The 56,322-nt window shown below is 66.7% G+C and carries 51 protein-coding genes (2 of these 51 running past the window's edge); 21 read left to right on the plus strand and 30 right to left on the minus strand.

Translation table 11 applies throughout. The features are described from left to right. A protein-coding gene (locus tag VLK31_RS03945) for a sulfite exporter TauE/SafE family protein (protein WP_409167054.1) crosses the window boundary here: on the minus strand, positions 1-342 show its beginning. It extends 438 nt beyond the left edge of the window; only the first 342 of its 780 coding nucleotides appear in the window; its start codon is at positions 340-342; the stop codon falls past the left edge of the window. Then, a complete protein-coding gene (pyrB, locus tag VLK31_RS03950) occupies positions 336-1,289 on the minus strand; it encodes an aspartate carbamoyltransferase (protein ID WP_409167055.1) in 954 nt (317 codons plus the stop codon). Before pyrB ends, VLK31_RS03945 begins: the two co-directional genes overlap by 7 nt. Positions 1,290-1,463: 174 nt before the next feature. Between pyrB and VLK31_RS03955 the strand changes: the two genes are divergently transcribed. Next, positions 1,464-2,411: a LysR family transcriptional regulator gene (locus VLK31_RS03955; RefSeq protein ID WP_409167056.1), complete on the plus strand. Its 948-nt coding sequence runs from the start codon at positions 1,464-1,466 to the stop codon at positions 2,409-2,411. Here VLK31_RS03955 and VLK31_RS03960 read toward each other — a convergent pair. Beyond that, complete coding sequence (locus VLK31_RS03960; RefSeq protein ID WP_409167057.1) at positions 2,389-3,639, minus strand: Zn-dependent hydrolase; 1,251 nt, start codon at positions 3,637-3,639, stop codon at positions 2,389-2,391. The two genes, VLK31_RS03955 and VLK31_RS03960, sit on opposite strands and share 23 nt — an antisense overlap. Positions 3,640-3,900: 261 nt before the next feature. Here VLK31_RS03960 and groES point away from each other — a divergent pair, with 261 nt between their 5' ends. Together groES and groL are read left to right on the plus strand one after the other, a co-directional pair. Continuing rightward, positions 3,901-4,191: a co-chaperone GroES gene (gene groES, locus VLK31_RS03965; protein ID WP_093125512.1), complete on the plus strand. Its 291-nt coding sequence runs from the start codon at positions 3,901-3,903 to the stop codon at positions 4,189-4,191. A gap of 29 nt (positions 4,192-4,220) precedes the next feature. After that, positions 4,221-5,873 carry a chaperonin GroEL gene (gene groL / locus VLK31_RS03970; RefSeq protein WP_409167058.1) on the plus strand — a complete coding sequence of 551 codons (1,653 nt, stop codon included), beginning with the start codon at positions 4,221-4,223 and terminating at the stop codon, positions 5,871-5,873. A 181-nt stretch (positions 5,874-6,054) separates the two neighbouring features. Here the strand turns inward: groL and xylB are convergent, their stop codons facing one another. From xylB to tal, 12 genes are all read right to left on the minus strand, one after another. Beyond that, positions 6,055-7,521 carry a xylulokinase gene (gene xylB, locus VLK31_RS03975; RefSeq protein WP_409167059.1) on the minus strand — a complete coding sequence of 489 codons (1,467 nt, stop codon included), beginning with the start codon at positions 7,519-7,521 and terminating at the stop codon, positions 6,055-6,057. An 18-nt stretch (positions 7,522-7,539) separates the two neighbouring features. Then, positions 7,540-8,496 (minus strand): AraC family transcriptional regulator, encoded by a 957-nt coding sequence (locus tag VLK31_RS03980; RefSeq protein ID WP_409167060.1) that lies wholly within the window; start codon positions 8,494-8,496, stop codon positions 7,540-7,542. Between the two features lie 39 nt (positions 8,497-8,535). Further along, a complete protein-coding gene (locus tag VLK31_RS03985) occupies positions 8,536-9,504 on the minus strand; it encodes a carbohydrate kinase family protein (protein ID WP_409167061.1) in 969 nt (322 codons plus the stop codon). A gap of 17 nt (positions 9,505-9,521) precedes the next feature. Then, positions 9,522-10,220: a transaldolase family protein gene (locus tag VLK31_RS03990; RefSeq protein WP_409167062.1), complete on the minus strand. Its 699-nt coding sequence runs from the start codon at positions 10,218-10,220 to the stop codon at positions 9,522-9,524. 315 nt (positions 10,221-10,535) lie between these two features. After that, entirely contained in the window at positions 10,536-11,324 is a 789-nt protein-coding gene (locus tag VLK31_RS03995) for an L-iditol 2-dehydrogenase (RefSeq protein ID WP_409167063.1), read from the minus strand. Then, positions 11,321-12,709, minus strand: coding sequence for a D-arabinitol 4-dehydrogenase (gene dalD / locus VLK31_RS04000; RefSeq protein ID WP_409167361.1), 1,389 nt, complete (start codon positions 12,707-12,709; stop codon positions 11,321-11,323). The genes VLK31_RS03995 and dalD overlap by 4 nt, the downstream gene beginning before the upstream one ends. Positions 12,710-12,782: 73 nt before the next feature. Continuing rightward, positions 12,783-13,829, minus strand: coding sequence for an ABC transporter ATP-binding protein (locus VLK31_RS04005; protein ID WP_409167064.1), 1,047 nt, complete (start codon positions 13,827-13,829; stop codon positions 12,783-12,785). Between the two features lie 17 nt (positions 13,830-13,846). Next, positions 13,847-14,683 (minus strand): carbohydrate ABC transporter permease, encoded by an 837-nt coding sequence (locus tag VLK31_RS04010; RefSeq protein ID WP_409167065.1) that lies wholly within the window; start codon positions 14,681-14,683, stop codon positions 13,847-13,849. A gap of 13 nt (positions 14,684-14,696) precedes the next feature. Beyond that, positions 14,697-15,554 (minus strand): carbohydrate ABC transporter permease, encoded by an 858-nt coding sequence (locus tag VLK31_RS04015; RefSeq protein ID WP_409167066.1) that lies wholly within the window; start codon positions 15,552-15,554, stop codon positions 14,697-14,699. Between the two features lie 138 nt (positions 15,555-15,692). Continuing rightward, positions 15,693-17,003 (minus strand): ABC transporter substrate-binding protein, encoded by a 1,311-nt coding sequence (locus tag VLK31_RS04020; protein ID WP_409167067.1) that lies wholly within the window; start codon positions 17,001-17,003, stop codon positions 15,693-15,695. Between the two features lie 544 nt (positions 17,004-17,547). Beyond that, on the minus strand, positions 17,548-19,101 hold the full coding sequence (gene pgi / locus VLK31_RS04025; RefSeq protein ID WP_409167068.1) for a glucose-6-phosphate isomerase: 1,554 nt from the start codon (positions 19,099-19,101) through the stop codon (positions 17,548-17,550). Positions 19,102-19,103: 2 nt separating this feature from the next. Then, positions 19,104-20,060 (minus strand): transaldolase, encoded by a 957-nt coding sequence (gene tal, locus VLK31_RS04030; protein ID WP_409167069.1) that lies wholly within the window; start codon positions 20,058-20,060, stop codon positions 19,104-19,106. 293 nt (positions 20,061-20,353) lie between these two features. On the opposite strand from tal, the gene VLK31_RS04035 reads away from it, so the two are divergent. Further along, positions 20,354-21,022, plus strand: a complete 669-nt coding sequence (locus VLK31_RS04035; RefSeq protein WP_409167070.1) for a lipocalin family protein — start codon at positions 20,354-20,356, stop codon at positions 21,020-21,022. Here VLK31_RS04035 and VLK31_RS04040 read toward each other — a convergent pair. From VLK31_RS04040 to VLK31_RS04055, 4 genes are read right to left on the minus strand one after another with little or no spacing between them, the layout of a single operon-like run. Beyond that, the gene (locus VLK31_RS04040) at positions 20,968-21,630 is read right to left on the minus strand and encodes an HAD family hydrolase (RefSeq protein ID WP_409167071.1); all 663 of its coding nucleotides are present in this window, start codon (positions 21,628-21,630) and stop codon (positions 20,968-20,970) included. The genes VLK31_RS04035 and VLK31_RS04040 overlap by 55 nt on opposite strands. 12 nt (positions 21,631-21,642) lie before the next feature. After that, entirely contained in the window at positions 21,643-22,701 is a 1,059-nt protein-coding gene (locus tag VLK31_RS04045) for an ABC transporter ATP-binding protein (protein WP_409167072.1), read from the minus strand. Next, positions 22,698-24,968, minus strand: a complete 2,271-nt coding sequence (locus VLK31_RS04050) for an ABC transporter permease (protein WP_409167073.1) — start codon at positions 24,966-24,968, stop codon at positions 22,698-22,700. Before VLK31_RS04050 ends, VLK31_RS04045 begins: the two co-directional genes overlap by 4 nt. Then, on the minus strand, positions 24,969-25,982 hold the full coding sequence (locus VLK31_RS04055; RefSeq protein ID WP_409167074.1) for an ABC transporter substrate-binding protein: 1,014 nt from the start codon (positions 25,980-25,982) through the stop codon (positions 24,969-24,971). It abuts the gene before it with no gap. 148 nt (positions 25,983-26,130) lie between these two features. Here VLK31_RS04055 and zwf point away from each other — a divergent pair, with 148 nt between their 5' ends. Beyond that, positions 26,131-27,603 (plus strand): glucose-6-phosphate dehydrogenase, encoded by a 1,473-nt coding sequence (gene zwf, locus VLK31_RS04060; RefSeq protein ID WP_409167075.1) that lies wholly within the window; start codon positions 26,131-26,133, stop codon positions 27,601-27,603. A gap of 21 nt (positions 27,604-27,624) precedes the next feature. Here zwf and ygiD read toward each other — a convergent pair whose 3' ends face one another. The 8 genes from ygiD to VLK31_RS04100 all read right to left on the minus strand — a co-directional run bounded on the left by ygiD (position 27,625) and on the right by VLK31_RS04100 (position 37,128). Further along, entirely contained in the window at positions 27,625-28,545 is a 921-nt protein-coding gene (gene ygiD, locus VLK31_RS04065) for a 4,5-DOPA dioxygenase extradiol (protein ID WP_409167076.1), read from the minus strand. 105 nt (positions 28,546-28,650) lie between these two features. Beyond that, positions 28,651-29,697, minus strand: coding sequence for an ABC transporter ATP-binding protein (locus tag VLK31_RS04070; RefSeq protein ID WP_409167077.1), 1,047 nt, complete (start codon positions 29,695-29,697; stop codon positions 28,651-28,653). Further along, a complete protein-coding gene (locus tag VLK31_RS04075) occupies positions 29,694-30,764 on the minus strand; it encodes an ABC transporter ATP-binding protein (RefSeq protein WP_409167078.1) in 1,071 nt (356 codons plus the stop codon). The genes VLK31_RS04070 and VLK31_RS04075 overlap by 4 nt, the downstream gene beginning before the upstream one ends. Before the next feature lie 19 nt (positions 30,765-30,783). Beyond that, the gene (locus VLK31_RS04080; protein WP_409167079.1) at positions 30,784-31,695 is read right to left on the minus strand and encodes an ABC transporter permease; all 912 of its coding nucleotides are present in this window, start codon (positions 31,693-31,695) and stop codon (positions 30,784-30,786) included. Between the two features lie 73 nt (positions 31,696-31,768). Further along, positions 31,769-33,358, minus strand: coding sequence for an ABC transporter substrate-binding protein (locus VLK31_RS04085; protein ID WP_409167080.1), 1,590 nt, complete (start codon positions 33,356-33,358; stop codon positions 31,769-31,771). 31 nt (positions 33,359-33,389) lie between these two features. Continuing rightward, positions 33,390-34,667 carry a M20 aminoacylase family protein gene (locus VLK31_RS04090; RefSeq protein ID WP_409167081.1) on the minus strand — a complete coding sequence of 426 codons (1,278 nt, stop codon included), beginning with the start codon at positions 34,665-34,667 and terminating at the stop codon, positions 33,390-33,392. Between the two features lies 1 nt (position 34,668). Then, positions 34,669-35,649: an ABC transporter permease gene (locus VLK31_RS04095; RefSeq protein ID WP_409167082.1), complete on the minus strand. Its 981-nt coding sequence runs from the start codon at positions 35,647-35,649 to the stop codon at positions 34,669-34,671. A gap of 195 nt (positions 35,650-35,844) precedes the next feature. Beyond that, entirely contained in the window at positions 35,845-37,128 is a 1,284-nt protein-coding gene (locus VLK31_RS04100) for a porin (RefSeq protein ID WP_409167083.1), read from the minus strand. Between the two features lie 279 nt (positions 37,129-37,407). Here VLK31_RS04100 and coq7 point away from each other — a divergent pair, with 279 nt between their 5' ends. Next, positions 37,408-38,037, plus strand: a complete 630-nt coding sequence (gene coq7 / locus VLK31_RS04105) for a 2-polyprenyl-3-methyl-6-methoxy-1,4-benzoquinone monooxygenase (protein WP_409167362.1) — start codon at positions 37,408-37,410, stop codon at positions 38,035-38,037. 10 nt (positions 38,038-38,047) lie between these two features. Here the strand turns inward: coq7 and VLK31_RS04110 are convergent, their stop codons facing one another. Then, positions 38,048-38,497, minus strand: a complete 450-nt coding sequence (locus VLK31_RS04110; RefSeq protein ID WP_409167084.1) for an OsmC family protein — start codon at positions 38,495-38,497, stop codon at positions 38,048-38,050. A 272-nt stretch (positions 38,498-38,769) separates the two neighbouring features. On the opposite strand from VLK31_RS04110, the gene VLK31_RS04115 reads away from it, so the two are divergent. After that, positions 38,770-39,933: a porin gene (locus VLK31_RS04115; protein ID WP_409167363.1), complete on the plus strand. Its 1,164-nt coding sequence runs from the start codon at positions 38,770-38,772 to the stop codon at positions 39,931-39,933. Positions 39,934-40,024: 91 nt separating this feature from the next. Here the strand turns inward: VLK31_RS04115 and VLK31_RS04120 are convergent, their stop codons facing one another. Beyond that, positions 40,025-41,155, minus strand: a complete 1,131-nt coding sequence (locus VLK31_RS04120; protein WP_409167085.1) for a hypothetical protein — start codon at positions 41,153-41,155, stop codon at positions 40,025-40,027. A 49-nt stretch (positions 41,156-41,204) separates the two neighbouring features. Between VLK31_RS04120 and ilvA the strand changes: the two genes are divergently transcribed. Continuing rightward, positions 41,205-42,809 carry a threonine ammonia-lyase, biosynthetic gene (ilvA, locus tag VLK31_RS04125; protein WP_409167086.1) on the plus strand — a complete coding sequence of 535 codons (1,605 nt, stop codon included), beginning with the start codon at positions 41,205-41,207 and terminating at the stop codon, positions 42,807-42,809. A gap of 72 nt (positions 42,810-42,881) precedes the next feature. Here ilvA and VLK31_RS04130 read toward each other — a convergent pair whose 3' ends face one another. Continuing rightward, a complete protein-coding gene (locus VLK31_RS04130; RefSeq protein ID WP_409167087.1) occupies positions 42,882-43,472 on the minus strand; it encodes a hypothetical protein in 591 nt (196 codons plus the stop codon). A 50-nt stretch (positions 43,473-43,522) separates the two neighbouring features. Between VLK31_RS04130 and gspG the strand changes: the two genes are divergently transcribed. The 13 genes from gspG to VLK31_RS04195 all read left to right on the plus strand — a co-directional run. Continuing rightward, positions 43,523-43,963, plus strand: a complete 441-nt coding sequence (gene gspG, locus VLK31_RS04135) for a type II secretion system major pseudopilin GspG (RefSeq protein WP_409167088.1) — start codon at positions 43,523-43,525, stop codon at positions 43,961-43,963. Then, positions 43,938-44,465 carry a prepilin-type N-terminal cleavage/methylation domain-containing protein gene (locus tag VLK31_RS04140; RefSeq protein ID WP_409167089.1) on the plus strand — a complete coding sequence of 176 codons (528 nt, stop codon included), beginning with the start codon at positions 43,938-43,940 and terminating at the stop codon, positions 44,463-44,465. The genes gspG and VLK31_RS04140 overlap by 26 nt, the downstream gene beginning before the upstream one ends. Further along, positions 44,462-44,842 (plus strand): type II secretion system minor pseudopilin GspI, encoded by a 381-nt coding sequence (gene gspI / locus VLK31_RS04145; RefSeq protein WP_409167090.1) that lies wholly within the window; start codon positions 44,462-44,464, stop codon positions 44,840-44,842. The genes VLK31_RS04140 and gspI overlap by 4 nt, the downstream gene beginning before the upstream one ends. Beyond that, a complete protein-coding gene (locus VLK31_RS04150; RefSeq protein ID WP_409167091.1) occupies positions 44,842-45,555 on the plus strand; it encodes a type II secretion system protein J in 714 nt (237 codons plus the stop codon). Before gspI ends, VLK31_RS04150 begins: the two co-directional genes overlap by 1 nt. Beyond that, complete coding sequence (gene gspK / locus VLK31_RS04155) at positions 45,552-46,523, plus strand: type II secretion system minor pseudopilin GspK (protein ID WP_409167092.1); 972 nt, start codon at positions 45,552-45,554, stop codon at positions 46,521-46,523. The genes VLK31_RS04150 and gspK overlap by 4 nt, the downstream gene beginning before the upstream one ends. A gap of 126 nt (positions 46,524-46,649) precedes the next feature. Then, entirely contained in the window at positions 46,650-47,867 is a 1,218-nt protein-coding gene (gene gspL, locus VLK31_RS04160) for a type II secretion system protein GspL (RefSeq protein ID WP_409167093.1), read from the plus strand. Further along, positions 47,864-48,421, plus strand: coding sequence for a type II secretion system protein GspM (gene gspM / locus VLK31_RS04165; RefSeq protein WP_409167094.1), 558 nt, complete (start codon positions 47,864-47,866; stop codon positions 48,419-48,421). The genes gspL and gspM overlap by 4 nt, the downstream gene beginning before the upstream one ends. 10 nt (positions 48,422-48,431) lie before the next feature. Next, positions 48,432-49,232: a type II secretion system protein N gene (gspN, locus tag VLK31_RS04170; RefSeq protein WP_409167095.1), complete on the plus strand. Its 801-nt coding sequence runs from the start codon at positions 48,432-48,434 to the stop codon at positions 49,230-49,232. Positions 49,233-49,237: 5 nt separating this feature from the next. Beyond that, positions 49,238-51,538: a type II secretion system secretin GspD gene (gspD, locus tag VLK31_RS04175; RefSeq protein ID WP_409167096.1), complete on the plus strand. Its 2,301-nt coding sequence runs from the start codon at positions 49,238-49,240 to the stop codon at positions 51,536-51,538. Positions 51,539-51,548: 10 nt separating this feature from the next. Next, positions 51,549-52,946, plus strand: a complete 1,398-nt coding sequence (locus VLK31_RS04180; RefSeq protein ID WP_409167097.1) for a GspE/PulE family protein — start codon at positions 51,549-51,551, stop codon at positions 52,944-52,946. Positions 52,947-52,976: 30 nt separating this feature from the next. After that, positions 52,977-54,215, plus strand: a complete 1,239-nt coding sequence (gene gspF / locus VLK31_RS04185) for a type II secretion system inner membrane protein GspF (protein ID WP_409167098.1) — start codon at positions 52,977-52,979, stop codon at positions 54,213-54,215. 37 nt (positions 54,216-54,252) lie between these two features. Next, positions 54,253-55,152 (plus strand): 5'-nucleotidase, encoded by a 900-nt coding sequence (locus VLK31_RS04190; protein ID WP_409167099.1) that lies wholly within the window; start codon positions 54,253-54,255, stop codon positions 55,150-55,152. 70 nt (positions 55,153-55,222) lie between these two features. Then, positions 55,223-56,322: the 5' portion of an 8-oxoguanine deaminase gene (locus VLK31_RS04195; RefSeq protein WP_409167100.1), read on the plus strand. The gene runs 292 nt beyond the window's last position; only the first 1,100 of its 1,392 coding nucleotides appear in the window; the start codon lies at positions 55,223-55,225; the stop codon falls past the right edge of the window.

The following is a 56,322-nucleotide window of genomic DNA, read 5'->3' on the forward strand; positions in this document are numbered from 1 at the left end:
CATCAACAGCGCGACCGCCACCTTGAGCACCCGGTCGGCCACGCCGACCACCAGCAACGACCCCGACACCGAGCCCACCACCGCCAGCGGCCAGGTCACCCAGGGCAGCCTGACGGGCTCGGCCGCATCGGCGCCGGCTGCATCGGCCCCAGCTGCGCGGTGCGCCAGCGCCCCGGTCACGAAGGAGCCGAGCAGCGCGAACTTGATGGTGGCGATGCTCTGCGCGCCCGAATGCCCCATGAGCAGCAGCAGCGGAACGCCCGCCGTGGCACCGCCGCCGATGGTGACCGCCACCGCGCCGATGAACAGGCCCAGCCCGGGCAGCAGCAGCGTGCTCAGCATGGCCTGCCCACACCCGCCAGGCGGTTGGCCGCCGGGTGGCCCAGGGCGCGCAGCAGCGTGGCGCAGCGCACGGCCACGCCGTGGCGGGCCTGCTGAAAGTACTTGTTCTGGGGCGTCTCGTCGACGTCGGCATCGAGCTCGTCGGTACGCGGCAGGCAATGCATGACGATGAGGTTGGCCGAGCCGCGCGACAGAAGCCCGCGATGCAACCGGCATTTCTGCAATTGGCGCGCATACGCCGCCGGATCGGTGAAATTCTCCTGCTGCACGCGCACCACGTACACCATGTCGGCATGGCCGATCATTTGTTCCATCGACGGGTATTCGCGCGGCGCCACGCCGTTCAATTCGCCCAGCGCCGGCGGAAATGCGCTGCCTTCTTCGGCCTCGATCGGCGCGTCGACCACGTGAAGCCGCACATTGTCGAACTTGCGCAGACCCGCAATCAGCGATTTGGCGGCGCGCGAATACCGAATGCCGCCCGCAATGCCGATCTGCAGGCCGTCGATTGCGCCGAAATGCTCGCGCAGCGTGTACAGGTCGATCAAGGTCTGCGTGGGATGCTGCATGCGGCCCTCGCCGGCGTTGATCAGCGGCACGCGAATCGTGGGCTTGATCTGCTGCATGACGCGGTCGTGCGGATGGCGCGCCACCACGGCGTCGCAATAGAAGCCGGCCATGCGCGTGGTGTCCAGCAGGCTCTCGCCCGTGTCCAGCCGGGTGTTGCGCGCGTCGGGAACGCTCAGCACCTGCGCGCCCAGGCGATGCGCCGCCGCCTCGAAGCTCCAGCGGGTGCGCGTGCTGGGCTCGAAGAAAAGCATGCCCACCACCTTGCCGGCCAGCGCCCGGCGAAAGTCGTCGGGTGAGCGCCTTATGCGGTCGACGATCGAAAAAATATGTTCGATGTCGCCCCGGGAAAGATCCTCGATGGAAATAAGGTCAGGCATGCAATGCTCCCTGTTTTTTAATTGATTCGACCTGGAAAAAATCAGGGGGCTTCGCTGCTCAATTGACAAACTTAATTGACAATTGTTTTTCAATTCATTCAATTGCTTTTTCTATTTTCCCAGCCCCGCGCCATTCTCGTATTCTCAAATGCATAGAAATAGCCAAGCCTCGTTATGCAACCCATAAAAAACAATTTGGCTTCGCCGATCAATTTCGAGCAATTGCGCACTTTTTCACTGGTGCTCGAATTGGGTAGTTTTTCAGCCGCCGCGCAACGGCTGGGGCTGACGCAGCCGGCCGTCAGCGTGCAGGTGAAGCAACTCGAAAGACGCCTCGGTGTCCGGTTGATCGAACGGGTCGGCCGCCGCGTCGGCCCCACGCCGGCGGGCGCGGACCTGATGGCCGAGCTGCCGCACGTGACCGCGGCGCTGTCCAACGCCATCAATGCCGCCACCTTCCATTCGGCGGGCGTGGCCGGCCGGGTGCGGCTGGGCACCGGCGGCACCAGCTGCCTGTATCTGCTGCCGCCGGCGCTGCGCGACCTGCGCGCGCGCTATCCGCTGCTCAACATCATCGTGAGCACCGGCAACACAGAGGGCTACGTGCGGCGCGTGGAAGACAACACGGTCGACGCCGCGGTGGTCACGCTGCCAGTGAGTTCGCGCGCGCTGGCGGTCACGCCGATCCTGCGCGACGACTTCGTGGCCATCTGCCGGCGCGGCAGCACCGACTGGCCCGCCGAGGTTACGGCGCCCATGCTGGGCGCGCTGCCGCTGGTCAAGTTTGTGTCGGAAGCCAGCGCGCGCAGCCTGGTGGACGACTGGCTGCGGCGCGGCGGATGCACGTCGCCGCCGGTGATGGAGTTCGACAGCGTCGAGGCCATCAAGGCCATGGTGGCGGCCGGCCTGGGCGTGGCGGTGCTGCCCCGGATGGCGGTCACGGGCCAGGGGCACCACCCGGAGCTCGACCTGTGCGCGCTGCAGCCGCCGCTGCACCGCACGCTGGCGCTGGTCACCCGCAACGACAAGCCGGTGAGCAAGGGCCTGCGTCAGGTGATCGACGCCGTCGTCGCGGCGGGGCAGGCCTTCGAGGCGGCGGCTAGCGCGCGTCCAGCAGCCTGAGCGTGTGCGCCAGCACCTGGGTGCCGGCGGCCACCTGCGCCTTGCTGGCCCACTCTTCCTGGCAGTGGCTGCGCCCGTCCAGGCAGGGGATGAAGATCATGCCCATCGGTCCGGTGGACGCGACATGCATCGCGTCGTGGCCGGCGCCGCTGGGCAGTGCGCGGTGCGCCAGCGCCAGGCCGTCGGCAGCCCGGGCCACGGCCTGCATGACGACGTCGTCGCACCGCGTGGGCGGCGTGCGCGTCAGCGGCGCGGCGCTGCAGGTCACGCGCAGCCGCTGAAAGTCGTCATGGCAAAGGGCCATCACGCGCTCGGGAAACCCGTCGAGCACCGACTGCGCATTGCTGCGCACCTCCAGCACCATGTCGACCCGGCCGGGCACGGCGTTGGGCACATTGGGGCTCATCGAGAGGCGCCCGATGGTCGCCACCACGTAGTGCGGCTGGCCGTCCATGGCGCTGGCCTCGCGGTGCACCGTGTCGATGAGCCGGGCCGCGCCCACCAGGGCGTCGCGGCGGATGTCCATGGGGGTGGTGCCGGCGTGGTCGGGCTGGCCGGTCACCGTGAACGCGACGCGGCGGATGCCCACGATGTCGGTGACCACGCCGATCGGCAGGCCCTCGCGCTCCAGCACCGGCCCCTGCTCGATGTGCAGTTCCACGAAGGCGGCGATGCCGCCAGGGCCGCGGGCCGCGCTGCCCAGGTCGTCGGGCCGTGCGCCGATGCGCCGCATGGCTTGAGCAAGGCTTTCGCCGGCCTCGTTGCAGGAGGCCAGCATGGCCGCGTCCAGCGTGCCGGCGAAGGCCCGGCTGCCCACGCAGGAAATGCCGTAGTCGCTGGGCTCTTCCGACAGAAAGTCGATCACTTCCAGCGGATGCCGCAGCAAGACGCCGCCTTCGTGGAGCGACTGCGCCACCTCCAGCCCTGCCAGCACGCCCAGGATGCCGTCGAAACGGCCGCCGCCCACCACGGTGTCGCAATGCGAGCCGGTGACCAGCGGGGCCAGCCCGGGCTCGGTGCCCTGGCGGCGCCCGGTCAGGTTGCCGGCGGCGTCGGTGTGAACAGTGAGCCCGGCTTGCGCGAACTCGCCACGCAGCCAGTCGCGGGCGCGGTCGAATTCGGGGGAGAAGGCGCGGCGCGTCCAGGGAAGGTCGGGGCGGGTGAACGAGGCGAGGGTTTCGAGGCGCTGCCAGAGGCGGTCGGGCTGGATGGGGAGGGCTTGATGCATCCGCGGATGGTGACTTGCCTCGCGGCTTTCATGAAGAGGGTGCGGGTGATGCGAGCCATAAGGCCTTGTTTTGTTTGGCCCGCCGGCAGCTGTTTGCCGAATGGCGGCAAGCCCCTGCCCTTGAAACGTCATCGAATGCCCTTATCATTAGCACTCGCTGCCGACGAGTGCTAACAGCCACTTGCCGCCAGTCGAATGGGTGCCAGGCCCTGTCCGGCGCCCGACCACAAACCCGTTTCTTATCCATATTCAGGAGATGCAATGAAACTTCGTCCTTTGGCCGATCGCGTGATCGTCAAGCGTGTTGACAGCGAAACCAAGACCGCCTCCGGCATCGTCATCCCCGACGCAGCCGCTGAAAAGCCCGATCAAGGCGAAGTCCTGGCCGTCGGCCCGGGCAAGCGCACCGACAAGGGCGAACTGACCGCACTGACCGTCAAGGTCGGCGATCGCGTCCTGTTCGGCAAGTACAGCGGCCAGACCGTCAAGGTCGACGGTGACGAATTGCTCGTCATGAAGGAAGACGACCTGTTCGCAGTCGTCGAGAAGTAATTCATTCATCCCATTCGGAGTAAATACACATGGCAGCAAAAGACGTAGTCTTCGGCGGTGAAGCCCGCGCACGCATGGTCGAGGGTGTCAACATCCTGGCCAACGCAGTCAAGGTCACCCTGGGCCCCAAGGGTCGCAACGTGGTGCTCGAACGCTCGTTCGGCGCCCCCACCGTGACCAAGGACGGCGTGTCGGTCGCCAAGGAAATCGAACTCAAGGACAAGCTGCAGAACATGGGCGCCCAGCTCGTGAAGGAAGTGGCTTCCAAGACTTCGGACAACGCCGGTGACGGCACCACCACCGCGACCGTGCTGGCACAAGCCATCGTTCGCGAAGGTTTCAAGCTGGTGGCTGCCGGCATGAACCCGATGGACCTGAAGCGCGGCATCGACAAGGCTGTGACGGCCCTGGTCGCCGAGCTGAAGAAGGCTTCCAAGCCCACCACCACCTCCAAGGAAATCGCGCAAGTCGGCTCCATCTCGGCCAACAGCGACGAAACCATCGGCAAGCTCATCGCTGACGCGATGGACAAGGTCGGCAAGGAAGGCGTGATCACCGTGGAAGACGGCAAGTCGCTGGACAGCGAACTCGACGTCGTCGAAGGCATGCAGTTCGACCGCGGCTACCTGTCGCCCTACTTCATCAACAACCCCGAGAAGCAATCGGCGCTGTTGGACAACCCCTTCGTGCTGCTGTTCGACAAGAAGATCAGCAACATCCGTGACCTGCTGCCGGTGCTGGAGCAAGTTGCCAAGGCTGGCCGTCCGCTGCTGATCATTGCCGAAGAAGTCGAAGGCGAAGCCCTGGCTACCTTGGTCGTGAACACGATCCGCGGCATCCTGAAGGTTGTGGCTGTCAAGGCGCCTGGCTTCGGCGACCGCCGCAAGGCCATGCTGGAAGACATCGCCATCCTGACGGGCGGCAAGGTCATCGCTGAAGAAGTGGGCCTGACGCTCGAAAAGGTGACGCTGGCCGACCTGGGTCAAGCCAAGCGCATCGAAGTGGGCAAGGAAAACACGATCATCATCGACGGCGCCGGTGCCGCTGGCGACATCGAAGCCCGCGTGAAGCAAGTGCGCGTGCAGATCGAAGAAGCCACGAGCGACTACGACCGTGAAAAGCTGCAAGAGCGCGTGGCCAAGCTGGCCGGCGGTGTTGCAGTGATCAAGGTTGGCGCCGCCACCGAAGTCGAAATGAAGGAAAAGAAGGCCCGCGTCGAAGATGCACTGCACGCTACCCGCGCTGCCGTGGAAGAAGGCGTTGTGGCTGGCGGCGGCGTGGCTCTGCTGCGTGCCAAGCAAGCTGTGGGCAACTCGATCAAGGGCGACAACGCCGATCAAGAAGCCGGCATCAAGCTGGTGCTCAAGGCCATCGAAGCGCCCCTGCGCGAAATCGTGAACAACGCCGGCGGCGAAGCTTCGGTGGTGGTGAACGCTGTGTTGGCCGGTTCGGGCAACTACGGCTTCAACGCTGCGAACGACACGTACGGCGACATGCTCGAACTGGGCATTCTGGACCCGACGAAGGTCACCCGCACCGCACTGCAGAACGCCGCTTCGGTGTCCTCGCTGCTGCTGACGACCGAAGCCATGATTGCTGACGCACCCAAGGACGAGTCCGGCGCCGGCGGCGGCATGCCTGACATGGGTGGCATGGGCGGCATGGGCGGCATGGGCATGTAATTTCGCTCGCCCCCAGGGGGATTTGGCTCGCCCCCAGGCTGCGCGGCACTTCGTGTCCGCTACGCCAACCCCCTACCGGGGGCAACACCTGCGGCCCGGCAAAGCCGGTTCCGCGGTGTTTCGCGAAAGTAAAAAACCCGTCTTGCGACGGGTTTTTTTATGGGCGCTCGAAATGCGACGTCTATGGGAATTGATTGGCAAGCGCCGCATAGAGCGCTTGAAATCGCACATGGCGCGCCGCATGCACGCCAGCCCCATCGCCCGAAGGCAACAGTTGCTGCTTCACCGGTGGCAGCGTGCACACCTGCGCCACATCTCCCCCATCGGCCAGCCACGCCAGCCGCGCCGCGCCCAGCGCTCCGCCTGTCTCGCTGCCCGCATACAGCGTGAGCGTCACGCCGAAGATGTCGGCCAGCAGTTGCCCCCACCACACGCTGCGCGCACCGCCGCCCACCAGCGCCATTTCGCGCAGCGGCATGTCAGCGGGCAGGCGCAAGGTGTCGAAGCCGTCGCGCAAGCCGAAGCTCACGCCCTCGACCACCGCATAGGCGATCTCGGCCGGCCCGTGCGCGTGCGTCAACCCGAACAGCACGCCCTGCGCATTGGGGTTGTTGTGCGGTGAACGTTCGCCCGACAGGTACGGCAGAAACAGCGGGCAGCGCGCGCGATCCGCCGGCGACACCGAGGCCGCCGCTTCGAGCAAGGCTGCTTCATCGGCGAACCTGAAAGTCTTGGCCGCCCAGCTCACCGCGCTCGCGGCCGAGAGCATCACCGACATCTGGTGCCAGCGCTTCGGCAGCGCATGGCAGAAGGCATGCATCGCCTGCGCCGGGTTCGGCAGAAAGCGGTCGGTGGACACGAACACCACGCCCGACGTGCCCAGCGACACAAAGCCCTGCCCCGGCTCGACCAGCCCCATGCCGACCGCGCTGGCGGCGTTGTCGCCGGCACCGCCTGCAATCAGCACGTCGTTGCCCAAGCCCCAGCGCACGGCCAGTTCGGGCTTGAGCTGTGCGGAGACCTCGCTGCCTTCGACCAGGCGCGGCATGTGCGCGCGCGTGAGGCCGGTGGCCGCCAGCAGTTCGTCGGACCAGTCGCGTGCGCCCACGTCGAGCCACAGGGTGCCCGCCGCGTCGGACATCTCGCTGACCGCCTCGCCGCTGAGCATGAAGCGCAGCCAGTCCTTGGGCAGCAGCACGCGCGCCGTGCGCTTGAAGATGTCAGGCTCGTGCTCGCGCACCCACAGCAGCTTGGGCGCGGTGAACCCGGGCATCGCCAGGTTGCCCGAGATCTCGCCCAGGCGCGGCACGGCGCGCGCGAGCGCCTCGCACTGCGGGCCGCTGCGGCCGTCGTTCCAGAGGATGGCCGGGCGCAGCACCTCACCCTCTGCGTCGAGCAGCGTGGCGCCATGCATCTGGCCCGACAGGCCGATTGCGCGCACCGCGGCAAGCGCTTCAGGGTGCGACTGGCCGAGCGCTTGCATCACATGCTCGAGCGCCTGCCACCACTGCTGCGGCGCCTGCTCCGACCACAGCGGTTGCGGCCTTTCGACCGTGAGCGGCGCGCGGGCCACGGCCACGATGCGGTGGTCGTCGGCGAGCAACAGCGCCTTGAGCTCGGACGTGCCGAGGTCGAGTCCCAGGTACAAGATGAACTCCCTGCTTTTCTACGAAGGAATGCCCGAGCCGAAACGGGTGTCGGCCTGGCGTCGGAACTCGCTCGGCGTCATGCCCTTGATTTCAAGGAAGCGCCGGTTGAAATTGGCCACGTTGTTGAAGCCCACCTGGTAGCAGATGTCGGTCACGTAGTGGTCGGTCTGCATCAGCAGATGGCAGGCGCTGTTGATGCGCACACGGTTCACGAAGTCGGTGAAGCTGTTGCCCGTGGAGCGCCGAAAGAAGCGGCTGAAGCGGCTCTCGCTCATGCCCAGCTCGGCCGCCACGTCCGACATGGAGATCGACTCGGCCATGTTGTTGGTGATGCGGTTGACGATGCCGTTGATCTGGTCGACCTGCGCATCGCCGTCCGCGCCCTGGGCGCCCTGCATCTGCACGCTGGACAGCAACCGGTAGTCGGTGCATTCGGCCAGGTCGGCCAGGAACTCGCAGAACAGGCCCAGGCGCCGCACGCCGCGCGCGGCCTTGATGTGGTCCCAGTGCGCCTGCGCCTGCTGCGACATGCCGAAGAATTCGATGCCGTGGCGCGCGCGTTCGAGCAGCTGCATCACCTCGCGCAGCTCGGGAATTTCCGCGGCCGCGCGTTCGATGGGCTCGTGGCGAAACTGGATCACGCGGTCGCGCCCCGCCGCGCCGCCTTCGGGCACGTCGAGCGAGATCCAGTTGTGCGGCAGCCGCGGCCCGCACAGCACCAGGTGGCCGGGCTGGAACGGCCCGATCCAGTCGCCGATGAAGGCCTTGCCCGATGTCTCGGTGATCAGGTGCAGCTCGTAGTCTTCATGGAAGTGCCAGCGCACCAGCGGGCTGGGAAAGCCGTGCGCCAGGCAGCGCACCAGGCCGGTTTCTTCCGGCGCCTCGTAGCCCAGCGAGGGGGAGCGCGCAAAGTCGCGCTCCAGCTCGGGCTGGCGCTGGCGAGGGATCGAGCGCTTGCGGGTGGACGTCGTCATGGCAGCAAGTTCAGGCAGCAACAGTTCAGGCAGCACGCTTCAGGGCAGGGAAGCCCCAGCGCCATTTTGTTCCCCCGCCAGCGCGGCGTGCACCGCGGCCAGCGTCGGTGGGTCGGCGCCCTCGCGGGTGCAGTTCAGCGCGGCGGCGGTGGCGGCAAAGCCCATTACCTCGCGCCAGGCCTCGTCGGTGAGCGCGCCGAGCTGGGCCGGCTGCTCGATGCCGTGCGCGAGCAGCGACACCGACAGCCCGGCCGTGAAGGTGTCTCCGGCGCCGATGGTGTCGACCACCTGCACGCGCGGCGCGGCCACGCTCAGTGGCGCATGCCCGGTGCGCCACAGCGTGGCACCGTCGCCGCCGCGTGTGACGATCACCGCGCGCGCGCCGACGTTCAGGCATTCGGCGGCCAGCGCATCGATGGGTTGGCCGGGCGCGAGCAGTTCAGCGTCTTCGTCGCTGAGTTTCACCAGGTCGGCCAGCGCGAACCAGGCCGAAACACGCGCGCGGTAGGCCGCCATGTCGCTGATGAGGCTGGGCCGCACGTTGGGGTCGAACACGATCACGCGCTGGCCCTTGTTGGCGGCCACCAGGTCGGCGATGCGCGTGGCGGCCGGGTCTTGCAGCAGCGAGATCGAGCCGAAGTGCAGAAAGCGGCATTCCGCCGGCAGCTGCGGCAGCGGCTCGGGCGCCCAGGTGGCGTCGGCGCTGCCGCTTGTGTAGAAGGCGTAGCGGTTGGTCTGCGGCGTGCGTTCGACAAAGGCCAGCGTCGACGGTGCGCTGCTGCGCAGCACGAAGCTGGTGTCCACGCCGTTGCGTTGCAGAAAGCCCATGAGCCGTTCACCGAACAGGTCGGTCGACAGCTGCGTGAGAAAGCCGGTGGGTTGCCCCAGCCGCGCGCAGGCCACGGCGGTGTTGAGCGGCGAGCCGCCCTCATGGCCGAGGAACGCCAGGGTGCCCGCCTGGCTGGCGGTGAAATCGATGAGGGCTTCGCCCGTGAGTGCTATGCGCATGGTGTCTGGATTCTGAATCAGGGCAAGGCGCGTGCGTCGGCCAGAAAGCCGTTTTCGGCGGCGAGTGTGGCCGGATGGTCGAGCAGTTCGGCAAACAGCCGGGGCGGAATGGTGATGGCGCCCACGCCCAGCCCCAGCAGCGAAAGATACGCCTCGCGCGAACGGACGCTGGCCACGAGCAGCCGCGTGCTCGCCGTGCCGGATGCACCCGATGCACCGGGCACGGCCCGACGCGCCACCAGCGACTGCATCTGCGCAATCAGCGCCAGCCCGTTCACGCCGGAATCGTCGAGCCGCCCGAGGTACGGCGCTGCGTAGGCCGCGCCGAGCTGTGCGGCAAAGTGCGCCTGCTCGGGCGCGTACACGGCCGTCCACGTGACGGGCACGCCCTGCGCAATGAGCCGTGCGCCGGCATCGAGGCCTTGGCGCGTGGCCGGAATCTTGATGACGAGTTGGCCGCTGTCGAACTGCGGCAGCAGCGTGTGTGCGTCTTCGAGCATGCCGTCGACCTCGCTCGAATACACCTGGGCCTGCACTTGTCGCGCCCCCAGTTCGATGCAGCGCTTGAGCAGGTCCGGCAAAGCGGCGCGGCCCACGCCAGCGCGCAGCAGCAGCGTCGGGTTGGTGGTGACGCCGTGCACCACCGGGTGCGGGAGGCAGGCCTTCAGTTCGGTCAGGTCTGCACTGTCCAGGTAGAGGTGGAAATCTTCGTTCATGGTCTTTGGGCTTTGGGTGCGCTGCTGGTTCGGGGTAAGTGCACAGGCCATCGGGTACTCCCCTCCGCGAATGTCCCCCGCTTCGCTCCTCCTTTATTTCGCTGCGGGGAGCACCCGACGCCCTGTGCACCAGGGCACGCTGTGGGTGATCGCGCGATCAACGACCGCTCTGAATAGCGCTCACGCCGATGGGGTGCCTTGCGCAGCGAAATAAAGGAGGAGGCCGCAGGCCGGGGGACATTCGCGGAGCAAGGTACCCCGTCGGCGTGAGCGCCGCCCTGAATGACTCCCCGCACATCAAAAGAAACATCCATATCAGCTCATGACATTCCCGCCATCGACATTCAAAGTCTGCGCAGTGATGTAGCACGCCTCGTCACTGGCAAGAAACACCGCCGCACCTGCAATGTCGCCAGGCAACCCCATGCGCCCCAGTGGCACCGCCAGCCCGACCTGGCGCTTCTTCTCACCCAACGCCAGCCCCTCGGCCTTGGCGAACAGACTGTCGACGTGGTCCCACATCGGCGTGTCGACCACCCCCGGAGAAATGCCGTTCACGCGAATGCCGTGCGGCGCCATGGCCAGCGCGGCGCTCTGCGTGTAGCTGATGACCGCCGCCTTCGTCGCGCAATAGTGCGCCACCAACGCCTCCCCACGGCGCCCCGCCTGCGAGGCCATGTTGATGACCGACGCGCCCTGCGTGCCCGCCTCCACCATGTGCCGCAACACCGCCTGCATCACGAAGAACATGCCCTTCACGTTGACTGCGAACAGCCGGTCGAACGAAGCCTCGTCACTGTCCAGCAACGGCGCCAGGTCGAACACCGCCGCGTTGTTGAACAGCGTGTGCACCGGCCCGAAAGCCACCTGTGCCTCCGCCAGCATGTGCGTGATGGCCTGCGTGTCGGTGACGTCGGCCGCGATGTACGCGAGACGGTCGGGGTGCTGCTGCTGCAACGCGCGCACCGCATCGGGCGCGGCGGTGGCGCGGTCGATCACCGTGCAGCGCGCGCCCTGCGCAATGCAGGCCTGCGCCACGGCCAGACCGATGCCGCCACCCGCGCCGGTCAGCAGCACATGCCGGTCTTGCAAGCGGCCGCTCATGGCCGGCTTTCGGTTTCTACGAAGCGCGCGGTGCGCTCGGCAGCGCGGCGCACGGCATCGACCAGGCGCGCGTCGCCCGTCAGCTTGCCCCACAGGCCCACGTCCGCACACAGCGCAGCGACCGGGTCGGCTGCGCTGCAGACGGCATGCGCCACGGCTTCGTCCATGCCCTGGTCCTGGTAGGCGTACGGCAAGGTGCCCTGGTGCCAGCGCTGCAAAAACGCAAGGAACAACGCGGGCAACATCGCCACGCTGTCGATGCCCTGGCCCGCCGCCAGCCGCTCGCGCACGGTCGGTGCAATGAAGCCCGGAATCTTGGAAAAACCGTCCGCCGCCACGCGCTGGTTGGTGTCGCGAATGGCGGGGTTGCCGAAGCGCTCCAGCACCACGTCGCGGTACGCCGACAGGTCGATAGGGCTCGGGCTGAGGCAAGGGACCACGTCGTCGGTGACGTAGTCGAACGCCATCTTGCGGATGGCCGCGTTGTGCGTGCCCTCGTGAATGAAGTTCAACCCCACCAGCGTGCCCGCCCAGGCAATGCAGCTGTGCGTGGCGTTGAGGATGCGGATCTTCGCCTCCTCGTAAGGCTGCACAGATTCGACCAGCTCCACGCCCACGCGGCCCCAGTCCGGCCGGCCCGCCGCAAAGTTGTCTTCGATCACCCACTGGATGAAGCTCTCGCCGGTGATGGCGGCCGCATCGTCGCGGCCCGTGGCGGCCTGCACGCGCGCGCGCAGCTCGGGCGGCGGGCGCGGCGTGATGCGGTCGACCATCGCGTTGGGGCAGCGCGTGTGGGCGTTCACCCAGGCCAGCAGATCGGCATCGCCCGCCAGTTCGATGAACTGCTGCAGGCCCGCGTGAAAGCGGTCGCCGTTGTGGCGCAGGTTGTCGCAGTTCAGCAGCGTCACGGCGCCGGCGTTCGCGGCTTTGCGCGCACGCAGAATGGCGCAGACCGCGCCGTAGATGGTCACGTTGTCGCCGCCGGCTTCGCCATTGCGTGCACGCGCCACGTCGGCGGCAAGGTCTGGGAACGAAAGGTCCAGCTTGCCCTTGTCGTCGAGGTAGTAGCCAGCCTCGGTGACGGTGAACGACACGATGCGCGTGGAGGGCACCGCGCCGCGCGCGATCACCGGGGCCAGCGAGCGCTCCCAGGGCAGCACCTCGCGGATGGCCTCGATCTGCTCGTAGCGGTACTCGCCCGCCGGCGACACGGTTTCGAGCGTGTAGCGCCCGCCTTGCGCCTGCAGCGCGGCAACGACGTCGGCCATGTCCGGCCGGATGTTGGCGCCCGACAGCGACCAGCGGGTGTCGCCCGCATCGATCAGCCGCTGCAGGTAGACGGCCTGGTGCGCGCGATGGAACGAGCCCAGGCCGAGATGGAGCACCGTGAACTCCGTGGGAGCCGGTGGAATGTGCGCGTGGGTCACGGGAATGTCCGTTGAAAAGGCGTTGGAAGAATCAAGCGCTCGCGCTGACCGAACGGCCTTCGCGATTGAACAGGTGCAGCACCGACGGGTCGAGCTCCACCGACACGTCGTCGCCGGCCTGCAGCGGCGTGCGGTCGTTCTGCCGTGCAATGAGCGGCACGCCGCCCACGTCGACGTGAATGAGCGTGTCGGCGCCCAGTGCCTCGATGAGCTCCACGCGGCCCTGCACATCGCTCACTGGCGCACCCTGCTTCGGGTGCACGCGCAGGCCTTCGGGGCGCACGCCGAGGAAGCCGTCGGCGGGCAGCTTGCCGCCGGTGGCGGCCGAGAAGCTGGGAATGGCATTGGCCGCCACCATGTTCATCGACGGCATGCCGATGAACTGCGCGACAAACTGATTGGCCGGGTGGTCGTACAGGTCGAGCGGCGTGCCGACCTGCTCGATGAGCCCGTCCCGCAGCACCACCACGCGGTCGGCCAGCGTCATGGCCTCGACCTGGTCGTGCGTCACGTAGATGGTGGTGGCACCCAGCGCGCGGTGCAGCTTGTGGATCTCCACGCGCGTGTTGCCGCGCAGCGCCGCGTCCAGGTTGGACAGCGGCTCGTCGAACAAAAACACCTTGGGCGCGCGCACGATGGCGCGGCCAATGGCTACGCGCTGGCGCTGGCCGCCCGACAGGTCCTTGGGCGTGCGATCGAGGTACTGCGTGAGGTTGAGCGTGTTGGCCGCATGCTCCACCTTGGTCTTGATCTCGCTCTTGGACACGCCCGCCAGCTTGAGCGCGAACGACATGTTGTCGTACACGCTCATGTGCGGGTAGAGCGCGTAGCTCTGGAACACCATGGCCAGGTCGCGCTTGCCCGAAGGCGCCCAGGTGATGTCTTTGTCGTCGAGCAGCAGGTTGCCGCTGGTGATGGGCTCCAGCCCTGCAATGAGCCGCAGCAGCGTCGACTTGCCGCAGCCCGAAGGCCCGACGAAGACGATGAACTCGCCCTTCTGAATCTGCAGGTCGACGCCCTTGATGATGTTGACGTCGCCAAAGCTCTTCTTGATGTTCTTGAGTTCGAGGTAGGCCATGAGATGTCTCCCTTTCTTTACTTGACGGCGCCGAAGGTCAGGCCTTGGACGAGTTGCTTCTGGCTGAACCAGCCGAACACAACGATGGGCGCGATGGCCATCAGCGACGCGGCCGACAACTTGGCCCAGAACAGGCCTTCGGGGCTGGAGTACGACGCGATGAGCGTGGCCAGCGTGCCGGCCTTGGCGGAGGTGAGGTTCAAGGCCCAGAAGGCTTCGTTCCAGCTCAGCACCAGGCACAGAAGCCCGGTCGATGCGAGCCCGCCCACCGACAGCGGCAGCACCACGTGGCGGAACTCGGTCCACAGGCTCGCGCCGTCCATGCGCGCGGCCTCCAGAATTTCGTTCGGAATGTCCTTGTAGGCGCTGTAGAGCATCCACACCATGATCGGCAGGTTGGACAGCGTGAACACGATGGTCAGCGCGGTGAGCGAGTCCAGCAGGCCCGCCGTTTGCGCCAGCACGTAGATGGGCACCAGCGCGCCCACGGCCGGCATCATCTTGGTGGAGAGCATCCACATCAGGATGTCGCGCGTTCGCCTGGTGCGAAAGAAGGCCATCGAGTACGCCGCGGGCGCCGCTATCAGCAGGCCCAGAATGGTCGAGCCCAGGCTGGTGATGAGCGAGTTGCGTGCGTACAGCAGGTAGTCGCTGCGGCGCTGCACCTCGCCAAAGTTGTCCAGCGTGGGCTCGAACACGAACAGCGGCGGCACATGAATGGCCTGCAGCTCCGTCTTGAAGGCCGTGAGAAACAGCCAGCCGAGCGGAAAGAACAACACCAGCGTGACGGCCCACGCACTCACGGTGCGAATGGCCTGCGGCAGGAAGTTGCTGGGGGGTTGTGTTTGTTGCATGGCGTTGTGCTCCTCAGTCGAGGTTCTTGCCGATGATTCGGATGAGGAACACGGCCACGATGTTGGCCAGCACCACCGCGAACAGCGCGCCGGCCGAGGCCACGCCCACGTCGAAGTTCATGAGCGACTGCTTGAAGATCATGTAGGTCATGTTCGTGCTCTCGTTGCCGGGGCCGCCATTGGTGGTGATGGCGATCTCGGCAAACACGCTGAGCAGAAAGATCATCTCGATCATGATCACCACGGCCATCGGGCGGCCAAGGTGCGGAATGGTGAGATAGAAGAAGCGCTGGAACGAGCTGGCGCCGTCCATGCGCGCGGCCTCCATCTGTTCGCGGTCGAGCGACTGCAGCGAGGTGATGAAGATCAGGCAGGCGAACGGCAGCCACTGCCAGGCCACCATGATGATCACCGACAGCAACGGCACGTCGGTGAGCCAGTCGACCGGCGTGGCACCGAAGAAGCGCCACAGGTCGGCCAACACGCCGTAGATGGGGTTCATCATCATGTGCTTCCACAGCAGCGCATTGACCGCGGGCATTACGAAGAACGGCGAGATGAGCAGCACGCGCACGATGCCGCGCCCCGGAAACGGCTCGTTCACCAGCAGCGCGAGCAGCACGCCGAACACCACCGTGATGACGATGACGCTGCCGATCAGCAGCAGCGTGTTCCACGTGGCCGGCCAGAAGTCGGGGTCGGTGATGAAGTAGTGAAAGTTCTCGAGCCCCGCGAAGGTGTGTTCGCCGGGCTGCATGAGGTTGTAGTTGACGAACGAGAAGTACAACGTCATTGCGAGCGGCACGATCATCCAGAGGAAGAGCGTGAGCACCGCGGGCGCCATGAGGGCGCGGGGCAGGAGTCGTTTCATTGTGTATTCCTCTCTGGCTGTTGCCCCCTCTCCCGTGCGCGGGAGAGGGTTGGGGTGAGGGCAAGCGACGTCGGCTGTGGACGCGCTGCTGCCCCCTCACCCTGGCCCTCTCCCCAAGGGGAGAGGGAAAGAAACGGCCTACTTGTAGTACCCGCCCTTTTTCATCTCACGCTCCGCCGCCGTCTGCGAGGTCTTCAGCGCCTGGTCGACCGTGACCTTGCCTGCCAGCGCCGCGCTCATCTGCTGTCCCACCGCCACGCCGATGGCCTGGAACTCCGGAATGGCCGCGTACTGCACGCCCACGTACGGCGACTTGGGCAGCGTGCTGTCGGTGAGGTTGGCGCTGTCGATGGCCTTCTTCTCGGCCTCGGCAAACTTGGCGACCTTCTGGAACTCGGGGTTCGCATAGGTCGACTTGCGCGTGCCGGTCGGCACAGAGGCCCAGCCGGTTTCCTTGGCGACCAGGTTCACGTAGTCCTTGGAGGTGGCCCACTTGATGAACTTCTGCGCTGCTTCGTCCTTGGTCGAGCTGGCCGGAATGGCCAGGTTCCACGACCACAGCCAGTTGGCACCCTTGGGCGTGCTGGCGGTCGGTGCCTGCGCAAAGGCCACCTTGTCGGCTACCTTCGACTGCTTGGGGTCGCTGATGAACGAGGCCGCAATGGTCGCGTCGACCCAGGCAGCGCACTTGCCTTCGTTGAACAGCGCCAGGTTTTCGTTGAAGCTGTTGGCCGACGCGCCCGGGGGGCCGTCCTTCTTCATCATGTCGACGTAGAAGGTGATGGCGTCCTTCCAGGGCTTGGTGTCGATCTGCGGCTTCCACTGCATGTCGAACCACTGGCCGCCGTTGGTGTTGACCAGCGTGGTCAAGAAGGCCATGTTGTCGCCCCAGCCCGGCTTGCCGCGCAGGCACATGCCGTACACGCCGCCCTTGGGGTCGTTGGCCTTGTCGGCAAAGTCCTTGACCTGGGCCCAGGTGGGCTGGTCGGGGATCTTGATGCCCAGCTTGTCGGCCAGGTCCTTGCGGTACATGAGCATCGAGCTCTCGCCGTAGAACGGCGCGGCGTACAGCTTGCCGTCGGTCGACAGGCCGCTGCGGATGGCGGGCAGCAGGTCGTCCACGTCGTACGCGGCATCGGTGGCGATGGGCTTGAGCCAGCCCTTCTTCGACCAGATGGGGGTTTCGTACAGGCCGATGGTCATCACGTCGAACTGGCCGCCCTTGGTGGCAATGTCGGTGGTGACGCGCTGGCGCAGGGTGCCTTCTTCGAGCGTGACCCACTTGAGCTTGATGTCGGGGTTGGCTTTTTCGAAGAAGGGGGTGAGCTTCTGCATCTCGATCATGTGGCCGTTGTTGACGGTTGCAATCACGAGTTCGGTGGCGGCCTGGGAAACGACGCCCGTGCCGATGAGTGCGAGGACGAGGCCCGCTTTCAGAAAACGCTTCATGTTGTCTCCTAGAGGTGAGCGACGCCCTCTTCTTGTCGGGTCGCCGTGCCAGGATTTTGAAGAAACGCACTTGCGGCTTTGGTACTTCGACCGGCAGAAATGGTACTTTCATGCACCACTTGACTGGGATATTCCCTAGTTGGCGCAATACAGCATGGGGAATGCGCGGTCCAAAGGCCTCAGCTTCTGTTTGATTCCGCGCTCTTTGGCCCAATAGTTGGCGGCGCTGTTCGGGGCGTGTGCACAGGCCGCCGGGTGCTCCCCTCCGCGAATGTCCCCCGCTTCGCTCCTCCTTTATTTCGCTGCGGGGAGCACCCGACGCCCTGTGCACTTGGGCACGCTCTGCGTGATCGCACGATCAACCACTGCTCTGAAAACGCTCACGTCGATGGGGTGCCTTGCGCAGCGAAACAAAGGAGGAGGTGCGGTAGCGCGAAGCCCGGGGGACATTCGCGGAGCAAGGCACCCCGTCGGCGTGAGCGTCGCCCTGAAACAGCAACGCCCATCCAGACCCAACAGATCCATGGACGGGCGCAAAGAAAAATCAGGAACTCAAGCGCTGCAGCAACCCAGCCGTAGAAGCATCAAGCCCCGTGACGTCGCCCGAGGCAAGACGCGGCTCGATGTCCCTTGCGAGCACCTTGCCCAGCTCCACACCCCACTGGTCGAAGCTGTTGATGCCCCACAGCGCGCCGCTGGTGAACACACGGTGCTCGTACATGGCCAGGAACGCGCCCAGCGACTCGGGCGTGAGCTTCTCGAACACGAAGAACGTGCTGGGCCGGTTGCCCGGAAAGTTCTTGTGACCGCCTTCGTCCAGCTTGCCGACCATCAACGCCTGCGCCTGCGCGAGCGCATTGGCCAACAGCTTGGGGTGGTGACCGTCCAGGTCGTGCGACGCATCACGCACCGCCACAAACTCCAGCGGAATCACGTCCGTGCCCTGATGCAGCATCTGAAAGTAGGCGTGCTGGCCGTTGGTACCCGGCTCGCCCCACAGCACCGGCGACGTGCCGAACGCCACGGGCTTGCCGCTGGTGTCGACCTGCTTGCCGTTGCTTTCCATCTCCAGCTGCTGCAGATAGGCCGGCACGCGCTTCAAGGCGCTGTGGTACGGCGCAATGCTGCGGCTCGTGAACTTGTGGAAGTTGCGGTACCACACGTCGAGCAGGCCCAGGCGCACGGGCAGGTTCTGCGCGAGCGGCGCGGTGCGAAAGTGCTCGTCCATCGCATGCGCGCCCGCCAGCAACCGACGAAAGCCGTCGGCACCGATGGCGAGCGCAATCGGCAGGCCGATGGCCGACCACAGCGAATAGCGCCCGCCCACCCAGTCCCAGAAACCGAAGGTGGTGGCAATGCCGAACTTGTTCGCTGCTTCCACGTTGGTGGTGAGCGCCGCAAAGTGGCCCGCAATGTCGTTGCCGCCCGACTGCTCGTACCAGCGCTTCGCCGACTGCGCATTGGTCATCGTCTCGGCCGTGGTGAAGGTCTTCGAGGCAATGAGGAAGAGCGTGTGCTCGGGCGCGAGGCCCTTCAGCACGCCGGCCAGCTCATGGCCGTCGACGTTCGAGACGAAATGGAAACGCTTGCCCAGCGCCGCAAACTCCGCCAGCGCCAGCACCGCCATCTGCGGGCCGAGGTCGGAGCCGCCGATGCCGATGTTGACCACGTCGGTGATGGTGTGGTCGCTGCGCACCTTCTCGGCATAGGCCAGCATCGCGTCGAGCGTGGCGTGCACTTCGCGCAGCTCGTTAGCGGTCTTGGGACCGGTGGGCGCATCGGCCGGTGCGCGCAGCAGCGTGTGCAGCACGGCGCGGTCTTCGGTGTTGTTGATGTGCTCGCCCGCGAACATCGCGTCGCGGTGGGCCTCCAGGCCGCATTCGCGCGCCAGCGTGAACAGCAGCTCCTCGGTGCGCGCGTCGATCAGGTTTTTCGACAGGTCGGCGAAGACGTAAGGCGCCTCCTGGCTGAAGCGTGCGAAGCGGCCCGCGTCATCGACGAAGGCATGGCGCACGTCGAACTGGCGGCCCGCCGTTTCAAAGCTGGACTGCAACTGCGCCCAGGCCGGTGCGCGGTCGCAGCGTTGGGTCATGGCCATGTTTACTTGCCGCTTTCGTGCATCAGCTTTTCGAGCTTCACCGCATCGGCCGCGAAGGCGCGAATGCCTTCAGCAAGCTTCTCGGTGGCCATGGCGTCTTCGTTGAGCGCGAAGCGGAAGCCAGCCTCGTCGTAGCTGACCTTGGCCACGTCGCTCTTGGCTGCGGCCTTGGCGTCCAGCGCATGTTCGAGCGGCTCGTTGCTGGCGGCCAACTCGGCCAGCAGCTCGGGGCTGATGGTCAGCAGGTCGCAGCCGGCCAGCGCCTGGATCTGGCCCACGTTGCGAAAGCTCGCGCCCATCACTTCGGTCTTGATGCCGTGCTGCTTGTAGTAGTTGAAGATTTCGCGCACCGACTTCACACCGGGGTCGTTGGCACCGGCGCTGGCCGCCTCGTCCCACTTGGCGCCGGCCGACTTCTTGTACCAGTCGTAGATGCGGCCCACGAAGGGCGAGATGAGCTGCACGCCAGCCGCACCGCAGGCCACGGCCTGTGCGAACGAGAACAGCAGCGTGAGGTTGGTGTGAATGCCGCGCTTTTGCAGTTCACGCGCGGCCTCGATGCCTTCCCAGGTGGACGCCACCTTGATGAGCAGGCGCTTTTCGGTGTCGATGCCTTCGGCCTTGTAGAGCGCCACGATGCGCTCGCCGCGGGCAATGGTGGCGGCCGTGTCGAACGACAGGCGCGCATCGACTTCAGTGGACACGCGGCCCGGAATGATCTGCAGGATTTCGGTGCCGAAGTTCACCAGCAAACGGTCGATGACCTCGTCCAGCGGCTTGCTTGCGTGCTTCTTCACGGTGTCGTCGAGCAGCGGCCGGTACTCCGGCTTTTGCACGGCCTTGAGAATGAGCGACGGGTTGGTGGTCGCGTCCTGCGGCTTGGAAACGCTGAGCTGCTTGAAGTCACCGGTGTCTGCGACGACGGTGGTCCACTGGCGAAGGGCATCGAGTTGGTTCATGAAATCATTATCCTGTGCGGGTTGTGACAAGTCCTGCACGCAGTTGCGCGTCGGCCGATGTTTTCATGCGCACCGTAGCACGGGTTTTCACGCGGCTCCATCAGCCTGATGGCTGTGGGGTTGTATGCCCTTTTCAGTGCGCACCAAGCCGCTTCCAACCGCCCCGCCCTACACCGCCTGTGGTCCGTGACTGACGGCCAAGCGCACCGCCGCGGGGCTAACGTCAGGCAGACGCCGAACGCTTCGTTTTTTTCCGAAGCGCTCCCCCGATTCCCCCCTTCAGGAGTGCCCCCATGACCCAACGCCCTCGCCGCGACACGCCCGTCGTTCTGCCTTTCGACGACCGTCGCACCAGCCAGGCGATCGGTGCGATGGCCACGGCCTTCGTTGTTGGCGGCGTGGCCACCTGGTTGGCGCTGGGCGCCGTGCGCACCGCGCACGCCCAGCCCGCCGGCCCGGCCGACGGTGCACCGCTGATGCGCGCCCCGCTCCAGGTGGTGGCGCCGGTCGACCTGCAGCGCTATGCCGGCGTCTGGCACGAGCAGGCCCGCCTGCCCAACCGGTTCCAGAAGCGGTGCGTGGGCCCGGTGTCGGCCGAGTACACCCCGCAGCCCGACGGTACCGTGCAGGTGCTCAACAGCTGTGTGCGGGCAGACGGCAATGTCGACGAAGCCATGGGCAGTGCCCGTGTGGTGCCGGTGCCGGGCCAGCCCGGCGCCGGGCGGCTCGAGGTGCGCTTTGCACCTTCGTGGCTCAGCTGGTTGCCGCTGGTGTGGGGCGACTACTGGATTTTGAAGCTCGACCGCGACTACCAGGTCTCGTTGGTCGGCACGCCCAACCGCGAGTACCTCTGGGTGCTGTCGCGTGCCCCGCGGCTCGACGCCGCCGTGCTCGAAGCCGAACTGGACTACGCCCGCAGCTTGGGGTTCGACACCGACAAGGTCGTGCTCACCGGCAAGTAACGCTGCAGCTGCGCGGGCAGCGCGGCCGGCGAGGTGCAATGGATGGCGTGCCAACCGAAGGCACGCGCCATTTCGACGTTGGCGGCAGAATCGTCGATGAACACCGTCTGCTCGGGTTCAAGGCCGTGGCGCATAGCCAGCACCTCGTAGATCTCGCGCTCCGGCTTGAGAAACTTCACGTCCCCAGAGAACACGCCGCCGTCGAAGCGCCGCATGAACGCATGCCGGCGCTCGATGTCGCGGGCGTACGGTGCGGGCATGTTCGACAGGTAGTACAGCCGAAGCGGCTGGCCGGCCTCGCGGTGGTCGATGAGCCGTTCCAGCATGTCCACCGTGACGCCGATGGGCTCCAGCCGCTCGCCCAGCCCTTCGAGCATGGCGTGCAAAGAGGCCGCGGGCAGCGACAGCCGGGCCGACATGCGCGCGATGGCGTCGTTCAGCGTGCGGGTGCCGCAGTCGAAGCTGGTCCAGTCGTCGTGATGGAACAGCGCCCGCCCCATGGCGGCCGCCGCGGCCTCAGTGGGCGCGTGCTGCGCAAGATGGGTCTGTACCAGGCGGGTGGGCTCCCATGCGAACAGCACGGCACCCAGATCGAAAACCACGTTCATGGCGCCATTGTTTCATGCGCCGGGCACCACGCTCACGCCATGGGCTCCCAGTGACAGCGTGATCTGCGCGCCGGCGGCCAACGGGCGCGACAGGTCGTTCGACACCACGAAGACCGGCCCCAGCGCGGTGTCGAAGCCGTATTCGTAGAAGCTGCCCAGGTAGGCCGCCTTGCGCAGCGTGGCCGGCAGGCCGTCGACCGCCTCAGGCGCATCGACCGCGCCGATCCGCCAGGCCTCGGGCCGCACCGCCACCTTCACCGCGCCCGGTGCCACCGCGTGGCGCGGCTGCAGGCGCAGCGGGCCCAGCGCCACGCTGCCGTCGGCCTGGGCCGTGGCGGGGAACACCGTGGCCTCGCCCATGAAGCCTGCAACGAACTCGCTTTCGGGCCGGCCGTAGAGCTGCTCGGGCGTGCCGCGCTGGGCGATCACGCCGTGGTCCATCACGATGATCTGATCGCTCACGGCCAGCGCCTCGCTCTGGTCGTGCGTGACGTAGGCCACCGTGAGCTTCAGGCGCTGCTGCAGCGTGCGGATTTCCTCTCGCATCTCGCGCCGCAGCCGGGCGTCCAGGTTGGAGAGCGGCTCGTCGAACAGCAGCACGGCGGGCTCCAGCACCAGCGCGCGCGCCAGTGCCACGCGCTGCTGCTGGCCGCCCGAGAGCTCGCTGGGCAGCCGCTCGTCGAAACCGACCAGGCCCACGCCGCGCAATGCCTCGCGCGCCCGCGCAGTGGACTCGTCCTTTTTGACGCCGCTCATGCGCAGGCCGTAGCCCACGTTCTCGATCACGTTCATGTGCGGGAACAGCGCGTAGCTCTGAAACATCATGCTCACGTTGCGCTCGGCCGGCCCCAGTGTGGTGACGTCGCGCCCGCCCATGAAGATCGAGCCCGAAGTGGGCGACTCCAGCCCCGCGATCATGCGAAGCGTGGTCGTCTTGCCGCAGCCCGAGGGGCCGAGGATGGTGGTGAGCGTGCCCACGGGCACCTCGAAGCTGATGCCCTTGACGGCCAGCGGTGCGTTCTTGTCGGCGCCGTAGCGCTTGGTGACGTTGCGAAATTCGATGCCGTTCATGCCACGCTTTCCATTTTGTGATGCCCTTGATGTTTGGGCGTGGCCCCACGTCTGCCCAGCTTGCGCTCCCCCACCACGAACTGCACCAGCGCAATCGCCAGCGACATCAGAATCATGAGCACCGTGCAGTACGCCAGCGCAATGCCGTAGTCGCCATTGCCCACGCGCCCGATGATGTAGGTGGTGGCCAGTTCGTTCTCGGCCGTGACCAGAAAGATCACCGCGCTCACGGTGGTCATGGCCCGCACGAAGCTGTACACCAGCGCGGCCACCAGCGCCGGCTTCAACAGCGGCAGCACCACCTTGAAGAGCGTCTGCGAGGTCGATGCACGCAGCATCAGCGAGGCCTCGTCGAGCGAGCGGTCCAGTTGCTTGAACGCCGCCGTGCCCGCCCGCACGCCCACCGGCAGATTGCGGAACATGAAGCACAGCACGATGATCAACCCGGTGCCCGTGAGCTCGAAGGGCGGCACGTTGAACGCCAGGATGTAGCTCACGCCCAGCACCGTGCCCGGAATGGCGAAGGCCAGCAGCGCGCCAAACTCGAAGAAGCCCTGCCCCTTGAACTCGTTGCGCGCCAGCAGCCACGCAATGAGCAGGCCCAGGCCCGCGGTGATGGGCGCAGAGATGCCCGCCAGCTTGAGCGTGGTGATCAGCGAGTTCCACGCCGTGCCCGCCCACACCAGCCCGAACTGCCCCCACTCGAGCGCAAAGGCGCTCTTGAAGTGGTTCAGCGTGAAGGTGTAGTCGCGCCCCCAGGTCTGCACGAAGCCACCCGCGAAGGCAAACAGATAGACCACCGCGGTGAACGCGATCCACGGCAAGGCGATGCAGTAGATGGTGCGGCGCACGCCGTCGGGCAGCGCCATGGCGATGCCGGCATCGCCCTTGCCGCTCACCGTGGTGTAGTTCTGCTTGCCCAGCAGGCCGCGCTGCAGCGCGAACACGCCCAGCGCAAACAGCGTGAGCACCCAGGCCAGCGAGGCCGCGCGGCCCTGGTCGTATTGAGCACCGACGATGGCAAAGAAGATGTCGGTCGACAGCACCGAGAACTGCCCGCCCACCACCACCGGGTTGCCGAAGTCGGCAATGCTCTCGATGAAGCCCACCAGGAAGGCGTTGGCAAGCCCCGGCTTCAGCAACGGCAGCGTCACGGTGAAGAAGGTGCGGCTGCGGTCGGCGCGCAGCATCTGCGCGGCTTCTTCCAGGCTGGGCGCAATGCCCTGCACTACGCCGCGCATGATCATGAAGGCGATGGGCGTGAAGGCGAACAACTGCGCCACAAGCACGCCCGGCATGCCGTAGAACCAGCGCGTGGGCTCGATGCCGAACACGCTCTCCAGCGCCTGGTTGACCACGCCGGCACGGCCGAACAGCAGGATGAGCCCCAGGCCCACCACGAAGGGCGGCGTGATGATCGGCAGCAGCGCCAGCACCCGCAGCGCGCCCTGCCCGCGCTTGCTGCCGCGCTCGGCCATCAGCGCCATCAGCGTGCCCAAAAAGGTGGTGCCGGCCGCTGTGAGCAGCGCCAGCACCAGCGTGTTCCAGGCCACGCCGCAACGCACGCCGCCGCTCAGGCAGCCCACGCCCCAGATGCGCTCGGTGAACACGCGCGCGGCAAACGCGGTGATCGACCACTGCCCCTCTTCATTGAAGAACGCACCGGCCAGCGCCTTGCTCACCGGGTAGGCGATGAACAGCGCCATCAGCACGCCGCAGCCCACCACCGCGGCCGACACGAACAGGTCGCCCTTGAACAGCCCGAGCCGCGCCATGCCGAAGGCCGCCAGCAGCACCAGCGCGGTGAGCGCCAGGAAGCCGCCCGCGCCAATGCCGAACTGGTTGATGGCCAGCTCGCCGAACTGCGTGTTGAGCGCCTCGAAGCGCCAGCCCTTGGCGCCGATGGTGAAGCCCGCCACCGCCAGCCCGCTGGCGCCTGCAGCACCGCCCGCCAGCAGCCAGCGCCCTTGTGCCTTGCCCGGCGGCAGCCATGCACCCACGGCGCACAGCAGCAGCCCCGCCAGCCCGATGAAGAGCCAGCCGCGCCCCTGCGTGGCGGCCTGCATCAGGCCGTTGGCGCCCTCGCCCTGGCCGAAGACCTGGGGAACGGCTTCGTACCAGGTCGCGTCCTGAATCGCATACCAGGGCAGCAGCAGGTACGCCGCAAGTCCCAGCGCAACCCACGCCCAGATCCAGCGCCGCGAGCGCCGGGCCGCGGCCAGCGACGCCGGATTGACCGGCACGCCTTCGTTGGAATGCGCCTGCACTTAGCGTGGCAGCGAATTGACGTCTTTTTCCCAGCGCGCAATCAGGCGGCGTCGCTCGGCGCTGGCGCCGTACTTGGCGTAGTCGTAGTCGATGAACTTGATCTTCTTGAAGTCGGGGATGCGTGGGTCGAGCTTGGCGTTCACGTTGCTGGGGAGCTGAAACTGCTTGTTGGCCGCGCCCAGTTCCTGCGCGCCGGGCGTCAGCGCCCATTCGTAGAACTTCTTGGCGGCGTCCAGGTTGCGCGCGCCCTTGATGATGCTCATGGAGCCGATCTCCGCGCCGGTGCCGTCGCTGGGCGTGATGGTTTCGACCGGAAAACCCTGCATCTTTTCACCGGGGCCGTCGTGCACGAAGCTGATGGAAATGGCGGTTTCGCCGCGCGCCACCGCCTTGATGGGGCCGGTGCCCGAGCGGGTGTACTGGCCCACGTTCTTGTGCAGCGCCTTCAAGTATTCGAAGGCCTTGTCCTCGCCCATCATCTGCACCAGCGTGGCAATCATGGTGTACGCGGTGCCGCTGGACGCGGGGTTGGCCACCTGGATGTCGCCCTTGTATTCCGGCTTGAGCAGGTCGGCCCAGGTCTTGGGCACGGGCAGCTTCTTCTTGGCGAGCAGTTCGGGGTTGTAGCCAAAGCCCAGCGGGCCCGAGTAGATGCCCACCGTCTTGTAGCCCGACTGCCTGGCCTGCTGCTGCGCCCACGGGTGCAACTGCGACAGCGTTGGCGACTTGTATTCGAGCGTGAGGCCCTGCTCGGCCGCCTGCAGGTGCGGGTCGCCGGTGCCACCGAACCACACGTCGGTCTTGGGGTTGTCCTTCTCGGCGATCAGCTGGGCCAGCGCTTCGCCGGAGCCCTTGAGCGCCATGTTGATGCGAACGCCGGTGGTGCGCGCATAGACGGTGGAGATCACGTTGCACCACTCGGCCTGCACCGAACAGATCACATTGACGGTCTGGGCCGAGGCCATGGCCGACAGGCCGAGCAGCGCGGCTGCGGTAAAAATCTTGCTCTTCATTGGGAATCTCCGCCTCTGCATAAAAAAAAGGCCTTGCGGCCACGGGGCAGCATAGCTTTAGTACAGGTTTCGAAAATCGGTACAAGTACCATCGCGGCTGCACCCGGCCTGCGGCCTGCTGGGCATTCAGACAAAGGAAAGTTTTTTCATGAGCTTCGATCTCGTTCTGTTCGGCGGTACTGGCGACCTCGCCTGGCGCAAGCTGATGCCCGCGCTGTTTCAGGCATTCCGGCACGGCAGCCTGCCGCAAGACGGTCGCATCATCGGGGTGGCGCGGGACGATCACTCCGACGACCAGTACCGCGAACTCATCCAGTCGCGCTTCAGCGCGGTCGAGGGCTCCAAGCGGCCGTCGCCCGAAGAGTTCAAGAAGTTCGCGTCGATGCTGCATTACCTGCGCATGGACTTGTCCAAGCCCGACGACTATGCGCGCCTGGCCGAGCTGCTCAAGCAGCGCGACGCCAAGACCGTGGTGATGTACGTGGCCACCGCGCCCGCCCTCTTCACGCAGGTGGTCGAGCAGATTGCCGCGGCCGGCCTGAACGGGCCGAGCACGCGCATCGTGCTGGAAAAGCCGCTGGGCCACGACCTGGCCTCCAACCGCGCCATCAACGCCGCGGTGAGCAAGGTGCTCGAGGAAAAGCAGGTCTTTCGCATCGACCATTACCTCGGCAAGCCTTCGGTGCAGAACCTGTTTGCGATGCGCTTCGGCAATGCGCTGTTCGAGCCCATCTGGCGCCGCGAGCACATCGCCAACATCCAGATCACCATCGCCGAAGACCTGGGCGTGGAAAAGCGCGGCGCCTTCTACGACCAGACCGGCGCGCTGCGCGACATGGTGCAGAACCACGCGCTGCAGCTGCTGTGCGCCGTGGCCATGGAGCCACCCATCAACGCGCACGCTGACGCCATTCGCGACGAAAAACTGAAAGTGCTGCGCGCGCTGAAGCCCTGGACGGCAGAGAGCCTGAGCCTGCACGCGGTGCGCGGCCAGTACACGGCCGGCACGGCCTACGGCGAGCGCGTGCCGGGCTACCGGGACGAGGCCGGCGTGCCGCCCGACAGCCGCACCGAAACCTTTGTGGCGCTGCGCACCGAAATCGCCAACTGGCGCTGGGCCGGCGTGCCCTTCTACATTCGCACTGGCAAGCGCCTGGCCTCGCGCGACGCGCGCATCGAAGTCAACTTTCGCCCCACGCCGCATGCCATCTACCGCGCACCGGCCGGCAACGTCAACAAGCTGGTGATCAACCTGCAGCCCAAGGACGGCCTGGAACTGCACATGCTCGCGCAGGCACAGGACAACCGCCAGCGCACCAACGGCACGCAGAGCGCGGCCACGCAACTCGCGCCGGTGCAGCTCGACCTGGACTTCGACAAGCGCTTCGGCTCCGAGCGCGTGGGCGCCTACGAGCGCCTGCTGCTCGACGTGATCGACGGCAGGCTCAACCTGTTCGTGCGCAGCGACGAGCAGGAAGAGGCCTGGCGCTGGGTCGAGCCGCTGATCGAGAGCTGGGAGTCCGACGGCGGCCCGCGTCCCTACGCGGCCGGCACCTGGGGCCCGAGCGCGTCGAGCGCGATGATTGCGCGCGACGGCTTCGCCTGGGGCGAGGAGCAGTAAGCCCCCTGTTCAGCCGGGCGCTCAGCCGAACTGCAGACAACGCATGCTGAGCGTGCCCGACTGGAACCCCTCGTACACCGTCTTCACCCGCTCGCTGCTGCCGGCGGCGCCCAGGGCATAGAGGAAGGGGTAGTAGTGGTCGGGCATCGCCACCGCGGTCGATGCGCCTTCCAGCCTGGCGTAGTCGACCAATGCCCGGTCGTCGCGCCCCGCCAGCGCGGACTTCACCGCATCGTCGAACGACTGCGCCCAGGGCCGGCTCGCGCTCGGTCCGTCGGGCGTGCCGCGGTCGGTGGCGCGCAGGTTGTGCACCACGTTGCCGCTGCCCATCACCAGCACGCCCTTGTCGCGCAGCGCGGCCAGGTCGCGGCCCACGGCGTAGTGGAAGGCGGCGGGTTTGTCGAAATCGATGCTCAGCTGGAACACGGGCACATCGGCCTTGGGGTACAGGTGCTTGAGCACCGACCACGTGCCGTGGTCCAGGCCCCACTGGTCGGTGGCGATCACGGGCGATTGCTTCACCGCGCCGACGGTTTCACGCGCCAGCGCCGGATGCCCGGGCGCGGGGTATTGCACGTCGAACAGCGCCTGCGGGAAGCCGCCGAAATCGTGGATCGTCTTCGGGTTGCTCTGAATGCCAACGCCGGTGGCGCCACGGCTGAGCCAGTGCGCCGACACGCTGAGGATGGCCGTCGGCCGTGGCAGCTCCCGGCCCCAGGCCGACAGGCGGCGCGTGAAGGCGTTGTCGGCAATGGCGTTCATCGGCGTGCCGTGGCCGATGAAGACGACCGGCATGCGCCTGGCACTCATGGCCGCGGCCGCACCGGCTGCCTGCACGGTACAGGCCAGGGAAGCCAGCACGGCAGTGGCACCCAGGGCAGTGCCCATCAGGAAGCCGCGGCGGCCCAGTTCGGAAGTTGCAAGCGTGGTCGTCATTGGCATGGCGGCACTCTGCAGCAGTTCTCGTCGCCAGGCGGTGCCTTTGCGCACACTTTTTCAGAAGTCGCGCGTTGAATGGCGCGCACTGGCGCAGCGCAAGAACCGGTCCTAGATGCGCCCCTCTTCGACCGCGTGGCAGGCCACCTGCACGCCCGCGATGCTCTGCAGCTTGGGCCGCTCCGCCGAGCAGCGCGCATTGGCATGCGGGCAGCGCGGATGAAAGGCGCAACCGGCAGGCGGGTTCAGCGGGTTGGGCACCTCGCCCTGCACTGGCGTGCGCGCGCGGCCCGTGTGCTTCATCTGCGGAATGGCGTCCAGCAGCATCCGCGTGTACGGGTGCTGCGGCTCGGCGAACAGCTTGTGCTTGTCCGACACCTCGACCAGCCGGCCCAGGTACATCACGCCCACCTGGTCGGCCACGTGGCGCACCACCGCGAGGTTGTGCGAGATGAAGAGATAGGTCAGGCCCTGCTCGCGCTGCAGGTCCTTCATGATGTTGAGCACCTGTGCCTGCACGCTCACGTCGAGCGCGGAGGTGGGCTCGTCGCACACCAGAAACTCGGGCTGCGTGGCAAGCGCGCGGGCAATCGAGATGCGCTGGCGCTGGCCGCCCGAGAACTGGTGCGGGTACTTGCTCATGTCCAGTGGCGACAGGCCCACCGACTTCAGCAGTTCGCCCACGCGTTCGCGCAGCGCGGCCTTCTCGCTCAGGATGCCGTGCTCGCGCAGTGGCTCGCCGATGATGTCTTCCACGATCCAGCGCGGGTTCAGGCTCGCGTACGGGTCCTGAAAGATCATCTGGATGCGGCGGCGCAGCTGGCGGCCTTCGGGCGTCTTGAAGGCGGCGTGGGCGTCCTGCCCGTCGAACTGCAGCCCGCCGCGCGTGGGCGCATACAGGCCCACCAGCAGCCGCGCCACGGTGCTCTTGCCGCAGCCCGATTCGCCCACCAGCGCCAGCGTCTTGCCGCGCTCGATGGAAAAGCTCACGCCGTCCACCGCATGCAGCAGCACGCGCGGCTTGCGTTCGAGCACGCGGTTGAGCCAGGGCGGCGACACGTCGAAGGTGCGCGCGAGGTCGTGCGCCACCACCAGAGGTTCGGAGCCGCTGCCCGTGGTGGCTGTCGTGGCGGTGCGGGGTTCGGTCACGGCGCTCATCGCGTCATCTCCACGATGGGTTCGGACGCCTCGGGCGCGGCGCGCTCGCCGGCCGCAAGGGCGTCATGGTGTTTGGCCGCGATCTCGGCCTGCCCCGTGTGCGGGTCGGCGCCATCGTGCAGCCAGCAGGCCGCGCGCGTGGCACCGGCGTGCATGAGTTCTGGGCGCTCGGTCAGGCAACGGGCAAAGGTGCGCGGGCAGCGCGGGTTGTAGGCGCAGCCCGTGGGAATGGCATTGAGCCGCGGCATGGCGCCGTCGATCTGGTTGAGCCGCTCGCGGTCGCTGGTCATGTCGGGAATCGACGCCATCAGGCCCGAGGTGTAGGGGTGCGCGGGCTGGTGAATCACCTCGTGCACCGGGCCGATTTCGGTGATGCGGCCCGCGTACATCACGGCCACGCGGTCGCAGGTTTCGGCGATCACGCCCATGTCGTGCGTGATGAGCATCACCGCCGCGCCGCGCTCCTTGCAGATGCGCTTGAGCAACTGAATGATCTGCGCCTGGATCGACACGTCGAGCGCGGTGGTCGGCTCGTCGGCCACGATGAGCTTGGGCTCGGCCGCCAGCGCCAGTGCAATCACCACACGCTGGCGCATGCCGCCGGAGAACTGGTGCGGAAAGTGGTCGATGCGCTGTTCGGCGGCCGGAATGCCTGTGTCCTGGAGCAGCCCGATGGCGCGCTTGCGGGCTTCGGACTCGGTCACCGGCAGGTGGGCGCGAATAGTTTCCACCAGCTGGCGGCCGACTGTGTAGAGCGGGTTCAGCGAGGTCAGCGGGTCTTGAAAGATGGCGCCGATCTTGCGCCCGCGAATCGGGCGCATCGCATCGAAACCGAGGTTGTCGATGCGCTGTCCGTCCAGCACGATCTCGCCGCTGGCCACGCGGCCCGGTGGCTCCAGCAGGCCGATGATGGCCGCGCCCGTGAGCGACTTGCCGGCACCCGACTCGCCCACCACGCCCAGGATTTCTCCGGGTGCGATGTCGAACGAAATGCGGTCGAGCGCGCGCAGCGTGCCGCGGCGGTGGGGAAATTCGACAACGAGGTCTTTGACCTGGAGCAGCGTCATGGTGGCGTTCTCCTTGTGTTCAGCGCAGGCGCGGGTTGAGCGCGTCGCGCAGCCAGTCGCCCAGCAGGTTCACGCTGAGTGCAATGAGCACCAGCATCAGGCCGGGAAACACCGTGATCCACCATTCGCCCGAGAACAGGTACTGGTTGCCGATGCTGATGAGCGTGCCCAGCGAAGGCGACGTGGGCGGCACGCCGACACCGAGGAACGACAGCGTGGCCTCGGTGATGATGGCCGTGGCCACCTGAATGGTGGCCAGCACCATCACCGGCCCCATCACGTTGGGCAGCACGTGGCGCAGCATGATGCGCGTGGGCGCCACGCCGGTGACGCGCGCGGCCTGCACGTATTCCTTGTTGCGCTCGACCAGTGTGGAGCCGCGCACCGTGCGCGCGTACTGCACCCAGCCGGTCAGCGAGATGGAAATGATCAGCACGCCGAAGGCCAGCGACTCGTGCGCGCCGGGAAACAGCGCACGGCCCACGCCGGAGATGAGCAGCGCCACCAGAATGGGCGGGAACGACAGCATCACGTCGCACACGCGCATGAGGAACGAGTCGAGCCAGCCGCCGAAGAAACCGGCCAGCAGGCCGAGCAGCACACCCACCACCAGCGACAGCGCCACAGACACCAGGCCGACGATCAGCGAGATGCGTGCGCCGTAGATCACGGCCGAGAGAATGTCGCGGCCCTGGTCGTCGGTGCCGAGCAGGTATTTGGAAGAGCCTTCAGGGCTCCACGCCGGCGGCAGCCGCGCGTCGTTGAGTTCGAGCACGGCAAGGTCGAAGGGGTTGTGCGGGGAGACCCATCCGGCGAACAACGCGCAGATGACGCAGACCAGCGCAATGAGCGCCGCCGCGATCGCCACCGGCGAAGTGCGGAAGCTGTAGCCGACATCGCTGTCGAGCCAACGGGCTAGTGTTTTTTTCATCGTGAGGCAAAAAGGAATGGGCCCGCAAGAAGCGGGCCCATGGTCGGGCCGCTCGGTGAGCGGCCCTGGGGGATCACGGCTTGATGCTCATCCACTTGAACGGCATGTAGTTGTCGGCCATCTGCGTGAGCGACACCTTCTTGCTGACGCCCCACGCCAGCGTTTGCTGGTGCAGCGGCAGGTGGCCGATGTCCGCGGTGTGCAGGTCGAAGGCTTCCTTGATCATCGCGTCGCGCTTGGTCTTGTCGGTTTCCGACTGGATCTTCTTGGTCAGCTCGTCGACCTTCGGATTGCAGTACGCGCCCAGGTTGAACTGGCCGGCGCCGGTCTTGTCGTCGGGGCAGGCCATCAGCGCGGTCAGCGCGTTGTGCGAGTCGTAGGTGGTCGGTGTCCAGCCCAGCATGTAGAAGCTGGTGTCGCGGCGCAGCACCTTGGGGAAGTAGGTGCCCTTGGTCTCGGCCGCCAGGTTGATCTTGACGCCGATCTTTGCGAGGTTGGACGCCACGCTCTGGCAGATTTGCCCGTCGTTCACGTAGCGGTCGTTCGGGCAGTTCATGGTCACTTCGAAGCCGTTCGGGTAGCCGGCCTCGGCCAGCAGCTTCTTGGCGCCTTCCACGTCCAGCGGCAGGCGCTTGTCCTGCGCTTCGGTCCAGCCGTTGATGCCGGGGCCGACCATCAGGCCGGTGGGGCGCGAGGCGCCGCGCATCACGGTGCGTTGAATGCCGACGATGTCGATGGCTTGGTAGAAGGCCTGGCGCACGCGCTTGTCCTTGAACGGGTTCTTGCCCTTCACGCTGGAGTAGAGCAGCTCGTCGCGCTTCTGGTCCATGCCCAGGAAGATGGTGCGCAGCTCGGGGCCGGCAATGACGCGGGCCGTGGGGCTGGCGTTGACGCGGGCGATGTCCTGCACCGGCACGGGCTCCATCACGTCGACTTCACCGGAGATGAGTGCGGCCACGCGCGTGGCGGGGTTGGCAATGGGCGTGAAGATGATCTCTTGCGCGTTGCCTTCGATCTTGCCCCAGTAGGTCGGGTTGCGCGTGAACACGGTGCGCACGTTGGGCTGGCGCTCGCGCACGCGGTACGGGCCGGTGCCGTTGGCCTTGAAGGAGGCGGTGTTCTCGATGCCCTTGCGGCGGTCCACGGGCGTGACGGCCTTGTTTTCTTCGCACCACTTCTTGCTCATGATCATGAGCTGCGTGATGACGTCGGGCAGGATGGGGAACGGGCCCTTGGTTTCGATCTCGATGGTGTACGGATCGACCTTGCGTACTTCCTTGATGTCGGTGGTGTTCGACTTCATGTCCGAGCCGTCGCCCGAGGCGCGCGCAAAGCTGAAGATGACGTCGTCGGCGTTGAACGGCGTGCCGTCATGGAACTGCACGTTCTTGCGCAGTTCGAAGCGCCACACGGTGGGCGAGGTCTGCTTCCAGCTGGTGGCCAGCAGCGGTGCAACGCTCAGGTCCTTGTTGCGTCCGACCAGGGTTTCATACACGTTGGCCGTGGTGCTCAGCTGCAGCGACTCGTTCAGCGAGTGCGGATCGAGCGACAGCGCATCGCCCTGGTTCGCAACGCGAATGGTCTGCGCGCCGGCGACCATGCTGATGGCGCTCAGGGCGCACAAAACGGCGGCCGCAGCCACATTCTTCTTGAAGAAACTCATCGGGACACTCCTCGGGTTGAAATCGAACACATCACGTCGCCGCGGTGGCGGCTGCTTTGCCTGGCTGCGCACCGCGGGTAGCGGCAAGCGGCATGCCCTGCTCGACCAGGCCGGCATGCAGCGCGGCGCCGAGCGGCAGGATCTCGTCATTGAAGTCGTAACGGCTGTTGTGCAGGTACGCGCCGTTGTGCACGTTCTGGCCGATGCGCAGGTAGGCGCCGGCTTTCTTCTGCAGCATGAAGGAGAAGTCTTCGGCGCCCATGCTGGGCTCCATGTTGCGGTCTACGTTCTTCGCGCCCACCAGAGACTCGGCCACGTCGGCCGCGAACATGGCCTCGGGCGCGGTGTTGATGGTGGCGGGGTAGATACGCTCATAGTCGATGGTGGCGGTGGCGCCGAAGCCCGACGCAATGGCCGTGCACAGCTCGTTCAGCCGCTGCTCGACCTGCGCCTGCACGCGCGCGCTGAAGGTGCGCACGGTGCCGACCAGCGTGGCCTCGCCGGGCACCACGCTCATCGCACCAAGGTCGCCCGCCTGCATCGCGCAGATGCTGAGCACGGCGGCGTCGATGGGGCGCACGTTGCGCGAAACGACGGTCTGGGCCGCGGTGATGATGTGCGCCGCGACGATCACCGGATCGACAGTCTGGTACGCGTGCGCGCCGTGGCCGCCCTTGCCCTTGATGTGGATCGTGATGCGGTCGGCCGCGGCCATCATGGCGCCGCGGTTGATGCCCACGGTGCCGGCCGGCATGGCGGGCCAGTTGTGCATGGCGTAGACGGCGTTCACGGGGAAGCGGTCGAACAGGCCGTCCTCGATCATCACGCGGGCGCCGGCAAAGCCTTCTTCGCCGGGCTGGAAGATCAGCACGGCCGTGCCGTCGAAGTCGCGCGTCTCGGCAAGGTAGCGCGCGGCACCCACCAGCATGGCGGTGTGGCCGTCGTGGCCGCAGCCGTGCATGAGGCCTTCCTTGGCGGAGCGCCAGCCGAAGTCGTTGTCCTCGCGCATGGGCAGCGCGTCCATGTCGGCGCGCAGGCCGATCATGCGGCCGCTGGCCGTCGAGCGGCCGCGCACGATGCCCACCACGCCGGTCTTGCCGATGCCTTCGTGAATCTCGTCGACACCGCAGGCACGCAGCGCCTCGCGCACGCGCCCCGAGGTGTAGACCTCTTCGAAGCCTAGCTCGGGGTGCGCGTGCAGGTCGCGGCGAAAGGCCTCGATCTGCGGATAGAAACTGGCGATGTGCGCAAACGCACGCCCGGACGCCCGCAGGCGCGGCTCTTCGGCTGTGGTCGCTGCCGTCGTCATCTCAGTGCCCTCCTGCCTTGCCAACGCGCAGACGCGGATCGACCACGAAGTACAGCAGGTCGACCACGAGATTGATCACCACGAAGATCAGGGCAATGAGGCAAAGGTAGGCCGCCATCACCGGAATGTCGGCGAAGGTCACGGCCTGGATGAACAGCAGGCCCATGCCCGGCCACTGGAACACCGACTCGGTGATGATGGCAAAGGCGATCAGGCCGCCGAGCTGCAGGCCGGTGATGGTCATCACCGGCACCAGCGTGTTCTTGAGCGCATGGCCGAAGTGGATGGCCCGGTTGGACAGGCCGCGTGCACGCGCGAACTTGATGTAGTCGGTGCGCAGCACTTCGAGCATCTCGGCGCGCACCAGCCGCATGATGAGCGTGAGCTGGAAGATCGCCAGCGTGACCGCCGGCAGCACGATGTGATGCCAGCCGTCGACACGGAACAGGCCGCTGGTCCACCAGCCGAAGCTCACCGTCTCGCCGCGCCCGAAACTGGGAAACCAGCCCAGCGTGACCGCGAACACCAGGATCAGCAGGATGCCGATGAGAAAGGTGGGCAGCGACACGCCGAGCAGCGACACGGTCATGAACACCTGGCTCATGAAAGTGCCGCGGCGCAGCGCGGTGTACACGCCCATCGGAATGCCGATGAACAGCGCGAGCACGGCGGCCACGAGCGCGAGCTCCAGCGTGGCGGGGAAGCGTTCGCCGATCAGGCGAGACACTTTCGCGCCTTGACGCAGGCTCAGGCCGAACTCTCCCTGTGCGGCATTCACCAGGAAGTGCCAGAACTGCACGAAGAAGGGCTGGTCGAGCCCCAATGAGGCGCGTAATTCGCGTATCTGGTCAGGCTTAGCGTCTTGTCCCAGCAGGAACACGACGGGGTCGCCGACATATTGGAAAAGGAGGAAGGCAATGAACGCAACCGCGATCATCACGATCACGGCCTGGATCAGGCGGCGCAGTACGAAGGCAATCATTCAGCAAACAAAGTGATCGGTCATGCTAGCAGTGCAAGGTACGTGCCTGCTCGGGGGTTCCCCGGGGGTGCACGCAAATGGTGCTCTTTGCCAACAGGGCGCGCGGCGATGGCGGCAGAACGAAAAAAGCCACTCGACTTGCGTCGAGTGGCTTCTTGAGCTTTTGATTCGAAGCTGGCTTACGCCAGCGTCAAATTAGAAAGCGTGGCGAATGCCGAAGTCGTAGCCGGTGGAGCTCTTCGGGGTGAACACGCCAGCAGGCGTGTTGTAGAAGGCCGGGCCGCCATTGGCAAGAAGGCCAGCGCCGTTCTTGTTGCTGACGCGAGCGATCGTTGCGTACAGAGCCGTGCGCTTCGACAGGTTGTGCACGTAGCCGATAGCCAGCTTGTTAGCCTTGGGATCGTTGCTGTTATTGTTAGCAAGGAACGGGTTGGTGTTGACCGTGTTCAGGTCGTACTTGACATGCGAGTACGAAGCACGGATCAGGCCAGCACCGACCGGCACGGTCACGCCGAGCAGGTAGCCGGTCAGGTCGATATCAGGAGTGCCGCCGCCGAAAGGCGTCACTTCGTAGTCAACCTTGTTCTTGGACTTCGACACTTCACCGAAGAGCTTCACGGGACCGAAGTCATACGAAGCGCCGAGGTTTGCAGTGTTGACCTTGTTGGTCGTGCCAACGTAGTACTGGTCGCCAACGGTGCTGCTGCCGTAAGAAGCAGCGATGTCCAGCGGGCCATTGGCGTAACCGAAACGACCACCGACGTAACGGCCAGCGCGCGAGTTGTTCGCAACGTTAGGCGTGAACGTGCCGTTGTCGTACTTGGTTTGCTCGCTGAAACCGTACATCACTTGGCCGTAGAAACCACCAAGGTTCGGCGGCAGGAAGTAGCCGATGGTGTTGCTAGCGCGAGTCGTGTTGTTGCCGCTCACGTTAGGGATGCGGGCAACGCCAGGGGTAGCAGCTGCGGTCGGCAGGAAGTTGCCGTTCAGGTTGTTAGCCGTGAAGATCAGGTTGGTGCCAACGCCGTTGGTGCCGAACGGATCGAACACGGTGTCGTTCCAGAAGGTCGGGGTGTAGTCACGACCCAGGCGAACTTCACCGAAACCACCCGACAGGCTCACGGTCGAACGACGTTGGAACGTCGAGATACCGGTTTGGCCGTCGTCATTGGAGATCGGGGCTTCGAGCCAGAAGCTGGCTGCCAGGCCACCGCCGAGGTCTTCCGTACCACGGAAGCCGATGCGGCTCGAGTTGTAGCCCGAGTTGGCCAGCTGCGTGCTGCTGGTCTTGACCGAACCACGGTTCAGGTACGTGGGGATGCCGAACTGATTCGGGAACACGGTCGCGCGGTTGTCACGCGAGGTAGCCGAGTAGCCGCTGATCGACGCGTCGACCACACCGAACAGAGTGACGGACGACTGAGCCGAGGCAACACCGGCAACAGCCAGGGCAGCCAGAGCAACTAGAGATTTTTTCATTGCAAGTTTCTCCAAGGTTAAACATAGGGCTCCGGTGCGAAGGGCTCACTGTGACTGGCACTTTGTGCTCCCACCGGACCCCGGGCCAACCTCCTTTTGGGAAGTTGTTGCTATTGCACCAGAGCTGCTGCGGCAGGGCAAAACAAATCGCCCGAAAAGTTGGCTGGTCCGCGCGTTTCGTTGCACACCTGCAACACAGGACTTTGGCACTCATGCACCACCATATGAAATATGACAACGCTCAAGCAGGTGATTTGCGGTGTGCGTTCAAATGAACGCATGACGCCCACGCTCGACTCTGTTTTGACCGCGACGGACGCGGCTCTGCGCACCCTTTTTGCGCGCCCTCACGCAACCCGGGCCATACCCGCGCCTTCGCAGCCTCCCAGTGAAATGACAGAAAAGGAGCGTCGCGAGGCCGGCGCGCTGATGCGTGTGAACCATGTAGGGGAGGTTTGCGCCCAGGCGCTCTATACGGCCCAGGCCGCCGTGACGCGCGACACCGCTCTGCGCGCCCATTTCATCGAAGCAGCGCATGAGGAAACCGATCACCTGGCCTGGACACGCCAGCGACTGGACGAACTGGGCGCCAGAGCTTCTGCACTGAACCCGCTCTGGTACGCGGGGGCTTTCGGTCTTGGGCTGGTCGCTGGGCGACTGGGCGACCCGTTGAGTCTGGGGTTTGTGGCTGAAACAGAGCGCCAGGTGGAAGCCCACCTCGCCAACCATCTGGACCGTCTTCCGGCTGCGGACACCGCCTCCAGGGCGGTGGTCGAGCAAATGAAGACCGACGAGGCCCGCCATGCGGCGCAGGCCATCGACGCAGGCGCCGCAGAACTCCCGCCGCCGGCCAAGGCCCTGATGCGCATCGCTTCTCGCGTGATGACCACGCTGGCGCACCGCATCTAGGCAGGCGAAATCAGGTTTCGACGAGCTCGAAACTGGTGGTGATTTGAGCCATCTTCGCCAACATGATGCTGGCCGAGCAATAGGTCTCGTGGCTCAACGCAACCGCGCGTTCCACCGCGGATGCCGGGATGCCCTTGCCCGCGACCGTGAAATGCATGTGGATCTTGGTAAACACCTTCGGATCCTTTTCAGCCCGTTCACTGGTCAGCTTGACGCTGCAGCGCTCGACGCGATGGCGCCCCCGCTTCAGGATGAGCACGACGTCATAGGCCGTGCAGCCGCCCGTGCCCGCCAGCACGGTCTCCATCGGTCGCGCCGCCAGGTTCTGGCCGCCGTTCTCGGGTTTCGAGGCGTCGGGCGCGCCGTCCATCATCAGCACATGGCCGCTGCCGGTTTCGGCAACAAAGCCCATGGCCGATCGCGTGCCGGCGTCGCCGGTCCAACTTACTGTGCATTCCATGGTTTTTCGGGGCTCCGGAGAGGGATGTCGGGCAAAAATGCACATCAACATCCGTTTGTGTGTGGGAAAAGCGTCACTCGCTTGTTGCAACGCAACAAACAGTCGATATACTTTATTTCATTGCGCACCTCACAGTGCGCAGCCAGTTGTCTCCTCCACCCTTCCAATTGGTGGATTTAGCCCCGAGCTGCAAAGCTCGGGGCTTTTTTCTTTCCGGGACGCGAACAACCGGCGGCGCCACTCTAGTGCGCGCGCCGAAAAGGGCAGCTGCTCTGGCTGCCCTGGCTGTCGCCGGTGTTGCCTCGGCTCAGTCGTCCGTCACTCTGTTCGGTGTGGTCGACGCATCGATCAGCAGCTACTCGTCCACCTCGCGAGACCTGAATGCCAGCAATTCGTTCTACAGAAACCAAGGCAGCGTCAAAGTCAGTCGCACTGTCTTGGGCAATTCTGGCTACAACTCGAGCCGCCTGGGCTTCCGTGGCACCGAAGACCTCGGTGGCGGTCTGGCAGCCAGCTTCTGGCTCGAAGCCCCCATCACCAATGACGACGGCGCCACCGGCGTCTCGACATTCGCTCGTCGTTCGACCGTGAGCCTGTCCGGTGGTTTCGGTGAAGTTCGCCTGGGTCGCGACTACACGCCCACCTTCTGGAACGACACCGTGTTCGATCCGTTCGGCACCAACGGCGTTGGCACCAACCTGATCAGTACGGCCAACAACAGCATCGGTAACCAGAGCTATGTACGCGCAAGCAATTCGATCGGCTATTTCCTGCCGCCGAATTTGGGCGGCTTCTATGGTCAGGTGATGTACGCTTTCAGCGAGCAAACCAAGTACGACCAAGGCACCTACACGCCAAACAAGCCGGACAATTCGCGTACTGGCCGTTACATCGGTGGCCGCTTTGGCTACGCCAACGGTCCTTTGGATATCGCGCTGGGCTACGGCAACAGCACGGTCGGAGACCAGTACTACGCAGGCATCACCGACGCGGTGAAGACCTTCAACTTGGGTGCCTCGTACGACTTCGGTCCCGTGAAACTCTTCGGTGAGTACTCTCGCACCAAGGAGTCGCGCGACTACGAAATCACCCCCATCGTCGGCGCTCTTTCCGACACGGATTTGACTGGCTATCTGTTGGGCGTGACCGTGCCGGTCGGCGCTGGCCTGATCAGAGCGTCGTACTCTGCTGGCAAGGCTGACGAAAACCTTCCGTTTGTCAGCAACCGCCGCGACCCCAAGGCCAACAAGCTGGCTCTCGGCTACGTGCACAACCTGTCGAAGCGCACCGCGCTGTACGCCACGGTGGCACGCGTGAGCAACAAGAACGGCGCCGCGCTGACCGTGGGCGGCCCGGCTTTCTACAACGCAGGCACCAGCGTGTTCACCCCGAAGACCTCGACGGGCTACGACTTCGGTATCCGTCACGCGTTCTGATCTTCGTTTGATCCCGATGCTGGCTCACGCCAGTTCGCATCAGCAAAGCCTCAAGTCGCCCGGTGCAAGCCGGGCGGCTTTTTGTGCTTTCTCAACTTGCCCGGCCACGCCTGCTCTGCAGCAGCCCCACATTCATTTCTCCGCTCAGCACCGACGCGTAGAAACGTTCGACCATGTTGACGCTCGTTCGCGCATTGCGTGCCAAGGTCAGCATGTCGATTCCCTGTCCATACAAGAGCCGCAATGTGATGGCGGTATGGCGCAGGCAGTACAGCGTTCTCGATTGGCCCAGCGGCCCCTTTGCGAGCCCCGTCTTTTCGAGCACCCAGTGAAAGAAGAAGTTGAGCACCGCCAGCGCGTGCTCCCGGTTCTTCAGGTGCGGCATGAAGATGTAGTCTTCCGCGCCACCAAATCCATGCGTGCCGCGGTAAGCGAGCAAACATTCATAAACCCGCACGGCCGGACGCAGGCTCACGATGGGCTGGCTGTGCCGCTTGGTTTCGGGCAGGTTCATGCGCAGGTACACATGCTTGCCGCGCACCACCTCGATGTGCTTGTGCTTCATGAGCTTGATGTCGCTCGGACGCACAAAGGTGTTCACCATCCAGCGAATCAGCCACGGCAGTTCATCGGGCATCACAAGCAGTTCGCGCGCAATCCAGAAACGCTCGCCGGCACTCAACTTGTCGAGCACCGGATGCGCATGCCCACGCAGGCTGCGCGCGGCACCCACGATGGTCCGGTACTCGGCCACGCTGAAGCTGCCGCGCGGCTGGCTGCGCACCTTCACCTTCGGAAACGCAGGCGCGTCGCGCAGCACGCCGGTGTGAACGCCATGCATCACCACCTTGCGCAACAGCACCAGGTACTGCGCGATCGTCGTGCTGCTGAAGCCATGCGCGCCCAGGTGATCGATGAGGCGCTGCGCATCGGCCGTCGAGAACAACTGCGCCTGCACATCGCCCAGCAACGGAACGATGTGCGCACGCAATCTGTTGCCCATCACCTGCCATGTGGGCCGGCCAATTTCTTTTCGCTGAACGCGCGCGGCCTCCGCCTGCATCAGTCCTTTCGAAAGATCACTGACAGAAATTGATAACAGTTTTTGCTCAATCGTAATTTTGTGAGCGGGCGCATGAATCGCGGGATAGGCGCGTTCAAAAAAACCCGAATCGTTTGCAGCTGGGGATTTATTGAAGAGGTTTATGACATTTGTGTCCATGTCATACCCGCATGCAATCCCGATGCCTCTTATCATCGACAGTTAGCAAATGAAAACTCCCTTGGAAAAAATCGTGGGCGATGCACCTGTTACTGCGGCACTTACGCCCGCTGACTATCTCAGAAAAATTTTGAACGCCCGGGTCTACGACGTTGCCGTCGAGTCCGCGCTCGATACGGCGCGCGCACTCAGCGCGCGTCTTGGCAACACTGTTTTGCTCAAGCGCGAAGACCAACAACCGGTATTCAGCTTCAAGCTGCGCGGCGCCTATAACAAGATGGCGCACCTGAGTGCCGAGCAATTGGCAAGCGGTGTGATTTGCGCTTCCGCAGGCAATCACGCGCAAGGCGTTGCATTGGGCGCACGCAAACTCGGCACGCGTGCCGTTGTCGTGATGCCGGTGACTACACCGAAATTGAAGATCGATGCAGTGCGCGGTTTCGGCGGCGAAATCGTGCTGCATGGCGACAGTTATTCAGACGCCTATCTGCACGCACTCGAATTGCAGGCGCAGCAAAACCTGACCTTCGTGCATCCCTTCGACGACCCCGACGTCATCGCGGGCCAGGGCACCATCGCGATGGAAATCCTGCGGCAGCATCAGGGCCCGCTCGACGCCGTGTTCGTGGCGATCGGCGGTGGCGGCCTGATCTCAGGCGTGGCCAACTACATCAAGGCCGTGCGCCCGGAGATCAAGGTCATCGGCGTGCAGATGAACGACTCCGACGCCATGATGCAATCGGTCGCGGCGCACCGGCGCGTGAACCTGCCCGACGTCGGCCTGTTCTCGGACGGCACCGCGGTGAAGCTGGTCGGCGAGGAAACCTTCCGCATCGCCAGCAACCTGGTGGACGACTACATCGCCGTCGACACCGACGCGGTGTGCGCGGCCATCAAGGACATCTTCGTGGACACGCGCGGCATCGTCGAGCCGGCGGGTGCGCTGGCTGTGGCTGCCATCAAGCAATACGTGGCGCAGCACGGCCGCCAGGGCGAGACCTATGCGGCCATCCTGTGCGGCGCCAACATGAACTTCGACCGGCTGCGTTTCGTCGCGGAGCGCGCCGAGGTCGGCGAGGAACGCGAGGCGCTGTTCGCGGTCACCATTCCCGAAGAGCGCGGCAGCTTTCGCCGCTTCTGCGAACTGGTGAGCGAAATGCCGGCACGCGACGCCGAGGCCACCGGCGCGCCGCGCAACGTGACCGAGTTCAACTACCGCATCAGCGACGCGGCCAAGGCCCATGTGTTCGTCGGCCTCACGACGTCGGAGCGCGGCGAGTCGGCCACCATCGCGCAGACCTTCAACGAACACGGCTTCGACTCGCTCGACCTCACGCACGATGAACTGGCCAAGGAGCACCTGCGCCACCTGGTGGGTGGGCGCAGCGGCCTTGCGCACGACGAGCGCCTGCTGCGCTTCGTGTTCCCGGAGCGGCCGGGCGCGCTGCTGAAGTTTCTGAGCCTGATGAAGCCCAACTGGAACATCAGCCTGTTCCACTACCGCAACCAAGGCGCCGACTACGGCCGCATCCTGGTCGGGCTGCAGGTGCCGGCCGGCGAGTCCGCCGCGTTCGACGCCTTCCTCGAAACGCTGGGCTACCCCTGCGTCGAGGAAACCGCCAACCCCGCGTACCGCCTGTTCCTGCAGGCCTGAAAAAGCAGAAGCCGGCGCAGGGCCGGCTTCTTTGCATCTTCGGGGCCGTACGCCCCGCCTCGGCCCTTGGCCTTACTGTGCGGGCGCGGGCGCCTGCGGCGGTGGCGCCATCATGGCCGGCATCATCGCTGGCGGCACTTCGCCCGGCGACGGTGCAGTCATCGACATTGGCACGGGTGGCGGCGATGCCCCCGGAACACTCGTCACACTGATCGGCGCGCGCACCGGCAGTTGCAGCGTGAACGCGGCCGGCCCATCGGCCTGCGCACCGAGCGTGGCCGAACGCAAACCCACCGACTGCAGCACATAGCTTTCGCCGACCTTGGAGCCCACGCGGAAGGGGCGCGGCGGTTTGCCGTCGATGGCAATCAGCGCAGCGCCTTGCCTGGACGGGTCGGCCACCACGCCCGACAACGCGAAGCGGCCGGCCGCCTCGGGCGCCACCGGCGCAGAGCTGGACGCAGGCAGCACGCCCAGCAACCGCGCCACGGCATCGGTGTCGGCCGCCACCGAGGGCCGCGGCATCGTCGCGGCCGCCGCGACCATGTCGGCAGGCGAGGCCAGGCGCAGCGCCCAGAACACCGCGGCGCCCGCGGCCAGCGCCCAAAGCCCCGTCGTTGCAAGTGGGGCATGCCAGCGGGCAGCGGAGTAAGGACTTGTCATGGGCGCGGATTATCATGCAGCGCGCTTTCCGAATCATGTCCGTCGAACCTATGAACAAATTCCTTCGTGCCGCTACCCGCACCGCTCAACGCGGCTTCACGCTGATCGAACTGATGGTGGTGCTCGTCATCATCGGCGTGCTGGCAGCGCTGATCGTGCCGAACGTGATCGAGCGCGCCGACGACGCCCGCGTGACGGCCGCGCGCACCGACATCAACAACCTGATGCAGGCGCTCAAGCTGTACCGCCTGGACAACCAGCGCTACCCCACCGCCGAGCAAGGCCTGCAAGCGCTGCTGACGCGCCCGACCTCCGGCCCGGCCGCGCCCAACTGGAAGCCCTACGTCGAGAAGATGCCCAACGACCCGTGGGGCCACCCGTACCAGTACATGAACCCGGGCATCAAGGGCGAGATCGACGTGCTCTCGTTCGGCGCCGACGGCCAGAGCGGCGGCGAAGGCAAGAATGCCGACATCGGCAGCTGGCAGTAGCAGCCCCCACTGCAAGCGCTTCAAGCGCTGCATGTGCGGCAAGCGCTGCAACCCGACTCTTCGCTCGGCCCGCGGCTTCACGCTGCTGGAGCTGATCGTGGTGATTGCGATCATTGCGATCGCCACCGCCGCCGTGAGCTTCGCGATGCGCGACACCAACGCCGCCAAGCTCGACCGAGAAGGCGACCGCCTGGCGGCGCTGCTCGAATCGGCCCGCGCCCAGTCGCGCGCCAGTGGCGTGGTGGTGCGCTGGCGCCTCACCGAAGGCGGCTTCGCATTCGACGGTTTGCCGGCCGACGCGCTGCCCACCGACTGGGCCTCAGAGGGCATCACCGCGCAGGCATCGCTTGCCGACGGCGCGCAGGTGCCGAGCCTGCAGCTCGGTCCTGATCCGATCATTGCGCCGCAGCAGGTGCTGCTGTATTCCGCCGGCCCGCCCGCGCGCACGCTGCGCATCGCCACCGACGGGCTGCGCCCCTTCACCGTTTCCGCCGTGCAATGAACCGGCGACGCGCTTCCTCTTTTCGCCACCGCGGCTTCACGCTCATCGAGGTGCTGATCGCGCTGGGCATCGTGGCGCTGGCACTTGCCGCCGGCTCGCAGGCCACCCTGTCGCTCACGCGCAATGCGCAGCGCCAGTCCGACCTGGTGCTGGCCGAGCTCTGCGCGGAGAACGAACTGGCCAAGGCCCGCCTGTCGCGGCAGATGCCGGCCGTGGGCGACTCGGGCTCGATCTGCCCGCAGGCCGGCGCGTCGTTCAACGTGACCACCTCCACCTTTCCCACGCTGAACCCGAACTTCCGCCGTGTCGACGTGCAGGTGCGCGACGACACCGACGCGCCGATCCTGCGCATCTCCACCGTGGTGGGGCGCTACTGATGCCACGCGCCAAGTCGGCCGCGCCTCGCGGCTTCACGCTGATCGAGCTGCTCGTGGCGATTTCCGTCATGGCGCTGCTGTCGCTGGTGAGCTGGCGCGGGCTGGAGAGCATGTCGCGCGCCACCACGCAGAACCAGCAGCGCGCCGACGCCGTGCTGACGCTGCAGACCACGCTGGCGCAATGGGGCGCCGACCTCGACGCCGTGACCACGCTGGCGCAGACCCGCCCCATCGACTGGGACGGCCGCGTGCTGCGGCTCACACGGCGCGGCAGCGACGCCGCCACGCCTTCGGTGCTGGTGGTGGCCTGGACGCTCAAGCCCGGCCCCGACGGCGTGCGCTGGCGGCGCTGGCAGTCGCAGTCGTTCAGCACGCGCGGCGAGTGGCAGCAGGCCTGGAACATGGCGGCCGCCTGGTCGCAGGACGGCGGCGGCGGTGCCGGGTCGCAAAACGGGGGTGCCGCGGGCGGCTACAGCGACGTCACGCTCGTGCCCGCCAGCAGTTGGCAGCTCTACTTCTTCCGCGAGAACACCTGGGTGCCCGCCAGCCAGTTGCCCACGGTGGCGCCCACCCCCAACAACCCCGCCGGCCCGGTCGTCGCCATGCCCGACGGCGTGCGCCTGGTGATTACCCTGCCGCCGGGCGACGGGCTCTCCGGCACGCTCACGCGCGACTGGGTCCGCCCCACCGTCGGCGCGCCAAGGTCCTCATGAAGACGACGCCCCGCCAGCGCCAGCGCGGCGCCGCCCTGCTCGCCGCCATGCTCACCGTGATGCTGGTGGCCACCTTCTCGGCCAGCGCGCTCTGGCAGCAATGGCGCGCCGCAGAGATCGAAAGCGCGGAGCGCGCGCGCGTGCAGGCCGCCTGGGTGCTGGTCGGCGCGCTCGACTGGTCGCGCCTGATCCTGGGCGAAGACGGCCGCGCCGGCGGCTCCGACAACCTGACCGAGCCCTGGGCCGTGCCGCTCGAGGAAGCGCGCCTCACCACCTTTCTGTCGGCCGAGAAGAACGTGGCCAGCGACAGCGTGGAAGGCCTGCCCGACGCCTTTCTTTCGGGCCGCATCATCGACGCGCAGTCCAAGCTCAACGTGCTGTCGCTGGTGGACGCCGGCCAGCCGATTCCCGCAAGCGTGGCCACCTTCACCAGGTTGTTCAACCTGCTGGGGCTGCCAGTGGCCGAACTCGAGCGCATGACCAGCGGCCTGGTGCGTGCGCTGAACACCACCGGCGACGGCGATGCCAGCGCCGCTCCGCTGATGCCGCAAGAGGTGTCGCAGCTGGTGTGGCTGGGCCTGTCGCCCGCTACCGCCACGGCGCTCGAACCCTACGTGACCATCCTGCCGGTGCGCACCACGCTCAACCTGAACACCGCGAGCGCGGAGGCCATCAGCGCCAGCATGGAGTCGCTCAACATCGCCAGCGCACGCCAGCTGGTGGAGCGCCGCACGCGCAGCTTCTTCAAGGACATTGCCGCCGCCAATGCCGCGCTGCCCAGCGGCAGCGCGCCGTTCAATTCGGCGCAGCACGGCGTGGGCACCAGCTACTTCGAGGTGTATGGCCGGCTGCGGCTGGACCGCACCTATGTCGAAGAGCACTCGCTCTTACAGCGCAACGGTGTCACTGTGACGACGATCTGGCGCACCCGCGGCGCCGGCGCAACGAACACTCCGGTCAAACCCTGATTTCGATGCGCTATTTGTAAACAAAAAGCCCTCTAACGCGCGTCACATCTGGGCGGTACGCTATGGAAAACAGAGCGCCCGACTGTCAGACGCACACCTACAATCACCGGCTTTTCCAACATTGACATGACCCCCCTGCTGCTCCTTGCCCCCCTCCCTCCGGCCGATGCCGCGGGCGAGTACGACTGGGCCCAGGCAGGCGACGACGGCATTGCGTTGCGCAACCAAGGCCGCGCGCTGCTGGCGCTCCTGCCCTCGAGCACCGAAGTCATGCTCGGCATTCCTTCCACGGCGCTGTCATGGCACCGCGTCACGCTGCCCAAGGGCAGCATGGGCAGCGCGTCCAAGCTGCGCGCGGTGCTCGACGGCCTGCTCGAAGAGCACCTGCTCGACGAGCCCGAAAGCCTGCACTTCGCGCTCGAACCCGACGCCAAGGCCGGCGTGCCGGTGTGGGTGGCGGCCTGCAACCGCATCTGGCTGCGCAGCGTGGTGCACGGCCTTGAAGCGGCGGGCCGGCGCGTGGTGCGCATCGTTCCCGAGTTCGCGCCGCAACCGGCCGACGCACCGCCGCTGTTGATGGTCACGGGCGAGCCCGAATCACCCCGGCTCACCGTGTGCGACACCGACGGCGTGGTTTCGCTGCCGCTGGCCGGCGCAGGGCTGGCGCTGTCGAACGGCCTGCCGCTGGACACCGCCGTCATCACCACCGAGCCCGCCGTGGCCGAAGCGGCCGAGCACCTGCTGGAGCGCCGCGTGCCCATCGTGCAGACGCCGCAGCGCTGGCTGCAGGCCGCGCGCACGCCCTGGGAGCTGGCGCAGTTCGACCTGGCCGTCACCGGCCGCGCACGGGCCGGCAAGAAGTTCGCCTCCGTGCTGCAAACGCTGCGCTACGCCCCCGAATGGCGCGCTGCGCGCTGGGGCGTGGTGGCGCTGCTGATCACGCAACTCATCGGGCTGAACGCCTGGGCCTGGAAGGAGCGCAACGCGCTCGACGCCAAGCGCCAGGCGGCCAAGACCATGCTGACCCAGACATTCCCCTCGGTGAAGATCGTGATCGACGCGCCGCTGCAGATGCAGCGCGAGGTTGCGGCGCTGCAGCAGGCCGTGGGCGACGTGGCCGGCACCGACTTCGAACCCATGGTCGGCGCGCTCGCCGCCAACCTCCCGCCGGGCAAGGTGCCCAGCGCCGTCGACTACAGCGCCGGCCAGTTGCGCCTGCGCGGCCTGGGGCTGCAGCCCTCGGAGGTGTCGCAGATCACCAGCGCCATGGCGCCGCGCGGCTACAGCGTGCGCACCGAAGGCGACCTGCTCCTTGTGCAGGCACAGGCCGAGGCCGCCCGATGAACGTCACCGAACAACTCAAGGCCCGCTGGGCCGCCCTCGATGCGCGCGAGCGCCGCATGGTTGCCATCGCCGTCACGCTGGTGGCACTGGCCTTGCTCTGGTGGATTGCGCTCGCACCCGCGTTGCGCACCCTGGCCGCTGCCCCGGCCGAACACACGCAGCTCGACGCCCAGCTCCAGCAGATGACCACCTTGCAGAACCGCGCCAAGGCGCTGCAGTCGCAGCCGCGGCTGAACCGCGACGACGCGTTGCGCGCGCTCGAAACCTCGGTGCGCGACGGCCTGGGCGCCAACAACGCACAGCTCATGACGGCCGGCGGCGACGGCGCCGCCACGGTCTCGCTGCGCGGCGCGCCCGCGCCCACGGTCGCCCAATGGCTCGCGCAGGCGCGCGGCAACGCCCATGCGGTGCCGCGCGAAGTGCACCTGACCCGTGCGCCGGCCGCCACCCCTGCCACCCCTGCGCCTGCAACGCCGGGTGCCAGGGATGCAGCCAAGCTGCCGCTGGTGCGCTGGGACGGCACCGTCGTCATGGCGCTGCCCGCCGCGCGATGAGCAAGCCCGCATGGTGACCCGCGCCCCCCTTTCCGAACCCAGGGCGCGCCGCGGCTGGCGCTGGGCGCTGCTGGGCATTGCCATCGGCGTACTGCTGGCGGTGGTGCTGTTCGCGCCGGCGCGCTGGCTGTCGGCGGCGCTGTCGGGCTGGACCCAGGGCCGCCTGGTGCTGGCCAACCCGCGCGGCACAGTCTGGAACGGCACGGCCGCCGTGGTGTTCGCCAGCGGCGCCGGTGGCGCGCAGGCGGTGTCGCTGCCCGGCGTGCTTCACTGGCGCATGCGCCCCAGCTGGGGCGGCATCGTCGCCAGCCTCGATCTGCCCTGCTGCGCCGCGCAGCCACTCGAACTGCGGGCCAGCCCGCGCGCCGGTGGCCTTTTGCTCACCTGGCAGGACAGCCGCTCGCGCTGGCCCGCCACCATGCTCACCGGCCTGGGCGCGCCCTGGAACACGCTCAAGCTCGAAGGTGCGCTCGACCTCAGCACCAAGGCCTTTGCCATGCAATGGGACGGCCCCGCGCTGCGCATCGCCGGCCAGGCCACGCTCGACGCCACCGACGTTTCTTCCAGCCTGTCGACCCTGCGGCCGATGGGCAGCTACCGCCTCACGCTCGAAGGCGGCAGCCGCCCCACGCTGCTGCTGAGCACGCGCGAGGGCAGCCTCGAGCTGAACGGCAGCGGCAGCTGGAACGGCACCGCCTTCCGCTTCAACGGCGAAGCCAGTGCCGCGCCCGGCCGCGAAGACGCACTTTCCAATTTGTTGAACATCATCGGACGCCGCGACAACGCGCGTTCGATCATCACCCTGGGTTGATCCTCATGATGAAGCCACTGTTTTCGACCGGCACCGTCGCACTTGCCGTGCGCGTGCTGATCGCCGCCACGTTCCTGCAGGCGGCGCCCGCGGTGTTCGCGCAGACCGGCGACGCCCCGCGCCGCGGCGAGCCGATCACGCTGAACTTTGCCAACGCCGACATCGAGGCCGTGGCACGCACCATGGCAGTGGTGACCGGGCGCGACGTGGTGGTCGACCCGCGCGTGAAGGGCACCATGAACCTGGTCACCGACCGCGCCATCCAGCCGGGCGCCGCGTTCAACCAGTTTGCGTCGGCGTTGCGCCTGCAGGGCTTTGCGGTGGTGGAGGCCGACGGCCTGTACAAGGTGGTGCCCGAGGCCGACGCCAAGCTGCAGAGCAGCACCGTCAACACCTCCATCGGCGCCACCGCGTCCAGCGGCAGCAACCAGATCGTCACGCAGATCTTCCGGCTGAACTACGAGTCCCCCAACAGCCTGCTGCCGGTGCTGCGCCCGCTGATTCCGCCCAACAACACCATCAACGTGAACCCGGGCAACAACTCGCTCGTGATCACCGACTATGCCGACAACATGCGCCGGCTGGCGCGCATCATCGCGTCGCTGGACGTGCCCAATGCCTCCGACATCGAGGTGATCCAGCTCAAGCATTCGATTGCCACCGACATGGTGCCGCTGGTGCAGCGGCTGATCGACGGCGGCGGCTCCGGCGCACCGGGTGCCGCGGCCGTGCCGGGTGGGGCCGATGCCTCGTTTCGCACCACGCTGATGGCCGACCCGCGCAGCAACTCGCTGATTCTTCGCGCGGCCAACCCGGCGCGCGTGAGCCTGGTGCGCTCGCTGGTCGACAAGCTCGACCGCCCCGCCGCGGAGAGCAGCAACGGCGCGGCCGGCAACATCTACGTGGTCTATCTGAAGAACGCCGACGCGGTGCGCCTGGCGTCCACGCTGCGCGCCGCCATGGCGGCCAACCAGATCAACACCACGCAGGGGGGCGCGGGCGGCGGTGGCGCGGGGCAGCCGCAGGCACAGAACGCCTTGGCGCAGCAAGGGCAGCAAACGGCCTTTGGCGGCGGTGGCCAGGGCAGCAGCTCGCCGCAGGCGTCGGCCCCGCTGAACAACGCCAACCAGCCTTCCACCGGCGGGCAGATCCAGGCCGACCCGAGCACCAATTCGCTGATCATCACCGCGCCCGAGCCGCAGTACCGCCAGATGCGCGCCGTGATCGACAAGCTCGACGGGCGCCGCGCGCAAGTGATGATCGAGGCGTTGATCGTCGAGGTGAACGCCACCAAGGCCGCGAACTTTGGCGTGCAGTGGCAAAGCGCGCTGGGCAACAACGCGGTGATCGGCACCAATTCGAGCCTGACCGGCTCCAACATCCTGACGCTGACCCAGGCCATCGCCACGCGCAACGCCGCGGGCATCAGCCTTCCCACCGGCCTCAACCTGGGCATTGCGGGCAAGGTCGGCGGCCAGTACATCCTGGGCGCCATCGCCAACTTCTTCAGCAGCGACAACGACGCCAACGTGCTGTCCACGCCCAACCTGCTCACGCTGGACAACGAAGAGGCCAAGATCGTCATCGGCCAGAACGTGCCGTTTCCCACGGGCTCGTACGCCAGCACCTCGGGCTCGGTGGGCATCAACCCCTTCACCACCGTGGAGCGCAAGGACGTGGGCCTCACGCTGCGCGTGCGCCCGACCATCAACGAGAACGGCACCGTGAAGATGCAGATCTTCCAGGAGATCTCCAACGTCGCGGCCGGCACCACCACCGACCCCAACGGCCCCACCACCAACAAGCGTTCGCTCGAGTCGAGCGTGCTGGTGGAAGACGGCGGCCTGGTCATGCTGGGCGGCCTGCTGTCGGACACCTACGGCAACTCCGTCGAGAAGGTGCCGCTTGCCGGCGACATCCCCATCGTGGGCAACCTGTTCAAGAACGAGATCCGCAAGCGCGAGAAGAACAACCTGATGATGTTCCTGCGCCCGGTGGTCATGCGCGACGCCAATGCCACCGAAAATTTCGCCTACGACCGCTACGACCAGATCCGCGGCCTGCAGCAGGCCACGCAGCCCAACACCGACAACGTGATGCTGCGCAATGTGAATGCAGCACCGGTGCTGCCGGAGTCGCCGCCGCTGGGCGCCGCCAGCAACCGCACCGGCGGCCTGCGCGAAGAAGGCACCCAGCTGATTCCGCAGCCGGCGCTGCCACGCGACAACCGCAAGCTGGCCCCCAGCCCGCTGCGTGGCGCCTTGCCGCCCACGGCCGACCCGGTCAGCGCGCGCGAACTGCCCTGATACTGCTGCGATGTCCACCCGCTACCCCCTGCCATACGCGTTCGCACGCAGCCAGCAACTGCTGCTGGAGCAAACCGACGACGGCCGCTACACGCTGTGGATGTCCTCGCACCCCGCGCGCAGCGCCGTGAGCGAGGTGGCGCGCAAGCACGGCGTGCAGGCCTTCGAGGTGCTGGCCGACGGGGTGCTGGCGCAACGCATCAGCGCGGCCTACGCGCAGGGCGAATCGAGCGCTGCCGCCGTGGTGAGCGAGGTGCAGAACGACGCCGACCTCTCGCGCATGATGCAGGAGCTGCCCGCCGTGGAAGACCTGCTGGCCAGCGCGGGCGACGCGCCCATCATCCGCATGCTGAATGCGCTGCTCACGCAGGCCGCGCGCGACGGCGCCAGCGACATCCACATCGAGCCCTACGAGCGCACGTCTTCCGTGCGCTTTCGCATCGACGGCACGCTGCGCGAAGTGGTGCAGCCCAACCGCGCGCTGCACGCGGCGCTGATCTCGCGGCTGAAGATCATGGCCGACCTCGACATCTCCGAAAAGCGCCTGCCGCAGGACGGGCGCATCAGCCTGCGCATCGGCACGCGCGCGGTCGACGTGCGCGTGTCGACGCTGCCCAGCGCGCACGGCGAACGCGCCGTGCTGCGGCTGTTGGACAAGAGCGAATCGAAGCTCACGCTCGAATCGGTGGGCATGCAGGGCGACACGCTGAACCGCTTCGAAAAGCTCATCTCGCAGCCGCACGGCATCATTCTGGTGACCGGGCCCACGGGCTCGGGCAAGACCACCACGCTGTACGCCGCGCTGGCCCGGCTCGATGCGAGCCGCAGCAACATCATGACGGTGGAAGACCCCATCGAGTACGAGCTGCCGGGTGTGGGCCAGACCCAGATCAACGCGAAGATCGAACTCACCTTCGCCAAGGCCCTGCGCGCCATCCTGCGGCAAGACCCCGACGTGATCATGATCGGCGAAATTCGCGACTTCGAAACCGCGCAGATTGCCATTCAGGCCTCGCTCACCGGCCACCTGGTGCTGGCCACGCTGCACACCAACGACTCGGTGAGCGCCGTCACCCGCCTGACCGACATGGGCGTGGAGCCCTTCCTGCTGAGCTCGTCGCTGCTGGGCGTGCTGGCGCAACGGCTGGTGCGCAAGGTGTGCACCGTGTGCGCCGGCGCGGGCTGCGACGTGTGCGGCCAGACCGGCTACCAGGGCCGCACCGGCATCTTCGAGCTGCTGGTGGCCGACGAGACCGTGCAGGGCCTGATCCACAGCAAGGCGGCCGAGAGCGAGCTGCTGAAGGCCGGCGCACTCGGCGGCCTGCGCCTGATGCGCGAAGACGGCGAGCGGCTGGTGCAGGCCGGCGTCACGTCGCGCGCCGAGCTGCTGCGCGTCACGCGTGACTAGCGCGCACCGCGCCAGACCGTCAAGCTCACCATGCCCGCCTATTCCTTCGAAGCCATCGATGCCACCGGCCAGTCGCGCGAAGGCGTGCTCGAGGCCGACACCGCCCGCAGCGCGCGCAGCCTGTTGCGGGCGCAGGCGCTCATTCCGCTGTCGGTCAAGCCGGTCGGCAGCGACCACATCAACGGCACCGGGAAGCGCAGCGGACTGAGCGGCTGGCTGGGCGGCGGCAAGCGCGTCTTCAACTCCACCGGCCTGGCCGTGTGGACGCGTCAGCTCGCAGGCCTGGTGTCTTCCGGCCTGCCGCTGGAACGCGCGCTCACCGCGCTCACCGACGAAGCCGAGTCGGAGCCGCAACGCAACCTGGTGGCGTCGCTGCGGGCCGAAGTCAACGCGGGCTCGCCGTTTGCGCGCGCGCTGTCGGCCCACTCGCGCGAGTTCTCTCCCATCTACACGGCAGTGATCGGCGCGGGCGAGCAAAGCGGCAACCTGGGCCTGGTGCTCGACCGCCTGGCCGACGACCTCGAAGAACGCCAGGCGCTGCAGCAAAAGCTGATTGGCGCGGCGCTGTACCCGGCCATCGTCACGCTGGTGGCGATCGTGATCGTGATCTTCCTCGTGAGCTATGTGGTGCCGCAGGTGGCGCAGGTGTTCGCGGGCACCAAGCGCTCGCTGCCCTTTCTAACCACGGTGATGCTGTCGCTGAGCGCGGGCGTGCGCAACTACGGCTGGTGGATGCTGGGCGCGCTGGTGCTCGCCTTTGTCGGCGTGCGGCTGGCGCTGGCGCAGGAGGCCTTCCGCCTGAAGTTCGATGCCGCCTGGCTCAAGCTGCCGCTGGTCGGCAAGCTCGCACGCGGCTACAACGCGGCGCGCTTTGCCAGCACGCTGGCCATGCTGGCCACGGCCGGCGTGCCAATCTTGAAGGCGCTGCAGGCGGCCTCCGAAACACTGGGCAACCGCGCCATGCGCGCCGACGCGCTCGACGCGCTGGTGCTGGTGCGCGAAGGCGCGCCGCTGGCCTCGGCGCTGGCGCAGAAAAAACGCTTTCCGGGACTGGTGTCGATGTTCGCGCGCCTGGGCGAGCAGACAGGCACGCTGCCGCTGATGCTGCAGCGCGCGGCCAACCAACTGGGCGCCGAAGTGCAGCGCCGCGCCATGCACCTGGCCACCATCCTGGAGCCGCTGCTGATCGTGGCGATGGGCGGCGTGGTGATGCTGATCGTGCTGGCGGTGATGCTGCCGATCATTCAACTGAACCAATTCATCAAGTGACGCAGCGCGTCGCTTCACGCACCCTGGAGCACACGCCATGTCCGTAACGCTCGAAGACAAGCTGGTGGTCGCGATCTCCTCGCGCGCCCTGTTCAACCTCGAAGAAGAAAACAAGGTCTTCGACGCCGGCGACAACGAGGGCTACATGAAGCTGCAGCTCGACCGCATCGACGTGCCGGCCGCGCCGGGCATCGCGTACTCGCTGATCCGCAAGCTGCTGCGCTTCAACGAAGACGGCGTGCAGCGCGTGGAGGTGGTGATTCTGTCGCGCAACGATCCGGTGTCGGGCATGCGCATCTTCAAGTCGAGCGCGGCGGCCGACATCAAGCTGCAGCGCGGCGTGTTCACGCAGGGCCGCCCGCCCTTCGGCTACCTGCGCCCGTTGCGCGCGCACCTGTTCCTGTCGGTCAATGCGCAGGATGTGCGCGAGGCGCTGGTTGCGGGCTTTCCGGCCGCGCGCGTGCTGGTGGAGTCGGTGAAGGCCAGCGAAGCATGGCCGAACGAAGTGCGCATTGCCTTCGACGGCGACGCGGTGCTGTTCAGCGACGAGGCCGAGCGCGTGTTCCAGGCCGAGGGCCTGGACGCCTTTCAGGCGCACGAACTCAGCAAGGCCGACCTGCCACTGCCCGAAGGCCCGTTCAAGCCCCTGCTGATGGCCTTGCACCGGCTGCAGATGGCGGGCAACGCGCAGATGCGCATTCGCACCGCGCTGGTCACCGCGCGCAGCGCACCGGCGCACGAGCGCGCCATTCGCACGCTGATGAAGTGGAACATCCGCGTCGACGAGGCCATGTTTCTGGGCGGCCTGCCCAAGGGCGAGTTTCTGCGCGAGTTCGAGCCCGACTTCTTCTTCGACGACCAGACCGGTCACGTGGATGCGGCCTCGCGGCATGTGCCGGCAGGGCATGTGAGCAGCGGCATCAGCAACGAGCTCTGATCAGGGGGCGAGCGGGCGCGGCCCCGCCCACGGGCTTGCCCGCGCGCTGAGCGCGCGCAAGAATGCCGGCATGCTGATCCTTCGACATGCCGACGTTCTGGTCACCATGGACGCCGCACGGCGCGAAATTGCCGACGGCGCCGTGGTGTGCGACGGGCCCGCGGTGGCCTGGGTCGGGCCCACGGCCGAGCTGCCTGCCCCCTGCCTCGACGCGCTGCGCAACGGCCAGGCCGAGGCGCTCGACATGCAGGGCCATGTGGTGATGCCGGGCCTGGTCAACACGCACCACCACATGTACCAGAGCCTCACGCGCGCCGTGCCCGACGCGCAGAACGCCGAGCTGTTCGGCTGGCTTACCCACCTGTACCTGCTGTGGGCGCGCCTCACGCCCGAGGCGATTCGCGTGTCCACGCAGACCGCCATGGCCGAGCTGATGCTCTCGGGCTGCACCACCAGCAGCGACCACCTCTACCTGTTTCCCAACGGCTCGCGGCTGGACGATTCCATCGAGGCGGCCGACGCCATGGGCATGCGCTTTCATGCGGCGCGCGGCAGCATGAGCGTGGGCCGCAGCGCCGGCGGCCTGCCGCCCGACGAGGTGGTGGAGAGCGAAGCCGCCATCCTGCGCGACAGCGAGCGGCTCATCGACCGCTGGCACGACGCCTCGCGCCATTCGATGCGCCGCATCGTGCTGGCGCCGTGCTCGCCGTTCTCGGTGTCGCGCGACCTGATGCGCCTGTCGGCCGAGCTGGCGCGCGAGCGCGGCGTGTCGCTGCACACGCACCTGGCCGAGAACGACAACGACGTGGCCTACTCGCGCGAAAAGTTCGGCATGACACCGGCCGAGTACGCCGAAGACCTGGGCTGGGTAGGGCGCGATGTGTGGCACGCGCACTGCGTGAAGCTCGACGAAGCCGGCATCGCGCTGTTCGGGCGCACCGGCACCGGCGTGGCGCACTGCCCGTGTTCCAACATGCGGCTGGCCTCAGGCATTGCGCCCATCGGCGCGATGCGGCGCGCGGGCGTGCCCGTGGGGCTGGGCGTGGACGGCAGTGCATCGAACGACGGCGCGCACCTGCTGGGCGAGGCGCGCCAGGCCATGCTGCTGCAGCGCGTGGGCCACGGGCCGGCCGCCATGACGGCACGCGAGGCGCTGGAAATTGCCACGCT

Origin of the sequence: Variovorax sp. H27-G14, from assembly GCF_046156345.1 — a bacterium.
GTDB lineage: Bacteria > Pseudomonadota > Gammaproteobacteria > Burkholderiales > Burkholderiaceae_C > Variovorax.

What these genes read in the sequence shown, in the direction of transcription:
- VLK31_RS04120 (WP_409167085.1), bottom strand. Translation starts at nt 41,155, where the DNA reads ATGGACACAAATGTCATAAACCTCTTCAATAAATCCCCAGCTGCAAAC.
- VLK31_RS04040 (WP_409167071.1), bottom strand. Translation starts at nt 21,630, where the DNA reads ATGAACGTGGTTTTCGATCTGGGTGCCGTGCTGTTCGCATGGGAGCCC.
- VLK31_RS03980 (WP_409167060.1), bottom strand. Translation starts at nt 8,496, where the DNA reads ATGACGACGTCCACCCGCAAGCGCTCGATCCCTCGCCAGCGCCAGCCC.
- VLK31_RS04075 (WP_409167078.1), bottom strand. Translation starts at nt 30,764, where the DNA reads ATGACGCTGCTCCAGGTCAAAGACCTCGTTGTCGAATTTCCCCACCGC.
- VLK31_RS04095 (WP_409167082.1), bottom strand. Translation starts at nt 35,649, where the DNA reads ATGATTGCCTTCGTACTGCGCCGCCTGATCCAGGCCGTGATCGTGATG.
- gspN (WP_409167095.1), top strand. Translation starts at nt 48,432, where the DNA reads ATGGTGACCCGCGCCCCCCTTTCCGAACCCAGGGCGCGCCGCGGCTGG.
- VLK31_RS04045 (WP_409167072.1), bottom strand. Translation starts at nt 22,701, where the DNA reads ATGAACGGCATCGAATTTCGCAACGTCACCAAGCGCTACGGCGCCGAC.
- VLK31_RS04035 (WP_409167070.1), top strand. Translation starts at nt 20,354, where the DNA reads ATGACCCAACGCCCTCGCCGCGACACGCCCGTCGTTCTGCCTTTCGAC.
- VLK31_RS04020 (WP_409167067.1), bottom strand. Translation starts at nt 17,003, where the DNA reads ATGAAGCGTTTTCTGAAAGCGGGCCTCGTCCTCGCACTCATCGGCACG.
- VLK31_RS04090 (WP_409167081.1), bottom strand. Translation starts at nt 34,667, where the DNA reads ATGACGACGGCAGCGACCACAGCCGAAGAGCCGCGCCTGCGGGCGTCC.
- groES (WP_093125512.1), top strand. Translation starts at nt 3,901, where the DNA reads ATGAAACTTCGTCCTTTGGCCGATCGCGTGATCGTCAAGCGTGTTGAC.
- VLK31_RS04130 (WP_409167087.1), bottom strand. Translation starts at nt 43,472, where the DNA reads ATGACAAGTCCTTACTCCGCTGCCCGCTGGCATGCCCCACTTGCAACG.
- VLK31_RS04180 (WP_409167097.1), top strand. Translation starts at nt 51,549, where the DNA reads ATGTCCACCCGCTACCCCCTGCCATACGCGTTCGCACGCAGCCAGCAA.
- pgi (WP_409167068.1), bottom strand. Translation starts at nt 19,101, where the DNA reads ATGGCCATGACCCAACGCTGCGACCGCGCACCGGCCTGGGCGCAGTTG.
- VLK31_RS04070 (WP_409167077.1), bottom strand. Translation starts at nt 29,697, where the DNA reads ATGAGCGCCGTGACCGAACCCCGCACCGCCACGACAGCCACCACGGGC.
- VLK31_RS04140 (WP_409167089.1), top strand. Translation starts at nt 43,938, where the DNA reads ATGCCGACATCGGCAGCTGGCAGTAGCAGCCCCCACTGCAAGCGCTTC.
- VLK31_RS04110 (WP_409167084.1), bottom strand. Translation starts at nt 38,497, where the DNA reads ATGGAATGCACAGTAAGTTGGACCGGCGACGCCGGCACGCGATCGGCC.
- VLK31_RS04150 (WP_409167091.1), top strand. Translation starts at nt 44,842, where the DNA reads ATGCCACGCGCCAAGTCGGCCGCGCCTCGCGGCTTCACGCTGATCGAG.
- gspL (WP_409167093.1), top strand. Translation starts at nt 46,650, where the DNA reads ATGACCCCCCTGCTGCTCCTTGCCCCCCTCCCTCCGGCCGATGCCGCG.
- VLK31_RS04080 (WP_409167079.1), bottom strand. Translation starts at nt 31,695, where the DNA reads ATGAAAAAAACACTAGCCCGTTGGCTCGACAGCGATGTCGGCTACAGC.
- VLK31_RS04100 (WP_409167083.1), bottom strand. Translation starts at nt 37,128, where the DNA reads ATGAAAAAATCTCTAGTTGCTCTGGCTGCCCTGGCTGTTGCCGGTGTT.
- VLK31_RS03960 (WP_409167057.1), bottom strand. Translation starts at nt 3,639, where the DNA reads ATGCATCAAGCCCTCCCCATCCAGCCCGACCGCCTCTGGCAGCGCCTC.
- gspK (WP_409167092.1), top strand. Translation starts at nt 45,552, where the DNA reads ATGAAGACGACGCCCCGCCAGCGCCAGCGCGGCGCCGCCCTGCTCGCC.
- gspD (WP_409167096.1), top strand. Translation starts at nt 49,238, where the DNA reads ATGATGAAGCCACTGTTTTCGACCGGCACCGTCGCACTTGCCGTGCGC.
- zwf (WP_409167075.1), top strand. Translation starts at nt 26,131, where the DNA reads ATGAGCTTCGATCTCGTTCTGTTCGGCGGTACTGGCGACCTCGCCTGG.
- VLK31_RS04085 (WP_409167080.1), bottom strand. Translation starts at nt 33,358, where the DNA reads ATGAGTTTCTTCAAGAAGAATGTGGCTGCGGCCGCCGTTTTGTGCGCC.
- pyrB (WP_409167055.1), bottom strand. Translation starts at nt 1,289, where the DNA reads ATGCCTGACCTTATTTCCATCGAGGATCTTTCCCGGGGCGACATCGAA.
- tal (WP_409167069.1), bottom strand. Translation starts at nt 20,060, where the DNA reads ATGAACCAACTCGATGCCCTTCGCCAGTGGACCACCGTCGTCGCAGAC.
- VLK31_RS04005 (WP_409167064.1), bottom strand. Translation starts at nt 13,829, where the DNA reads ATGGCCTACCTCGAACTCAAGAACATCAAGAAGAGCTTTGGCGACGTC.
- VLK31_RS04055 (WP_409167074.1), bottom strand. Translation starts at nt 25,982, where the DNA reads ATGAAGAGCAAGATTTTTACCGCAGCCGCGCTGCTCGGCCTGTCGGCC.
- coq7 (WP_409167362.1), top strand. Translation starts at nt 37,408, where the DNA reads ATGACGCCCACGCTCGACTCTGTTTTGACCGCGACGGACGCGGCTCTG.
- VLK31_RS03985 (WP_409167061.1), bottom strand. Translation starts at nt 9,504, where the DNA reads ATGCGCATAGCACTCACGGGCGAAGCCCTCATCGATTTCACCGCCAGC.
- gspG (WP_409167088.1), top strand. Translation starts at nt 43,523, where the DNA reads ATGAACAAATTCCTTCGTGCCGCTACCCGCACCGCTCAACGCGGCTTC.
- VLK31_RS04010 (WP_409167065.1), bottom strand. Translation starts at nt 14,683, where the DNA reads ATGCAACAAACACAACCCCCCAGCAACTTCCTGCCGCAGGCCATTCGC.
- gspM (WP_409167094.1), top strand. Translation starts at nt 47,864, where the DNA reads ATGAACGTCACCGAACAACTCAAGGCCCGCTGGGCCGCCCTCGATGCG.
- VLK31_RS04015 (WP_409167066.1), bottom strand. Translation starts at nt 15,554, where the DNA reads ATGAAACGACTCCTGCCCCGCGCCCTCATGGCGCCCGCGGTGCTCACG.
- VLK31_RS04190 (WP_409167099.1), top strand. Translation starts at nt 54,253, where the DNA reads ATGTCCGTAACGCTCGAAGACAAGCTGGTGGTCGCGATCTCCTCGCGC.
- ilvA (WP_409167086.1), top strand. Translation starts at nt 41,205, where the DNA reads ATGAAAACTCCCTTGGAAAAAATCGTGGGCGATGCACCTGTTACTGCG.
- ygiD (WP_409167076.1), bottom strand. Translation starts at nt 28,545, where the DNA reads ATGCCAATGACGACCACGCTTGCAACTTCCGAACTGGGCCGCCGCGGC.
- VLK31_RS03995 (WP_409167063.1), bottom strand. Translation starts at nt 11,324, where the DNA reads ATGAGCGGCCGCTTGCAAGACCGGCATGTGCTGCTGACCGGCGCGGGT.
- VLK31_RS03990 (WP_409167062.1), bottom strand. Translation starts at nt 10,220, where the DNA reads ATGAACGAAGATTTCCACCTCTACCTGGACAGTGCAGACCTGACCGAA.
- VLK31_RS03955 (WP_409167056.1), top strand. Translation starts at nt 1,464, where the DNA reads ATGCAACCCATAAAAAACAATTTGGCTTCGCCGATCAATTTCGAGCAA.
- groL (WP_409167058.1), top strand. Translation starts at nt 4,221, where the DNA reads ATGGCAGCAAAAGACGTAGTCTTCGGCGGTGAAGCCCGCGCACGCATG.
- gspI (WP_409167090.1), top strand. Translation starts at nt 44,462, where the DNA reads ATGAACCGGCGACGCGCTTCCTCTTTTCGCCACCGCGGCTTCACGCTC.
- gspF (WP_409167098.1), top strand. Translation starts at nt 52,977, where the DNA reads ATGCCCGCCTATTCCTTCGAAGCCATCGATGCCACCGGCCAGTCGCGC.